This is a genomic window from Waterburya agarophytonicola KI4 (assembly GCF_020640915.1).
GTDB classification, from domain to species: Bacteria; Cyanobacteriota; Cyanobacteriia; order Cyanobacteriales; family Xenococcaceae; genus Waterburya; species Waterburya agarophytonicola.
Map to the genome: position 1 here is coordinate 1 of NZ_JADWDC010000019.1, position 57671 is coordinate 57671.

Genomic DNA, 57671 nt, shown 5'->3' on the forward strand with positions numbered 1-57671 from the left:
GATGACTGTTCTACAATCCTTTTGTCAATAGGGTTTGAGATGCTCTTACCCTGCTCCTTTATGTCGCTCATTATGATTAATTTCATCTTCTAATAAATCAAATATTTCCGATTCTAGGAGATACATTCCAAATATACCCAAAAACTCATCTTGTTTCATTCCTGGTACTGCTAGATGTTCTCTGGCATATTCTAGGGTAGGCTTTTCATAGATTTGGCTTATTTCTAATATTGAATTATTAGTTTGCCATGTCCCAGAAACACAACCAGCCTTATGGATAATATTCCCATTCATAACAGTAATGCCAATCACACTAGTATTAACCTGTTGATAAATCTCTACTATTTGTTTGGCACAAGAAATATTAGTTTGCGAAGTATAAATATGATCGCCTAATAAAAGCAAAAAAGGATCGTTATCAACCCAATCTTTGGTACAAAAAACTGCATGACCAAAACCTTCTTGTTCGGTTTGAGTCAAAATCGTAATGCGATCGCCTAAGTCTTGGAGATATTCAGTATATTCTAGGTTTTCTGTGGATAGTTTTTGTCTCAGTTCGGCTTTGGGTGGGGACTTGAATAAGTCGTGGAATAAATCGCGATCGCTTTGCTGGACGACAATTCCTATTTCTTGTATTCCTGCACTAACGGCTTCTTCAATAATTGCCAAAATAATTGGTTTTGCTCGTCCATCGCGATCGATAATCGGCAAGAGTTCTTTTTTTAATGCTTTAGTTGCAGGATACATTCTCGTACCAAAACCTGCTGCGGGAATTACTGCTTTGTTGACTGTTTTCTGAGACATTTTAGATTGAGTTCAATAATGCCTTAGATCCTATAATAATTCCTCGGCTTATATTTTTTAAATTTTAGTTGATAAAAATTTTACATAATATTTTATAGCTTTATCAAAACTTTAAATGCAAAATAAAAAATAGACGATAACTCAATTATTTTTATCTTGTCAACATATTTACCTAATTATTATTATCCAATGAGGTTTTTGTATAGTTGCCCCTATCCGTAAAAACTCTTGTTATGCTGATTTTATAATTCGCATGAATTCAATATAAAAAACTTTTAATTAATTATGTCTATTACAATCAACTTTGCTCCTGAAGGAACTGCTATTAATCAATCTATTGTAGATTTTGGTCAAGGTTATAGTCTCGAACGAGGCTTCGGTTGGGTTAAGCAATCTACTCTTAATAATATTAATCCTACCCCCATTGATATTACGCTCAATACTCGCGATCGCGACGAATCAAATGATTCTCTAAGGGATAGTTTAATTCACTTACAATATCCCTCAGAATTTTCTACATATGAACCCGTGGGAAATCCCAAACCTAGTGCCTGGGAATATAATTTAGCTAATGGTTTATACCAAGTTACTGTTAGTGTTGGTGATTCGGATTTTACTGATAGCAACCATAGAATTAATCTCGAAGGAAAGTCCGTAATTAATGGATTTGTACCTACGGAAGACGAAAAATTCGCTACTACTACTACTTTAGTAGAAGTTGCCGATGGTAAATTAACCTTAGATGCCAGAGGTGGCGAAAATACCAAACTAAACTTTGTGGAAATTGCTCCTGCGGAGTCGGTTAAAATCAATTTTGGCATAGCCAGTATTGAAGCACCTTCGGGATATATCCAAGATATCGGTAATGCCTACAGCGACGAGCGAGGTTTTGGTTGGATTACCCAAGAGAGTGTCGGCAGCGATAATCCCATACCTTTGAGTGTAGTAGCGAATGCTCGCGATCGCAATACCTCTGCATCTACCACTTTAGATACTCTAATTCATCTTCAATATCCCGAAGAATATAATAATCCTAATTCCGAAACTACTGCTGCTGCTTGGGAATATCAATTGGCTAACGGTCAATATTTGGTTACTGTCAATGTCGGCGATGCTAATTTTGCTGATAGCAACCACGTAATTAATGTGGAAGGAAAAACATTCGTCTCTGGTTTCACCGCTTCTCCCAGTCAACTATTCAAATCTACTACCAAACTAGTTACCATTGCCGATGGCAAACTTACTGTTGATGCCATTGGTGGAGACAATACCAAAATCAACTCCATTGAAATTACGCCTTTCTCTCGCCTTAATGACGACGATAACGCAGTAGAAGAACCTAGCATACCAGAGAACGGGGTGAATATTAACTTTGGCACGGCGGTAACTGTCGCACCTGAAGGATTTATTCAAGACATCGGACAAGGCTTTGACTCCACCAGAGGTTTTGGCTGGGTGACAGAAAGTAGTTTGGGTACAGTTGAAGCTCAACCTATTGATATTGTAGCTAACGGACGCGATCGCAATACCCTAACGCAAAATACAGCATTAGATTCTCTAATTCATATGCAATATCCCACTGGTTTGGGTAACAGTAATGATGTGATTAATACTCGTGCTGCTTGGGAATACGAGGTCAAAGACGGTAGATATGAGGTTATCGTAAGTGTTGGGGATGCTAGCTTCACTGATAGCAATCACGTAATTAATATCGAAGGAGAAAATGCCGTTGTTGGCAACGGACTTTCTGGCTTTATTCCCGATAGCCTTGGGGGAAATCTATTTTTCACTGGTAGAGCTACAGTAGAAGTGATCGATGGTAGACTGACTATTGATGCGATCGGTGGTGAGAATACTAAAATCAACTATATTAGTATTATTCCTGTTGATAGTGAATTAACTATTTCTGATTCTGAGGTTTAGTAAAAAAAGTTTTTTAATTTAGATTGAAAATTATTGAGAATTATATTTTATCCTACCCAATAAAAATGGGTAGGTTTTTTATTTGGAACTATAAAATATACGCCTTTACTGATGTCTGAAACACTAATTATTTATAGTCGCTATCCCGAATCTGGTAAAACAAAAACCCGCATGATTCCTGTCTTGGGTAAAGAAGGTGCAGCGGAGTTACAGCGAAAAATGAGCGAACATACCCTAAATACCGCCAGAAAACTAAAATCTATGCGCCAAGTTGTGATCGAAGTTCATTTTGCAGGAGGAAATAAACAATTAATGTCAGATTGGTTGGGCAAAGATCTTGAATATATACCCCAAGTTTCTGGAGATCTAGGCGATAGAATGAATTGGTCTTTTCAACGTGCTTTTAATTCCGATCAGAAACGAGTTGTAACTATTGGAATTGATTGTCCCGATCTCGATTTAGAAATACTCAATCTTGCTTTTGATTCATTACGATCGCAAGAATTAGCGATCGGCGTTGCTGAAGATGGTGGTTATTATTTAATCGGTTTAAATCAAATAGTTCCTCCACTTTTTCAAAACATAAATTGGGGTAGCGATCGAGTCTTAGCACAAACAAAAGCGATCGCGCAACAACTCAATCTCAACACAACATATCTAACCACTTTATCCGATGTAGATCGACCAGAAGATCTACCTATATGGCAAAAACATTATTATTCTAATTTTAATTAGCTACAAAAGAATTCTGTAGTAAAAGATTGCAAACTTCTCTTACTGCACCTTGACCACCAACCGCTTCGGTAATATATATGGAGTTGGTTTTATTTTCAGAGATAGCATCAGCTACAGTTATGGGAAAACCCACCGCTTTTAGTATGGGTAAATCGTTAAGATCGTCTCCCATATAAGCTACTTGAGATAAAGATAGATCTAATTTATCACATAGATTTTTTAATACAGTCAGTTTATCTTCTACACCAATAAAACAATTATCAATACCTAGTTTTTGAGCGCGATGAATAGTTGCATAAGAATCATTAGCACTAATAATTGCCACTTCTATTCCCGACTGCATTAATAGTTTAATTCCCTTACCATCTTTGACATTAAACTTTTTGCAAACTTCTCCGTTTTCTGTATAGTAAAGTCCGCCATCCGTTAGGATGCCATCTACATCTAAAGCTAACAGCCGAACTCGATCGAAGTGTAATTTAGTAGAATTATTCATCATTTAATCTTAATTAATTTTTTGAATCAAGTTTTATACTAGTAGGGATTCTAATTGATGCTGTTCCAAAGTTTTAAGCAGAATACGGGGATTACTTACTTTTTCTAATCGATTGACTCGCTTATCTTGCTTTTGTCTAACATTTTGATTCAATTGTTCTGGAGATTGATGTAACAAATTTTCCCGATCTAAAACTAAACCAGCAGAGCGCAAAAAATCAAACATGAAAGCAAACTTTTCTTGATTGTTATTTAGACTATGAATTTTCTCATAATCTAGAGCGATCGCTTTTTGATTATTAGCTTTAAGTTCTCGTTCGATAAAGTCATAATATTCATGATGAAAACTAAACCACTGGAGAAAATTATTAGGATTAAAATCTACCTTTAACCCAGAAGTATCTTTGCGATCCCATCTTTGAGTTAATCTAGCAAACTGTACGGAAAAATAAACATCTAATAGATTGCGTTTGACAACGATTTTTTGAATCCGATTATTTTTGATAATGATATCTCTCAAGTTATCTTGAGATAAATGATTGGGAAATACCTTAAAGTTAATATACTTATTGGTACTATAGCTACTAATAATATCTAAAAACAAAGCAGGATTTTGGGCAATAAAACCTATAAGTTTTGGATCGCTACTATTTTCGATTTGCAACTTATATAAATTATTAATATGCCCAATAATATTCTTACTCAATAATTCATGATTAAGATAGCTAGATCGATCGTGAAATATTTCATAAAAAGAATCTATTTCCTGAAACTGACCAATCAAATCACAAAGATAATTAGTACCATTTCTGGGCATCGATAAAATCGATATAAATCTCGTATTCATTGTTTAAATTACCAACTCTCAATTACCGTCATCCTCAATTAATCTGAGTAAATTTAAGTAGTTTGAATTTAGAATAGTCTAAAATCCAAACTACATATAAAAACTTGTTACTTGTTACTTATTACTTACGAACAAGTAAACTGAATACATCCACCAACTAACACTCAGCGATCTTTATGCGTATGTCAAATCACCAACATTCAAACTATTACGCACGTTGATAATCTGGCTTAAAACAGTTTCCAATCTAGCCAAAGGAATCATATTGGGACCATCGCTAAGGGCATTATCGGGATCTTCGTGAATTTCCATAAATAAGGCATCAATTCCGATCGCAGCAGCAGCACGAGCTAGATATGGTACAAATTCTCGCTGTCCTCCCGATGTATTTCCCTGTCCTCCTGGCATCTGGACGCTGTGAGTGGCATCGAACACAACGGGATAGCCCAAAGCGCGCATTTGAGGCAGAGAACGAAAATCAACAACTAAGGTATTATAGCCAAAACTAGTACCTCTTTCTGTTAACATGATCTTATTGTGACCGCTCTCTTCTAATTTTGTCACCACGTTTTTCATGTCCCAGGGTGCAAGAAACTGTCCTTTTTTGACGTTAACAGTTTTACCCGTTGCTGCTGCGGCGAGCAAAAGATCGGTTTGACGGCATAAAAAAGCGGGAATTTGTAGGATATCTACTACCTCTGCGGCGATCGCAGCTTGTTCGGGGAGATGAATATCCGTGAGGACGGGTACGCCAATTTCTTCTTTAACTCGTTGTAGAATAGCTAGTCCGCGATCGATTGGTTGTCCGCGAAAAGAATGAATTGAAGTGCGGTTGGCTTTATCAAAAGAGGCTTTGAAAATAAAAGGAACATTAAGGCGATCGCACACTTTGCCAATCTCCTCTGCCATTTTAAGAGTAAAGCTTTCTGATTCGATGACGCAAGGGCCTCCAATTAAAGCGAGAGGTTGTCCTTCTCCGATGCGAATGTTTTGACCGATTTGAGCTAGTTGCATGGTTTTATTAATCAATAATGGACAATGGATAATTGGATTTAGTCAATAGCTAGTTGCTAATTGTCGATCGCCCGAAACGCTATTATTTTGAGAATTAGCAACACCATAATAATTTGTTGGTAGATAGAAAATGTAGTTAGAGAATAGTTTTTGATTACTGTCTGCGTATTTTTTCAAGATTTCATCTTTACTTTTTTCCGATAATAAAGAAGTTTTGCTGGCACTTTTTACTTGATACTTTTTAATAATCGAGAGTATTTCTTTCCTGTGTTTGGCAGGTATCTCTGAAAAATTACGATCAAAATAATCAATTGTTTCTATTATTAGTTCTGACGCACCTTGATTGTTGGGCGGGGGAATAATTACCCGTTCTGAATCGATAGATATTATGGATCGAAAAAAAGTAGTAATAAATTCCTGTTGAGATTTCTTTAATAGTTCGTAGGGTGTAATCATGCAATTCTCTTTGCCTATATAGCCAGCAACAGCATTAACTACGTCATACCAAGAAATATTAGTTTTTTGTACTTTATCTAAAAAGTATTCCCAAGAATATTTTGCGCCGTGAGTTTTACGGAATTTATAACAAGATTCGAGATAACTATCTTGTCGGCGAACGCACAGTAAAAACTTAGTTGAATACTTTTGATTTACTCTGGCAATAAGGTTAGAAAACTTAAGAATTGAATTGGTATTAAAAAAGCCGCGATCGCCTGGTTGAAAAATACCAGGCATCAAACCAATAATGTTAGCATCTTCAGAAATAATTATCTGTTGATAGTCATTTTGATAGTCTTGTTCAGCTAATTTAATAATATCTTCTGGAGTAACTTCGCGATCGCGAAATTCATCTAAATGAATGGCAATTCGTTGTGCTTCAAACAATGCTTTGTTTTTGCGGAGGAACATTTTCATAAAACTAGAAGCCGTTTTATGTCCGCCACAATGTAAGTAAATTGTCATGATATTAAGAAACGAAAGGGAAAAGGGGAAAGGTAATTATTGTCAATTGATTACGCAGTTTCTAGAACAAGATGTTGGGCTTTTACCAAATCCTCGGCGGTGTTGACTTCCACTACGGCTTTAGCCGTCTGACAGACGCGGATAGTATAGCCGTGTTCTAATACTCGTAATTGTTCTAATCCTTCACACTGTTCGATAGGTGTTGAGGGCAATTGGGTGTAAGTTTCGAGGAAGTCTTGACGAAAGGCATATAGCCCTAGATGGTGAAAGACAGGGACTTCTATGGGGTTGCGATAAAAAGGAATAGGAGATCTGGAGAAGTATAAAGCCTGTTGTTTTTGTCCGCACAATACCTTGACTACATTAGGATCGTGATAGCCAGTTTCTTGGTTGAGGGGACAAGCCAAAGTAGTCATTTCTGGAGACTCTCCCTCTAGATAGGGCGTTACCAATTCTGCTAGCATTTGGGAAGTGACAAAAGGCTGATCGCCTTGAACGTTTACCACCACAGAAAATTCTTGATAGCGAGTTGCTACTTCTGCGACTCTGTCTGTACCTGTAGAATGCTTGGGGCTAGTCATTTCGACATCGCCACCAAAACTAATAACCCGATCTGCTACTAGTTGACTGTCGGTAGCCACGACTACTTTAGTAAAGACTTTGGAATTAACTGCTGCTTCGTATACCCATTGCACCATTGGTTTATTACCAATTAGTGCTAAAACTTTGCCAGCCAATCTTTGAGAATCATATCTTGCGGGAATTACAGCGAGAATTTTCATGACAATCCACTCCTAACTATATCGTGTAAACGAATTAAACCGATGCTTTTGTTGGTTTCATCCACAACGGGTAAAATTGAAATCTGTGACTCGCGCTTTTCCATTAGCTGTAGGGCATCATAGGCGAGAGTTTGGGGCGTAACTATGACAGGATCTTGCGTCATCATATCTTTAGCTGTCAGGCTGTACAAATGAGAAGCATGACTCTTCATCATCCAGCGACGCAGATCGCCGTCAGTAATAATTCCCAATAAAAGTTCTTTACCGTCAACTATATTAACCGCACCAAAACCGCCTTGAGTTAAAGCACATACCACATCCGTCCATTGAGCGTCTGGGGGTAGTTTAGGATAGTCGCGATCGTGCATTAAATCCTTGACTCGCAGGGTGAGGCGTTTGCCCAGTCTGCCCGCAGGATGGTTGAAAGCAAAGGCTTCTGGAGTTAATCCCTTCATTTGAACTAAAGTCATTGCTAAGGCATCTCCCAAAGCCAAAGCAACGGTAGTACTGGTAGTGGGTGCGAGATTGAGGGGACAGGCTTCTCGATCTACCGACGCATCTAATACCGCATCAATTGCACGAGCAATGGTAGATTGTATATTACCCAAGATACCAATTATGGGTACGGAGCGTAATTTTAGATGGGGAATCATGGTAATTAATTCGTCGGTTTCCCCACTGTTACTCAGCATGATTACCACATCCTCTGGGGTAACTATACCAAAGTCTCCGTGTAAGGCATCGCAAGGATGAAGAAAGATAGCCAGGGTACCGATACTGGTTAGAGTAGCAGCAATTTTTTGTGCCACTATTCCCGACTTACCCACTCCCGTCATGATGACTTTGCCAGTACAGTCTTGTAATATTTGTAGGCTTAGATCTGTCTGTTGGCGATCGAGTTGTTCGGATGTTCTATTAATCGCAGCAGCTTCTAGTTGAAGTAGCTGAAATATACTGGAGACGGCGTTATCTGGAGGTGACTTGGTGTACATTTTTGGTTGAGACAAGGTATACCTTGTCTGTACGGTTATTTTTTGTATAAATCGCAGATGATGTCGGTATCGACAAAATTGAATCCCCAAAAACTACGTAAAGAGGTTCTAATACGGTTGGGTTTTTTGGGCAGTCTAATATTACTCGCGGGTGAAGTTGTGACTAAAGGAACGAGTATTTTGCGCCAAAAGTCGGCAGAGAAAACAACATCATCAACGGTAAAGAAAGAGCCAAGTTTGAATTCTGCTTCGTTGTATTCTTCAGTGAAGCGGAAAGGATATTCTATGAGGTGATAGCCTTCTTTTCCTAAATATTTGGCTTCAATAGAAGTACTCGAACTAATGCTATAAACTGCTTCGATATTGTCGTGAGACATTAAATAATAGAAGTTTTCGCTAATAATTTGGCAGTTGCTAAATAAGCGAGAAATAGAGATAGCTTCAAAGGGATCTAAACTATAGGGATGAGCTTTAATTAAAAGGGTGTCATAATTAGCCGATATTTCTGCAAAGCGATCGCAAAAGTCACTTACTTTGTAGAATTTGTCTCGATTAATTAGTACTTTATCATCGGTAGTTTGTCCCGCAAACAAAGCAGCTTTTCCCTCGATATCTAGACGGTTTAAACGGCTCATGGAAGCCATGACAATTCCTGCTTGCATGAGAATAGATTCTTCTGGCAAAACATAATCGGTAAATAGCTCGGATATTTCCCGATTGTTACTTCTAACGCCAAAAATAATATCGTCTAAAAAACGTACGGGATGAATAATAATATCGACGAAAGGAATACCCAAAGTATCTAAAGCATCTCTCAATATTTCTGGTAGTTCAAAAGCAATAACTATGGAGTTTTTAAAACTAAGCCAGACGTTCATTAAAAAAGTCTCATCTAGTTGCTTATATTTGAATAGTTTTGCCCAGGCTAACAGAGAAACTTCCGACTCGATCGCTTGATAGCCAGATTGAGTTAAAGAAGCATCTTGAGTAGAAAAAAGCAGCTTTTCGATAGGTAAGTTGACTGCTAGTTTTAAACAAGGTTTGAGGGCAGAATAAAGCCAGTTGATATTGATATCTTGCGAGCCATTGCCTAAGTGGTTCGAGCGAAATATATCCCCTGTAAATATTATTTTTTGGTATTTATTACTCATTACTTAATACTTGGCGAGTTGTAATAAAGGATGGTAAGCAACAGTGGAATTGAAATCAGATTTGATTAATTGTTGTCCTTGTTCGATTAGTTCTCTGACTAAATTTGGTTCGTTTACTAAACGAATAAATGCTTCAATAAATTCTGCGCGATCGCGAGCTAACATGATGCCATTGTTTCCTGCTTCTCCAATACCAACTGCTCCTTCTTTGGTCGATACGATAGGTTTGCCATAAGCGATCGCTTCGAGGGTTTTGATTTTCAATCCACCCCCAACAAAAATAGGATTAATTGCACAGTCGATCGCTTGATAAATTTCTGCTTGGCTCATACCCATCCCCATGTTTTTAACTTGGAGATCTTTGCCACAATATTCATTAAATTGTTCCCCTACGCTGCCAAAAATAAGTAACTCTAAGTTAAAGGGTTTGATGACCGACCAAACTTGATGAAGAAACCACTCTAATCCCACTCGATTGGCTAAACTAGAACCTCCAATAAAACCAATAGTTTTGATTGCATAATTATTGCGTTCTTTTACTTCTGTATTGACTACATGGGGGCAGAGTAATACGGGAGTTTGGGGCAGAATTTTTTGTAATAGTTGGCGTTCTTCTTTTTGAATTGCCACCACCGCATCAAACTGTTCTAAAATGCGTTTTTCTTCCCCTAGGGAAATATTAATATGATGGTCGAAACCGTGTTCGTAGAAACGATATTCCCGAAAAGACATGATGTCATGGGTATCTAATACCGCAGTACAACTATCGGGTATGGCATCTTTTAAATAGGATAAATAAATATATTCCAAGATAACCATGTTGGGTTTTTGAATGGCAATAAATTTAGCAAAGGCGCGATAAAAGGCAGAATGTCGCCATCTGTTCAATCCAGGTACGTTATAAAACTCCGTCCATGGGGGTAAATCTTCTGGTAATTCTCCCTGTTCGTAATCTTTGAAGCTAACTACCATTCCTCCATAGCCTTGAGCGTCTATTTCTTGTTGTCTGGCTTGCCAAATCGAACCCAGGAAAAAGACTTTTAAACTGGAATGCTGTTTGATTTCATTACACAAGGAAAGAATACGCTCGTGTTTGCCATTGTTTCCCTCCCAAAATGGTGCTTCAGTAACTACTACAACTGTTTTTTGTTCTGCGCGATCGCCTTGTATAATTTGGATAGTTTGACCTAGTAAGTCGAGTTGTTGGGTCAGTTGATATTTATATTTATTAATTATTTTAGAAGACTCTTTTCCTGCCATTGCCAGTTGTTGGGGTTGAGTCATAGCTAGTAAATAAGACACCATCTGTTGGGGCGATCGCGCTAGATGATATTCTTGTTCTACAGGTAGCCCATCGCTACCACTAATGGTAGAAACGATCGGAACTCCAAAACTAAAAGCCTCCACGGTTTTAATCTTCAAACCAGTACCCGCAATCATCGGGTTAATCGCAATATCCACTTCACGATAAAAGTCTGTGATCTTATCGACTTTTCCCATCAAGGTTTTGTTGATTTCTTGAGGAAATTGTAGATGGTTGCAAATCGATCCCGCAAAGATTAATTCTGATTTTGCCATCAATGATTCATTCTGACAATAAGCAGCGATAAATCCCTCCATGCTCTTGCGATTGAAAGAGTTACCAGAACCAAAATAGCCAATCCGCAGGGGTTTATTTGCCCTTGTAGCCATTGACCATTGCCAAGTCGGCTCAAATACCACATGAGAGATTACCGCCACCTTAGCCTTGGTTATAGAACGGTAGTAATTGGCTTCTTCTTCTTGAATGGCAATGATAATATCCGCCCGATTTAAAGCAATGGCTTCTTGTTCGTTGGAGGTATAAAAGAAGTCTGGGGCGATACCGTTTTGCTTGAGCAAATTTGCTCGATCGCCAAAGCGATCGTGAGTATCGATTACCTTAATACATTGAGGGGGAAACAGTTCTAAAACCTTGCTTTGAAAAATATATTCGCAAAAAACTACATCAAAAGATTTTTTTCTCAGTAGACTGCCAATCTCGTCTGTAATATTGCGATCGTACCAGTCATCTATACCCCAAAGATCTCCCAGAGATTTTTGCCCCTTGTGCTTGGTAGGAATTAAATGAAAGTCATCCCATTCTGCTTCCATCGCGGCGATCGCCTGAGAATCGATACTCTCTTGGGCAAAATAGGTAAAAGTAATATGATGACCTTGATTTTGGAAATATTTGACCAACGCATATATACGGCTGCGATTGCCAGCGTTTTGTGGGTGGGAAGGTGTGGGGGAAAACCAAAGGATATCCATTTTAGGCAAGAGGAAAGAGGAACGAAGTAGAGATGAAAGGCTGTTCGCCCTAATTAATTGACGTTAAGGGAATTAAACTGATGCTTTCAATTAATAAGCCAATTAAGCGAGTATCAGATGCTTGAGGATTTACTGTTTCATCGATTGTCAAATCAATTGATAAGAACGGTTGATTTTGCGATTCAATCGCAATTTTTGCTCTAATAACTGAAGGAAAAGAGGCTTTTTCTAGGTCTATAGATATGTCTAATGGTTGATCGTTAAGATGGATTTTTAGTGTTTTTAATAATCCTGGTTTAGCTTCCGACCTGACAATTATTTCTAGACGATAATTTCCAGCAACAGGATAGGGTAAAACAATCGAGGCAAGAGTACCAGGCCCCGTCCAGCGTCCATGTTTTTCCGCACCGTGCCAACCCGAACCAACTATACGATTTTTTAGTTCGCATTTAAGGGGAATTGGTCTTACTAAATCGACAATTTTTTCTAAGTCGACATTTTGTTTTGCTTGAGGGTCTACTGTGGCAGCAGGAGGTTCTAAAAACTTGGTTTTAAGATAGTGAATATCTGTTTTTATTTCTGCCAGGCAATGTATTAAAGTAGCTTTATCCATTTTTTGAGTAGCTTGATCGCCATGATATAACATTTGTTCTAAGATTATTTCATATTGCTCGACAATGCTAGAATCCATCAATTGACGGCGCACTTGGGCAACATTTAATTCAACATTATGTTCGACACTTTTAGGAGTCGCTCTTGCTGATTTACTATTTAATATAGATGTACAATTCAAATCTACTTTATTGCTAGATTTTGCCAAGGCTTCAGTATACTTTGACTGAAGTTTAGTTGATTGAGGAAAATATTTTAATCCCTGGTTTCTAATATCTTCTGCTTGCTTGATAAGTTTATTTTCAATTAGAAGATCGAATAACTTGAGATAAATCCATTCAGGCTGCACTGGATTTAATTCGATGGATTTTTGATAAAACTCGATCGCTTGTTCTTGAAGGTTTTGTTTTTCATAAAGTAAAGCGATCGCTCTACTAATTGATTCATCTTCTGGATAGAGTTTTTGGGCTTTTTCTTTGAGGGCTATACCAATATCAAATCGATTTATTTGAGCCGATAAAGTAATAGTATTACCATAAATCCATGCTGGTTGAGCTTCATTTACTTTTATAGACTGTAAATAGGCAGTAAGGGCATCTGCTAATTTGGTTTGTTCCTGTTTACTGACTGTATCTTCTGGTAGATTTTCTGTCCCTCGATCGGTTTGCTGCTCTTGAGTTTTGATAAACATTTTGTTGGTTGTATCAAAGATTTTAGTAGATAGTTATTGTCTTCAATAGTTACTAAAGATATTGACAAGTTTTAAATAAGCTCTAACCAAGTCAGATGTAAACAGATGAAAAATAGCTGTTTTTTTTGAGTTGGTGTTAGATAAAAATGTAGATACATTCTCGAACTTGTCTTAGTTATCCCAAAACTTAACAATAAAATTTACTAGAGAAAACAATTAAGTATTTTTTCTCGGATATATTTGTTCTAACATTGTTTTCGAGACTAAAATATAGCTGCAATAATCGATATATTTATGCCAGAAAAACTGTAATAGTTAGAAGTCAGCAACATCTCCAAGAAGTCATATTCTTGTGCATTAAGATAACACCAGTCCAGTAAAATTGACATTAGTAAATACACTGAGTTGTAAAAAATAATCCGTGTATTTTCGTAATATAGAATACAATTTTCTAGTAATAAGTTACTAGCGATCAATAACAATTTTTTCCTAAAATATTTCCAGACTATCGACAATTATTGAGAGTTGTTTTTTAATTTCTCTGGGATGATAAGGTGCGATCGCTTTTAGAGAATTGAGAGACAATTTTTGCCATAGTTGGGCATCATTATAAAGACGCAATATTTCTGCTGCAAAGTCTTGAGTATTATTTGCTTGAAGAATATCGCGATCGGGAATTAAATTCATACCTTCTGTGCCGATTTCTGTAGAAACTATCGGTAAACTATATTCCAAACTTTGACCGATCTTGCCTTTCATTCCCGCACCATATCTTAGGGGAGACACAAATAGCTTATGACTCAAAAAATAGGGAGTTACATCCTGAATATAGCCCGTAATCATAACGAGATCGCTTTTTAAAGATTCAACTTCTGAAGAGGGATTGCTACCGAGTAAAGTAACTTTTACATCTGGTTGTTTTTGCCAGACTAAAGGCATGATTTCCTGACACAGCCATTTAACTCCATCAACATTGGGAATATGATTATAGCCACCAATAAATAGTATTCCCGAACGTTCCTCAAAGTCAGGAATATCCCCCTTATAGGGAAGATGAACGTTTGGCACAACTTCCACCTGCTTTACTGACTGATATTGTAATATTTTTTGCTCGATTTGAGTAACAGTAATAGTCAGGTCAGATTGGCGAGCAATCTGCAATTCTTTACCTTGCATTTCTTGCCATTTACTATTGCTATTATCCTGCTTTAATTCCCAAGCTCTTTTTAACCGTAGATAGTGTAGATCGATAGTATCGTAAATAATTTTTAGCTTGCTATTTTGTCTGACTAGATCGGCATATTTTTCATTTAATTCAGGACGACAAATCCAGGCTAAATCGATTAAAGATAGTCTTTGTTGAATTTGTCGTTCGATAGTTATACCATAACCTTGTTGGGTATATAAAACTTCTATTTGTAAATCTTGCAATACAGAAGTATAGGGTTCTGCTTTATAACCATTGTCCGCAGCAAAGATAACATGAAAATTGAGATCTTTAAAGATTTTTAATAGCTCAAATAAACGACGAGAACCCGATTCTCGATCGTAGCAGGGCATATAACTATCAATAACCAATACTGTCTTTTTGCCCAAAAACTTTCTACTAGCAAAGGGAGTATTCTCGATGCCACGATTGAGAGGATAATTATGGAGAAAATGCTGCCATTTTTGCTTAAACTTAACTCCATTAACTAATTGATATTGCTTGACTCCTGTCGCAGTAGAAGTACCCGAACTAATTCCTTCATAGTGAATCACTTCAGATTTAGGCTGATACATAACTTCCAAATCTAATTTATGGCGCAAACCAAAGCATAAGTCTGTATCCTCGTAATAAGCTGGCACAAAATCCCTTTCAAAGCCATTTAACTCCAAAAAAGCACTTTTTTGCACCATCAAACTCGCTCCCGAACAATAGTCCACGGGACGTAGATAATTATATTCTGGCGCAGCAGGATTATCTTGTCTGCCATAATTCCAGCCACCACCATCTTGCCAGACAATTCCCCCAGCCTCTTGTAGACTACCCTGGGGATAAATTAACTTCGAGCCAACTGCCCCTACTTGGGGTTGAGCCAAAACTTCGATTAAACTTTCAATACAGTTAGGCATTATTTCCGTGTCGTTGTTGAGGAAATAAAGATATTTACCCTTAGCCAAAGATGCGCCGTGGTTGCAAGAATGAATAAAACCCCGATTGACTCGATTGTTAACTAAAGTAATAGCAGCGATCGCATTTAAACTATTTTTAGTATCATCTGTAGAACAATCATTAACTAAAATAACTTCTACGGGGACAGTATTGCTGAGATTGGAGGCGATCGCTTTTAGGCACCTGAGAGTATAACTTAGCTGATTGTAGACGGGAATAATAATCGAAACCAGAGGGGAGTTACTTCGAGGTAAAGTCTGTTTCAACTCCTCCACCAAAGCCTCTATTTCATCTTGAGAATAGTTTAATTCAACAGTAAATTTACCATAACTATCCCCGTTAAAATCCCTTAGTTCATAATTAGGGTTTTTTTTTGCAGGGCTTCTTTCAAACGAGAGGTCAAATCGGGGTTTTGAGGATGAAACTGCAAAGCCATTTGATAGGTAACAATTCCTTCTTCTAGCTGTCCCTGGTTGACTAAAGCATCTCCCAACTTGAGATATAATTCCAAGTTAGTTTTATCAATGGCGATCGCTTGATGGTAGGCTAAGAGATCCTGGGGTTCTTGTTCGATAGCTAACAAAAAATGTTTTAAAGCCTTGCTCAAATCTTTGTGACTGCGACGATACAAAGCATTGCCCAATTTTTGCTGTAATTTGGGCAGATCGGGCTGGATTTTGCTGGTTTGCTCGTAAAAATCTACCGCTTCCGACCATCGATTGAGCATACTATAAGCTTCCGCCAAATTAAAATATGACCAAGAAAAATCAGGATTAAGCTCGATCGCTTTTTGATAAACAGGGATCGCTTCTTGCCATTGACCCACCTGAATCAAAGCATAACCTAAATTATTATACGACCAAGAAAAATCAGGATTATATAAAATCGCTTGACGATAAGAAATAATCGCATCCGACCATTGTTCTTGATGGCTTAAGACTTCTCCCAGTTCGTGATGAGCCTCCCCGTAGTCTGGGGCATATTGAACCGCTTTTTGATAGCATACCGCAGCTTGAGACCATTTAGAGGAGCGTTGATAAAGATTGCCCAGACGGTAATATATTTCAGGATTATCTTGTACCTGTTTCAAGCCTTGAAGATAGCAAGAGATCGCCTGTTCTCTTGCGCCAGATTTGGTTAATAATTTTGCCATACCCAAATAAGCTTCGCTCGAATTGGGCTGTTGTCCGATGGCTCGATGATAATAAGCGATCGCTTGCTTATATTTCTTGCCATCTATGGCATCTTCAGCTAGGGTCAAATATTCCCTAGTACTAAGGGATCGATTATCTGGCAATGTTGAGACGGCAGATCTCGGTTGTATTGATAATTCTGGCACTTGAGGCTTATAGGGTGGCAATATTTTGTTCTGACTTGTAACCAGACTAGAGCCAGATAACTGCAAAATAATACGACAATACTTAGCCGCTTCCTGCCACAAACCCAATCTTTCACTAAGATCGACAATTTCTTGATATATCTCAACTTTTCGGGGAAAAATCCGCCCAGCCTGATGATATTGTTCCAGAGCCTCTTTAAATTTACCCTGCTCCTTCAACGCTTTACCTTGACGTAAATAGTCTCCTACAGTTAATTCCCTGGGTGTAGGTTCGACTGGCACTTTCGGTTGTTGTTCCTGCAACTGCAAAATTCGAGCTAAATGTTCGTGTATCCCTAGCAATTCAGGATTGATGGTTAATGCTTGTTGATAATAACCCACCGCTTTCTGCCACTGTTTTTGATTGGCATAGAGAGAACCCAAATTAACATAGACTTTAGCAAAATTAGGTTGAATGGCGATCGCCTGTTCATAATAACCCACCGCTTCTTTTGCTTTACCCGTTTTTTGTAGCGCATCTCCCATCAGTTTGTGGGCTTGAGCCAAGTCCCGATCCAGAACAAGAGCTTTAGCACAAGCTTCAATAGTGAGCTGCCATTCTTTTGCTTGCCAATGGATCTGGGCTTGTTCTAGAACAATTTGAGCCTCATCTACTTTAATCATTTTCTAGAGTGGTGTGTTGTGGAGCAAGTTTTTGATTACTAACAAACAATTCACTAACTCATCATTTATTGATTGTCAATGTTGGAGAACGGTAATCAACCGCAGAACTTAACACCTAAAAAGCAAATTGCCCAGTATTTTTTAACATTACTGCCAATTTTGAGGCAAAAGATTTTACTTTTCTCGCTTGACTAGAGAAAGATAAGGCTGGCTCAGATAGCGATTGGCTACTTCGTTAATTAAATCGGGAGTAATAGGGGGAATGGCAGCCTGGAAATTGTTGTCAAAATCTACCCCCAAACCCAAAGTTTCATACCAACCATAAGTTTGGGCAATTTCGCCGTTAGTTTGTTTTCCTAGAGCATATTGCCCCAGAAGTTTGTTTTTTACTCCCTGTAACTCTGATTCGCTTAAATTTATTTTAGTTAACCGTTCGACTTCTCTACTCAAACCTTCGATCGCGATTTCTGTATTGCTGGGCGCTGTTCCCATATAAGTTACAAAAGGGGCAGTCTCCAAACGAGTAGGAAAAAATGCCGAAACGTCGTAAGCCAATCCTCTTTTTTCCCGCAATTCTACAAATAGACGACTAGAAAGTCCATTACCAAGATAGGTACTGATCAGCTTTAAAACTGCATAGTCTGGGCTATCTACCTTTGTCCCCAGATAGCCCAACATGACAATCGATTGCTGAGTATCTTGAATTATTTCCGCTTCGGAAGGATTGACTACAGGGGAAACCAACTCAGAAACAGGCAAAGGAAGATCGGGGTTTTGCCAATCACCAAAAACTCCAGAAATCAACTCAATTCCTTGTTTTTGAGTAATCCGCCCAGACAAACTAATAACTAAACTATCGGGACGAAAATAAGTTTGATGATAGTGCTGAAGATCTGCGCGAGTTAGAGAGACGACGCTGGTTTCCGTACCCAAAACCGAAACACCATAGGGATGTTGGGGATACATTTGCTGGCGCAATTGATTGAAAGCCACATTAAAAGGCTGTTCTGTTTGAGATTTAATTCCTTGTAAAGTGAGCTTGCGCTCTAATTCTACTTCCGATTCGGGAAATACAGGAGATCGCATTATCGCTCCCAAAAGCCTTAACATCTCTGGAAAATCAGCCGATACGGTTTTTAAACTAAGAGCAAAATAATCAGTAGAAGCATCCGCACCCAAACCTGCACCAATAGACTCGATCTTCTCGGCAATCTCTAAAGCAGATAATTTTTCTGTTCCCTTGGCAATTACCGCAGAAACTAAATGAGCTAACCCCGCTTGTTCTGGTTTTTCGACAATTGTCCCCGCACCTTTAAAAAAGAAACGACCTGAAATGATATCTGCTGCTTGGTTTTCAACAATAATTAAAGTGATGCCATTATCAAGAACTAAGCGATGTAGGTTAGGAATAGTTATAGTGGAATTAGGAGACATTTAGATATTAAACGATGAGATTATTTTAGTTGGCAGATGTAACCGTATCTATAACTATCTAAACAGTTTTTTCCTCTCCAGGTCGAGCAATTAAGAAAAAAACCAGAATATCAACAATCAGTAATCAGTAATCAGTAATTAGCTTCATGTCTTCTTTCCGCGATATTGTTGGTTATTTTAGTAAATATAGAGCGATCGCCTTTTTGAGCATCGCTGCTTCTAGTCTGTTTGAGATTATCGATCTAATCGTTCCCTATTGTGTCGGGCAGATTCTTAATGTTTTATCCAATCAACCTTTAGACTTACCTTTAACTGCTTTAATCGCCCTAGTCCAAAATATTGGTAACTTTCCCGAAAGTAAATGGTTATCCTTGGGAGTGTTGCTGGGAATAGTCTTTGTTGTAACGGTAGTGCGATCGCCGATTCAGCCTTGGATTGGGGTATGGTATCATTGGGCGATCGCCTTAGAAGCGAGAAAAGATCATTTTAGTCAGGTAGTAGCCAAAATTCTGACTCTACCCTTGGGCTATTACGATGAAAATAATCCTGGGCGAATTGCAGGCAGAATCGCCAGGGGAATTGAAAATCATACTTGGACTTATCCCGAAGTCGCAGGGCAGTTAATCCCCAAGCTAGGGCGAATCTTGGGGATCTTTGTCATGATTTTGTTGATCGAACCACCCATTGCGATCGCATTTTTAATTTCTTTTGTGTTAATTCTGGGATATAGCCTCAAGCATCTGAGTCTGATTATTAAAAAAGAAGAATTACTCGAAAAACATCAAGAAAATACCGAAAGCCGTACCTCAGAAATTATTACTAATATTAAAACCGTCAAATCTTTTGCCACGGAAGCCCAAGAATATCGCCGACAGCAACAAAGATTCAATCGAGAATTCAAGTACGTCAACTATCGCATCCATAAAGGCTATGTCAATCTCATTACTTGGTCTCGCACTGTAATTCAAACCTGCGTCTTTTTAGTATTGCTATTTACCCTTGTCTCTACCGTACAGGGCAATATTACTCTAGGACATTTTATTACCACCCTAACAATTTCTAGTATGGCTTACGCAGAACTAGAGCCGATTAGTCAGCTAGCAGAAATATTTGCTCGTCGCTACGCCTCGATGAAGCGATTGCATGACTTTATGCAGCTAGAATCGGGGGCGGATGCTGCCAGTTTAACCATAGAAAACATCAAAGATAATCCTTACAAATTTACAGGCAAACTAGAATTCCAAGATCTCAGCTTTGGTTACGATCGCGATCGTCTTATCCTAAAGGATATCAATTTACTAATCCAACCCTATCAAACCGTAGCTTTAGTCGGTCGTTCTGGTTCGGGAAAGTCTACTCTAGTCAAATTACTTTTTCGCTATTTTGAACCCCAGCAAGGAGCAATTAAAATTGATGGGGCAAATATTAACACCTTAGATACAGCTCGTTATCGTCGCCGACTGGCAATTGTCCATCAAGACGTAGATATCTTTAACGGTACAGTGTGGGATAACCTAACCTACGGCAACCCTAATGCAGAACGAGAAAAAGTCTTACAAGCCTGTCGTATAGCAAGGGTTGATGAATTTATTCACGAACTACCCAATGGTTATTTAACCGTAGTTGGAGAGCGAGGAGTAAGGCTTTCTGGAGGACAAAAACAGCGTTTGGGTATTGCCAGGGCATTAGTTGTCGATCCCGATATTTTGATTTTTGATGAAGCAACTTCAAGTTTAGATTATGAGTCAGAAAGATCGATTCAATTAGCGATGAAATCAATTTTAGGCACGCGCACTACTTTAATTATTGCCCATCGTCTGAGTACGATCCGCGAAGCAGATTTGATTGTAGTGTTGGATGGAGGAAAAATTATTGAAACTGGTAGTCATGAAGAGTTGTTAAATCAAGGAGGTATTTATCAACGTCTCCACTCTCTGCAAGAAACAGGGGAAATTTTTAATTGATGATTGACTTAGAATAGTTCTTCTTCACAGATAGTCAACTCAGGGGGTTGCCAACATTGCTCTAGTTCCACATGAATTCCTAGAGCTTCTTCCTCCATCAAGTCTTCAATATAACCAGCTTGCGATCCCTTCGCTTCCAGAGGACTATCAAAAGGGCCAAAATAATAGATACATTGTGGTACTTTAGTGCTTATTCTGAGCCAGTAAGGGACTTGGTCTTTTTTTCTTAAACCTAGCAAACCGATTAATTTTGTAGCTAACGACATAATAAGCTTTAATTGGGAATAGGGTTTTTGATGTTTTTACTGGAAAATTGAATTGGTATTGGTTTGAGTCATTAGCTTAAAAAGGGAAAAAAATTTTGTACAGCTTGGCGACGGAGGTGAAGAGGCTTGTCTTGAAATGAATTCAAGATCTTGTATCGTCTTTAGAGTAGGGTTAGTGAAAATAATAAGCTCTGCATACCAGGCGGGTTAGGATACGGAGAGGGGGGGATTCGAACCCCCGTTGGGTTTGACCCCAAAATAGTTTTCGAGACTACCGCATTCAACCACTCTGCCACCTCTCCAGGTTAAGCATTAAGTCTACAGAGTCATTTTACTGAGATTTGGGAGAAAATGGGTAGTGAATTGTTAAAAAATACTATTAGATAATGTTTTTTGGGTTTGATGTAGTCGTTTTTCAGGAGTCCAGGCGATCGCACCATTTTGTTTTAAGTTATAAAAATATGGCTTTGGCAGATTTCGTCGAGTACTTTCTGTAGGTGAAAAAGACGAAATTATAGTTTGAGGATTTAGTTGCAACCAATCTGATGGGAGGGATGAAGTAATGATGGCGATCGATTTTTGAGATAATTGATTTTCTTGGGTATATTCTTGAATTTGAATCGCACTTAATTTTACTTTGCCTAGTATTAACCAGATTTCTTCTGCCATTTCTAGTTTTAAGATTCCTCGGGAGCGATCGCAATCTATTTTGAAGTTATTGGTTTTGATTGATAGATTGTTAGATTGTTGTTTTTCTGAGATATCTTGCGGGGTTGAAATAATATGCTCGATTGATATGCGATCTCCTATTTGTGATGAATTTGACTCGAAGTTTGGATTTAAGTCGAAATAGTAATTTAGATGATTAATACCTTGGTGGTTGAGAAAAGGTAACACCGTATATTTAAAAGTGTTTGCCGATCCACTATTAACTAAAACTGTTTTTCCTCGATCTTGAATTACGATAACTGGCTCTAGCTGACTGGGTATAACGGTAATCTGGGTTAAATTAAAGTGTTTATAGCCTATGGGAATGATAATCAAGCTAATAATTAATAATAGTATCGATCTCCACTTATTACGCCATTTTTTATCTAACCAAACGAAAAATAATAAACTATAAATGATCGATAAAATACCAAGAGAAATTTGTCCGATCACCCAAGAACTTCCTGGTAAACTAGTAAATAAGTTGACTGCGGTAATTAGTATTTTTGTGGGATATAACAGTAGCCAAGCGATCGCACTTCCTGCAATGGGTAGAATCAATCCTGCGATCGCACTAATCATTCCCCCCAAGCTAATTACCACAATCAAAGGAGTACAGAGGATATTAACTATAATGCTGTAGGTAGCCACAATATTAAATTGATAACAAAGTAAAGGTAGCACCCAAATGGAAGCAGCCAAAGGTACAGCGATTGAAGTGGCAATTGTCGGCGGTAGCCAGTCTAATGAACTCTGCAACCCTGGCATAGTTACAATTAAGCCAAAAGTTGCCAAAAAACTCAGCTGGAAACCCAAATCGCCAACGAACAACGGATTAAATAGCAAAATAAGCGTCGCTACTAATAACAAAGAACCCAAAGGTTTGACTTTTGTTGCCAGTGTCATCGCAACTAATACTGCAGATCCCATCAAACAAGCTCGCAATACAGAAGCTTGAATCCCCGTTAAACCCAGATAAACTATCAAGGTAGATATACCAATAATCAATCGAGGTTTGGCTCTCAAACGATTGGTCAGTTTTAAAATCAAACCCAATAATAAAGAAACGTGAAAACCCGAGGCAGCCAAGACATGAGCCAATCCAGCTTCAATAAAGCGATCGCGCAGATCGGCGGGTAAATCCACCGCTTTACGTCCCAAAACCATCGAACTAACTAATTGTCCCTCAGGACTACCCAAACCCCGCAAATGACTCCTGACGATGCGTCTTCTAAGTTTCCACCATCTCAGTCTGGGTTCGTCAAGAGAATGGTCGATTACTTCTAATCCCTGCATACCTGCAAAAATTCCTTGACGAGCAAGATACTTCCCAAAATCAAAAGCACCAGCAGTGGTGGCAGCTTGGGGTATATATAAAATTCCTTTAAGCTTAATTTCTTCCCCCAGATTGATTCCCGTACTCTGCAACAGTGGCAGACTGACATAGAGTTTTCCCGATACTGGTTCGTTGTGGTTAATTTCTGTTGCTTTGAGCCAGAACTTAATTTTGTGGCTCGCGTTTAACCTGGGTTCGCTGATAACTTTGCCTACTACGGTAACTACTTCATTTTCTACCTTAGAAACTTGATAAACAACATCCTTGGTATCTGGTTGGGGAATTCGTAATTGAAAATACAAAATAGCCAAGATGGCAACTATAGTTGCAGCCCACCAAACTTTAAGCGATATTCTTAGCTTTCTCAAAACAATTCCAATTATTACAACTAATCCACTCACTAGTGCGATTTGTTGTAGTAACTGCTCGGCTGTAATACCCGAAGTTGTCACAGTCAAAAAATTAGTGACTAGCAAACCGACTATGTACGCCAAACAAATAACGATCCAACTAATGGGAGTCATAGCACTGTAAGTACCTATTTAAGCCATCCCAGTAAAACATATCGCCATAATTTACGCATCTCGAACAAAGAGCAAAAACCAAAAAGCGATCGGTCGAATAAACACAATTCATAAAAACCTTGGTTTGTGATCTCAATAGTTGCCTTTTTTACAAAACTTAATACAATAGGGAAAGAAGTAATAAGTATATGTGCTTAAAATGGAAACTTTTCAAATACCCTGGTTAACAGCCACAATTGTTTTACCTTTAATAGCTGCGATCGCAATTCCCCTCATTCCTGATAAAGAGGGCAAAACAGTCCGTTTATATGCCTTGTGTGTAGGATTAGCCAATTTAACCTTAATGGTTTACGGATTTTGGAAAAATTACAGTTTTAGCAATACAGACTTTCAACTACAAGAGACATATACTTGGATTGCCCAACTAGGTTTAAACTGGTCGGTAGGTGTTGATGGTTTATCGATGCCATTAATTCTGCTATCGGGTTTAGTTACTACCTTGGCAATTCTGGCTTCTTGGAAAGTAGACCGCAAACCCAAACTTTATTACGCTTTAATTTTAGTTTTATATAGCGCGCAGATTGGCGTATTTGCCGCACAAGATTTATTATTATTCTTCTTGATGTGGGAAATCGAATTAGTCCCTGTTTATCTTTTGATTTCTATCTGGGGTGGTAAAAAACGTCTTTATGCAGCAACCAAGTTTATTCTATATACTGCCTTAGCATCAATCTTTATCCTAGTGGCAGGTTTAGCTTTAGCATTCTATGGCGACAATTTAACTTTTAACATAGCGGAACTAGGATTAAAAGACTATCCTTTATCTTTAGAATTATTAGCCTACGTCGGATTCTTAATTGCTTTCGGTGTCAAACTACCAATCTTTCCCCTCCATACCTGGTTGCCCGATGCCCACAGTCAAGCTTCCGCACCAGTTTCGATGATTTTGGCTGGTGTACTGCTAAAAATGGGTGGATATGGCTTAATTCGCTTCAATATTGAAATACTGCCCCACGCTCACATCAAATTTGCTCCTTTATTAGTAATTCTGGGGGTAATTAATATTGTTTACGGTGCATTCACTGCATTTGCCCAAACCAACCTCAAACGTCGCCTCGCATCTTCCTCCATCTCTCATATGGGTTTTGTCCTGATTGGAATTGCTTCCTTTACAGATTTAGGTCTCAATGGAGCAATGTTACAGATGTTGTCCCACGGTTTAATTGCTGCTTCCTTATTCTTCCTCTCGGGTGCAACCTACGATCGCACTCATACCCTAATGATGGACGAAATGGGTGGTATGGCGAAAACAATGCCCAAAACATTTGCCATGTTTACAACAGGTGCAATGGCTTCTTTGGCTTTACCTGGAATGAGTGGTTTTGTAGGGGAGTTAACCATCTTTTTGGGAATTGCTACCAGCGATGTCTACAGCCAAACATTTAAAGTGGGAATCGTCTTTTTAACTGCGGTGGGTTTAATTTTAACTCCCATCTATCTACTATCGATGTTGCGCGAAGTGTTTTATGGAGAAAGTAAAGTCGATTTTAAAATAGATCGCTTTCAAGCAGATGCTCAACCCCGCGAGATATTTATCGCGACCTGTTTGTTACTGCCCGTAATTGGGATCGGTTTGTATCCCAAGATAGCGACTACTACTTATGATTTCAAAACAACCGAAATCGCTTCTAAAACTCGTGCAGCTTTGCCTGTAATCGTCCAACAGCAAACCAATAATAACGATCGTGCTTTTATCTCTGCTTTACCAACGTCAGGGGATCTAGCAATCTTAACTGCACCCCAACTACCATAGGGTAATATTTTTCTCAAACACATGACTTAAAATCTTCTTTACAAGTCCCGCACTATATTGTCAGTAGTGTGGGACTTTTTTCAGCAATCTATTTTTGCAGCGATCGCGAGTGGGGCAACTATAGGATTAGGTGCTGTATCAGTCAAACGTTAGAAGCGTCCAGTATCTTTGATTGTTTTTGCTGCCTCTTCTTTATTTATATTTTAAACTAACTCTAGATAAACCAATTTGATACCTCAAAACTATGAGCGATGCACCCTTGAGTCCAGAACAAGTCTTAGAACAACTCCATTGGCGTTATGCTACCAAGAAATTCGATCCGAGTAAAAAAATTAGCGATGCTAATTGGAAAACCCTAGAGCAAAGTCTGGTTTTGTCTCCTTCGTCTTTTGGTTTACAACCTTGGCAGTTTTTCGTCGTCCGCAATCCTGAAATACGTCAGCAACTTTTAGAACATTCTTGGGGACAAACACCCGTAGTCAATGCTTCTCATTTAGTAGTATTTGCGATTAAAAAAGATCTCAATAATAGTGATGTCGATCGCTATATTGCCAGAATGGCAGAAGTACAGCAAGTACCAATAGAAAATTTGGCAGGCTTTAGTAAAGTAGTCAAAGGTTTTCTCAGCAATCCTGATTTTGATATAAATCATTGGGCGGCAAAGCAAGTCTATATTGCTTTGGGCTTTTTTATGACTTGTGCGGCAATGCTAGAAATTGATGCTCTACCTATGGAAGGTTTTGTTCCCGCTAAATACGATGAAGTTTTGGGTTTAGCTGAGAAAGGATATCAATCCGTAGTATTATGTCCTGCGGGATATCGCGCTGATGATGATAAATATGCCAACAGTCCTAAAGTGCGTTTCCCTACCGAACAGATAGTACAGTATTTAGATTAATTCATTTGGGCGACTGATAATTTTCTCGGACTACTTGCTTAAAAGTAGTCTTTTTTTTATTGACGTTTATTTTATCGAGACAAACTTACTATACTTAATATAAGTAGATAAAACACAATAAAACTTAATTTTACTGTCAGTTATTCATCATCTGACCTATTGCAATCATTTCTATCAATATTCATGCAATCAACTCCCAATCTAGACCAATTTATTCCCGAAGAACTAACTAGAATAGCCTATCAAGGCTTTCAAGAAAGCAAAAAAGCATTTGGCTTTCTACACAAACAAATAAGCGATCGCTTGACCAATACAATTGTCCCAGAACAAGCCACAAAAAGTAAGCCTCTTTCTCCCGAAGTATTTGAAAAGCTCCAAGTACGACTAAAATCTTTAGAAGAAAAAGACTGGCAAGATGCTCAAAATGGAGTTTATCCTAGTAGCTTGTTGTTCGATAATCCTTGGTCTGACTTTTTTCGCTATTATCCTGAGTTATGCTTGGATATGGTGAAAATTTGGGATCGTCTACAAAAGAAAGAATTTCAAAAATTTGATAATGCGATCGATCGCACGGGCTATCCTGACTACTATCTGCAAAACTTTCACTACCAGACAGATGGTTACTTAAGCGATATGTCTGCCAATCTCTACGATTTGCAAGTAGAAATTCTCTTTAATGGCGCAGCAGACGCGATGCGCCGTCGCATACTCGCACCTCTAAAACAAGGATTACAGGCTTTTGCCAGCTTACCTCCCCAGCAAATCAAAGTGCTAGATATAGCTTGTGGTACGGGACGCACCCTACGGATGATTCGAGGTACTTTACCCCAAGTAGCTTTGTTTGGTACAGATTTATCTCCCGCTTATCTACGCAAAGCCAATCAAGTGCTGTCTGAGATACCAGGAGAATTGCCCCAACTACTGCAAACTAATGCAGAATCATTACCCTACCAGGATAACTATTTTCATGGATTAACTTCGGTCTTTTTGTTCCATGAATTACCAGCATCCGCAAGACAAGCAGTAATTAACGAAGCATTCCGCGTTTTGCAGCCTGGAGGTGTATTAGCAATTTGTGATTCCATACAAGCAACAGATTCCCCTGATTTCCAGGAGATGATGAACAACTTTCCCTCTATTTTCCACGAACCTTATTATCGTCACTATACTACTGATAGTCTTGAAGAACGTCTAAGGCAAGCAGGATTTATCAATCTTCAGGTTGAAAACCATTTCGTTAGCAAATACTGGACTGCATATAAACCAGTGGTTTAGAAAGACAAAACAACACCAAAAACAAATCGCAGTTACATTTCAATTAATACGAAGTGTAGCTGTGTTCCTCTTTTTAATCGAAAGTTAAACTAAAATTAGAAGACAAAATACAGTAGATAAACGATAAATAACAGTGAATGAGCGTTTCAATAAACTACGCCAATACAATACTTCTGGTCTTGGTTGTTGGGTAAGCTTAATTATCTTTGCCCTAATTGTCGGTAAAATTGGTTTGGGAGGAGTAGTGAGTGGCTTTTTGATTCTGATCGCCCTTTTCTTTCTCGTCCCCGTAATTGGTTTTTGGGGCTTTCAATGGTGGCTCAAACAAAAAATAACTCAAGCTCAATGTCCCGTATGTGAGTATGAATTTACTGGACTAAAAAACACTGAATTTAATTGCCCCAGTTGTGGAGAAAGCCTACGGGTAGAAGGTGATCGCTTTACCCGTATGACACCGCCTGGAACTATAGATGTAGATGCCGTGGAAGTATCAGTACAGCGGATTGAAGAAGAAAACTAAATTCCTAAATCAATTATCAGTAGAAATATCTAGCACAAACTGATGTTGTTGACCCGAGCGATCTCCTACATAAATATCATAGTTGCCTTCTTCCCAAACCCCTGAGATTTCTGGTTTTAAGCCCGAAATTTCATCTCCCAAGACACAAAAACTATCCCCAGAATTGGGACCTAATACCAATAATGTAGGTTGACCTCCATCAGATTGTACTGTTAAACGCATATAGTCAACTCTTTGGTTTAACTTCATTTGATGGTTGGGGCGAGAAGCAATAAAACCGCATCCTTGGCTGTCAATTGAACCTCCAGATTGACCTTTAATGATACTATCCCCTTCTGCCAAAGTTGCCTGAGGATAAATTGATAATATTGCTAGGTATAAAATCAAGGTATTGATAATTTTTAACTGAGATGAGTAAACTTTTCGTAAAGTTGAAAGATTAAATACTGTCATTATAATTACGAGTTTAATTAGTTTGAAGAATACGAATAAAACTAGCTATAAATTAAAGAATAAGTATATGAATCAATTGTATTAAACTAAAAGACGTATTTACACGAATGTTGTTCCACTTAGACAAGAGTCATATTTAAGTATTTTTAGCTAGAAGAAAAATCACAGATAAAATATTTTTATAAAAAAAGCCCTGCAATAAAACAGGACTGTTGTTTGTTTGACAAGTTATTTATCGACCAAATAATTAACCAATTACTTCTTTCGCTTTTGCAACTACGTTATCAACGCTGAAGCCGAATTTTTCCAAACATATTGCACCAGGAGCAGAAGCACCAAAGCGTTCGATACTTACCGAGCCACCTTCAAAGCCGACATATTTCTCCCAACCAAAGCTAGTGCCAGCTTCAACAGATAAGCGTTTGCCAGCAACTTTAGGTAATACGGAGTCTTGATAAGCTTCATCTTGAGCTTCAAATACTTCCCAGGAAGGCATGGAAACAACGCGAACCTTTTTACCTTCGGCGATTAGTTTTTCCGCAGCACCAGCACAAAGCTGTAGTTCGCTACCAGTACCAATTAAGATAATATCCAATTCTTCAGGAGCAAAACCACAGGAAAGAATATAACCACCTTTAGTCGCCTTTTCTATAGAGCTTCCTTTTAAGTTAGGCAAGCCTTGGCGAGAGAATGCCATTAAAGTAGATTCGTTGTTCTTCGCTTTGGCGATCGCAACTTTATATGCTGCTGAAACTTCGTTACCATCAGCAGGACGATATACGGTTAGATTGGGAATAGCTCTTAAAGAAGCTATAGTTTCTATGGGCTGGTGTGTGGGCCCATCTTCACCCTGTCCAATGGAGTCGTGAGTCATTACCCAGATTGCGCCTACTTCAGAAAGAGCAGATAAACGAATGGCAGCACGCATATAATCGGTGAAGATTAAGAAGGTTGCACCGTAAGGGATTAATCCAGAACGGTGTAAGGACATACCGTTACAAATTGCACCCATCGCGTGTTCTCTTACACCAAAATGAACGTTACGGTTTTGGTATGCTCCTTTTTGGAAGTCACCATAGCCTTTTAGTTCTGTTAGGTTGGAGTGAGTTAAATCCGCAGATCCACCAATTAATTCGGGGAGTACGGGGGCTAATTTGTTAAGACAAGTTTCGGAATGTTTGCGAGTTGCTAGAGCTTTATCTTCGGGAGTGTAAGAAGGTAATACGTCCGCCCAACCATCAGGGAGCTTTCCGCTTAGATAGCGTTCAAATTCTGCGCCTTCATCAGCATACTTAGCTTTATAGTCAGCTAATGCTTTATTCCATTCTTCTTCTTGGCTAGCACCACGCTCGACTGCTTTTCTCATGTGGTTGAGGGCTTCGTCGGGAACTTCAAAAGGCTCATAAGTCCAGCCTAGGTTTTCACGAGTTAGTTTGATTTCATCTGCACCAAGAGCAGCACCGTGAATACCAGCGGTGTCTTGTTTGTTAGGCGCACCATAACCAATGGTAGTAGTTACCTTGATCATTGTAGGCTTGTCAGTAACAGACTTTGCCTCTTCAATTGCTTTAGAGATCGCTTCTAAATCTGTGTTTCCGTCTTCTACATGAAGTACGTGCCAACCATAGGATTCAAAACGTTGAGAAACGTCTTCGGTGAAGGCTACATCAGTTGAACCATCAATAGAGATGTGGTTATCGTCATAAAGAGCAATTAGTTTGCCTAGTCCTTGGTGTCCAGCAAAGGAAGCAGCTTCGCCAGAAATACCTTCCATGTTACAACCGTCCCCTAAAATCACATAGGTATAATGATCGACGATGGTAGCATCGGGTTTGTTGAATTTAGCAGCTAAGTGAGCTTCAGCTAGAGCCAAACCAACACCATTAGCAATACCTTGACCCAAAGGCCCTGTAGTTACTTCAATACCATCGGTAACAAAGTTTTCGGGGTGTCCTGCGGTGCTAGAACCCCACTGACGGAATTGCTGAATATCTTCAATGGATACGCTATCAAAGCCAGCAAGATACATTAAAGCGTATTGCAGCATCGAACCGTGACCAGCAGAAAGCACAAAGCGATCGCGATTGAACCACTTGGTGTTTTTGGGATTAAACTTCATGAACTTATCCCACAGCACAAATGCCATTGGGGCAGCTCCCATAGGTAGCCCTGGGTGTCCAGATTTAGCTTTTTCTATTGCTTCTATTGCTAAAAAACGAATTGAATTTATACAAAGTTCTTCAACTGATTTGCTTGATTGGGTGGCAACTACCATATTCGTTATATAAATAAACTACGATAAAACAAAATTTGAACCAGCTTCGATCACACCTAGAAGAAGTAAGTAAGTTTTCTAAACTATTTCTTTAATAAGCCGTCTTCTCTCCTATCTTCTCATCCTAAATGCGGCTCTAGCAAGTTCTCTTATTTTTTGTGGGACAAACAATTTTTCATCATCCTATTATGATGATGTATTATTTATCAAATTATTAGGGGACAAAACTACTATTTCTCTCTAATAAATAGTATTGAGAAAATTAGCTATATTTTTAACCGTACTTTTTAAAGGCTAGAGTAACATTGTGACCGCCAAAACCAAAGGAATTTGATAAGGCTACGTTTACCTGATGCTCGCGACTGCTATTAGCAATGTAATCTAGGTCACACTCATCATCGGGATTCGCCAGATTGATTGTAGGCGGCACTTTATTATGTTGAATTGCCATGACTGTAGCTACCGCTTCAATACCTCCCGATCCTCCTAGTAAATGACCCGTCATGGACTTAGTGGAACTGACTACAATTTCTTTGGCTCTGTGTCCCAAAGCCTTTTTGATTGCTTGGGTTTCGTTGGAGTCATTGGCTTGGGTGCTAGTACCGTGAGCGTTGATATAATCTACTTCGTCTGGGGTTATTTCGCCGTCAGCTAAAGCTAATTCGATCGCCTTGGCTGCGCCTTGACCTCCTGGTACGGGAGAGGTCATATGATAAGCATCGCAGGTCATGCCGTAGCCTACAATTTCAGCGTAAATTTTTGCTCCACGAGAGAGAGCGTGTTCTAGTTCCTCTAGAAAAAGGATACCCGAACCTTCTCCCATCACAAATCCATCGCGGTCGCGATCGAATGGTCTACTCGCGTTTTGAGGGGCATCATTGCGCGTTGAGAGAGCTTTTGCCGAACAAAAACCTGCAAAAGAAAGGGGGGTAACTGCTGCTTCTGCACCGCCACAGATCATGGCATCTGCATAGCCTCCTTGAACGAGACGAAAGGCATCGCCGATGGCGTGAGAGCCTGCTGCACAGGCAGTTACCGTACAAGAATTTGGTCCTTTTGCTCCAGTATGAATTGCCGTTAATCCTGCTGCCATGTTGGAAATCATCATGGGGATGGTAAACGGGCTAACTTTTCTTGGTCCTTTGGTGAGTAGGTTTTCGTTCTGGTCTTCCATTACTTTTAGACCTCCTACCCCAGTACCAATTAGCACTCCTACTCGATCAGCATTGAGATCGTCAATGACAAACTTAGCATCTGCGATCGCCTGCTTACTGGCACATACGCCAAATTGAGCAAAACGATCCATTCGCTTGGCATCTTTTTTATCTAGATATTGATGGGGATCGAAATCCTTGACCTCCGCAGCAATTTGACAAGCATGTTTTGAGGCGTCAAATAGGGTTACGGAGCCTACCCCATTACGCCCTTGCAATAGCCCATCCCAATATTCTGCTAAATTATTACCGATGGGAGTAATCGCACCTAAGCCTGTAATTACGACCCGTTTGTTTTGCCTATTTGTCATATTCGCTCGCCTTACATTCTTGTCTGCTAATATCTGTTTGAGGCTGCTGTGGGAGTGTTTTTTCCTATAGGATAACTATCTTATATGATGCAGCAAGGTAGCCTATTTTCTCACAGAGACTAAACCAATCGTTTTTCAAGATAAATTTTAAAGTTTGAATTGTAACTGTCAACAACTAGTTTAGTCTTGTTATCTAGCAGCCATCATCAACTCGAATAAAATTAACAATTTACGAAATTAAGTTATGCAGCTGCCCCTGTTTCTTCACTAATATGCTCCACTGCCTTACCTACTGTGTCTATTTGCTCGGCCTTTTCATCAGGAATTTCAATATCAAATTCTTCTTCTAAAGCCATGACTAATTCTACTGTATCTAAAGAATCAGCACCTAAGTCATTAGCAAAACTTGCTTCTGGTGTTACTCGATCTGCCTCAACTTCTAGTTGATCGACTACGATACCTTTTACTTTTTCAAAAATTTCTTGGTTCATTGGTTTTTTCCATTAAATAACCCAATCTAATACGATAAACTTCTGTTTAATATAAATCGACAGGGTTGTTTTCTAATTAATGCTGGCTTAGTTTAAAAAGCGGCAACTTTTATCTTATCTGAAAGGGGGACAAAGTTATAACGAATGCTTCTTTAGGGTTGAAAAATCGAATGTTTGAGATAGGAATGAGCTTTTAGCCTACCGAAGGAAATCCTTTCGAGCTAAGCTCTAAGCCTTTGCCAGATTTTTCAGTCTCCTCAATCTCCTAAATCTCCTCAATCAAGATTGTAATAATTTTATTTACTCTAAAAATCTTTATTTCCAGGAATAAACGGAAGGTTACTTTATTCAAAATAATTCTTCCGTCTACAAAGATTGTCTATTAAATCAAGTTTGTTGACTAACCTCTAGGAGTTCTTGCTTTGCTAGCCATATCTTTAAATTTGTTTAAACTAGGACCAGGGCGACGACGATATTTAGTCACCGTAGGCATTAAGTTATCTGTTGCAAAGGTCTGTTCTGCTTTAGTACCGTCACTGTTAAGACCTGCTGAACCTTTGTTATTGTACATAGCAGCGACCCAAAACGGAGGCTCGAAAGATGATGCCCCCGAACTCTTTGGAGAAGACTTGGCTTTTTGTTGAGGTTGTTCGGTCTTGGTTTCTTGGCTCTTTTTGCTAGTTTTTTTACTTGATTTAGTCTTGGATTCGGTTTCGGTTGTGGTGGTAGATTGTACTTTATCTTGAACTACATTTTTAGCCTTTTCGGCAGTTTTGACTGCTTGTTCTACGGGTTTGGATTCGAGTATTTCTGTGGCTTTTTCTTGAACTACATCTTGAGCTTTTTCGGCAGTTTTAACTACTGCTTGTACGGGTTTTGATTCTCCTAATTCGTCTAATTCTAAATAGTATTTACTATCAGAATTAAATATTTTTTTGAGCATTTGCATAGCTTTAGTTGACTCCTACAAGTGATATATAAGGAAATGTTGTTACCAAAGATAATTAAGTATTGATAGTTTCTCTTTAAAAAAGTAAATACTTTACTAGAAAACTTAGAGATCGGCTTTCCAGAAAAACTAGGCTTCAGTTACACCTTTATTTAGATATTTAGAGATTGGGATCTAGGTTGACGATCTCCTGCTCTATTGAGGTACTGAGAACGGGAAAACACCAACTTAAAAAATTATTAGCTATCCTTATCAAGCCAGAAAACTAAAGTTATCGCAATCATACGTCACAAAAATTAATCAAAAAATCTCTTTACTAGCTTGTTACTGGGGAATTTTATTGAAAAAAGTTAAGAGTACTCATTTAATCCAGACAGTTTTGATATTGACAAACTCATGAATTCCTTGACTGCTCAATTCTCTGCCATAGCCCGAACGCTTTATTCCCCCAAAAGGCAAGCGAGGATCGGACTTAACCATGCCGTTAATAAATACTGCTCCTGCTTCAATTTCATTAATTAGGCGATCGCTTTCCTCTGGGTTACTTGTCCAAGCACTAGCACCCAAGCCAAAAGGAATATTATTAGCTAAAGCGATCGCCCCATCGAGATCTTTTACTCTAAATAACAATGCTACTGGCCCAAAAAACTCTTCTTGAGCAGTGGGAGAGTTAAGGGGAATATCCTTTAAAATAGTAGGCTGATAGTAGTTACCAGGACGGTCTGTAATAGGTTCTCCGCCAATTAAAATCTTTGCCCCTTGAGCGACGGCATTTTTAACTTGTTGGTCTAATTCCGAGCGAATTGTAGAGGTAGCTAAGGGCCCGATATCCGTATTTTCATCCATCGGATCGCCAATGGTTAACTCTTGGAATTTTGCTATTAAGAGAGATTCAAAGCGATCAGCAATAATATCTTGAACGATAAAGCGTTTTGCTGCAATACAAGATTGACCGTTGTTAAGCATTCTAGCTTTAACTCCAATATCAACCGCCTCTTCAAGATCTGCGCTGGCTAAAACAATAAAAGGATCGCTACCGCCCAATTCCAAAACTACTTTTTTGATTTGTTGTCCTGCAACGGAGGCTAAAGCCATTCCTGCTGGTTCGCTTCCTGTTAGGGTTGCTGCCTTGACGCGATCGTCTTCGACAATTGCTTTTACTTGACTCGCGCCAATTAATAAAGTTTGAAATGCGCCTTCGGGAAAACCAGCTTGAGTCAGAATATCTGCGATCGCCAAGGCACATTGAGGCACATTAGAAGCATGTTTGAGAATGCCTACGTTACCTGCCATCAATGCGGGGGCTGCAAAGCGAAATACCTGCCAAAACGGAAAATTCCAAGGCATTACAGCCAAGATTATTCCCAGGGGTTGATAAGCAACATAACTATGGCTAGCATCGCTTTCAAGGGAAAGATTAGCCAAAAATTCGGGGGCTTGTTTGGCATAAAAACGACAGACGAGGGCGCATTTTTTTACTTCGGCGATCGCGCTTTGATAAGTTTTCCCCATTTCTGTTGTCATTATTTGGGCGAACTTAGCCGTATCTTTTTCTAAAATATCCGCTGCTTTGTTTAACCACTCACCTCGTCGGGTAAAAGTAGTCTGACGATACTCCTGATAGGTTGATTCTGCCAAAGCAAGTTTAGACTCAATTTGATCATCAGTCAGGGGGGAGAAAGTCTTCAGAGTCTCTCCTGTAGAGGGATTAATAGTTGCGATCGCCATGATTCTGGTAGTGTTTTGAATGGTTAGGACACAAGAGCTATTAGCTTAAAAGTAGCAAATATTTTAATATAATCGCGTAATTTGCCATTCTAGTATCGGAAATATTTTAAAAAATAGTGTATTTAAAAAAATAGTGTCGCCGAATTCCCAAACTATACTAAAAAAAAAGCATAGCTATCAGAAGTATGACGACACATTTACTAGCTGCAAGCCTTTCCCTATAAACCTCAAGCCAATTTATATTCAACTAAAAATATTTATTTTTAATAAATAAATAAGTGTTATAAAAAATGCACCGCTTTCAAGAATAAAATTTTATCTATAAAAGCGAAGCAAGAGCAAGGGAGCAAGGGAGCTTAAAGCTTTAAATTAATAAGCAAGACCCATACTACGAGTAGTTTCCGCACCAAGATAGACGCGGATACTCAAGAAGTCGGTAGGACAAGCTGTTTCACAACGCTTGCATCCTACACAATCTTCTGTACGGGGAGAAGAGGCAATTTGACCAGCTTTACAGCCGTCCCAAGGTACCATCTCCAATACGTCTGTAGGACACGCTCTAACGCATTGAGTACACCCAATGCAAGTATCATAAATTTTGACGCTATGGGACATTAGAATATAAGCTCCAACTGCGAATGAATGTTATTGTTTTTAGTATTCTAGATAGAATCAAGGGCTAGTTTACCCTATGCCTTATTCTCACTCGGCAAAAGACGAGATAACTTTAAATTCTGTAACAACCAAGTCTAATTAGCTCGCTATTTTGTTGATTAAGTTTAATATTTCTTAAACAAAGTACTTATTTAGTAGTTAGTTGTTCTGTTAGGTAGGATAACTGTAGTAATCACTAGTAGTTATGGTGGATTTTAATAATAGACAAAGATCGCAAACCCTTCCTCCTGAAACTAGGCTGGTCAATAGCTATTATGGTTTGATGGATTTGCATCCTTCAGCGTCGACGATCGCCATTCGTCGAGCATATCGTCAGCTAAGTAAGAAATATCATCCAGATACTACCAAGCTGCCTCCTAATGTTGCAGTAGGTAAGTTTCAGAGATTAAATGAAGCCTATGCAGTTTTGAGTAGTCCTGAGGCGCGATCGCTTTACGATCTAAAGATTGGTTATTCTAGAGTGAATGTAATTCAAGCACCAAGTTGGTCTGATTCAGAAGAAAAACAATATTCTAGAACTGCCTACCTCGATCCTACGGATCGCCCCCTCTCTTCTGGGGAAATATTTATGTTGGTATTATTGGCTTTAACTTTTGCAGGTTGCTTGGTGTTGGTAGTAGTAGTTTCTTATTTTCGTTAAAAAAGAAAAAAGGATTGGCATTAACTCTGCCAATCCTCGATTATCTATCTCTAGTTAGATTTGTTTTATTTTTAACGGATATATTCTTTTAAGATACTGTTACGGTTGGGGTGGCGCAGTTTACGCAGTGCTTTTGCTTCAATTTGGCGGATGCGTTCGCGAGTGACATTGAAAATCTGCCCGATTTCTTCTAATGTTTTCATGCGACCATCATCTAAACCGTAACGCAAGCGTAGAACATCCCGTTCCCGAGGACTTAGAGTATCTAGCACGCTTTCTAGATCTTCTCTGAGCAAGCTTTTGGATACTTGATCCTCTGGGGTTTCGCCATCAGCTTCGATAAAATCACCCAAGCGAGAGTCTTCTTCTTTACCAATAGGAGTTTCTAAGGAAATTGGTAATTGAGCCGATTTAGCGATAAATCTGAGCTTCTCAATGGTCATTTCCATGCGAGTTGCAATCTCTTCTTCTGTAGGCTTGCGTCCTCGCTCTTGAGAAAGTAATTTAGTAGTTTTTTTAATGCGAGAAATAGTTTCATAGAGGTGAACGGGGAGGCGAATAGTACGAGACTGATCGGCGATCGCTCTGGTAATTGCCTGTCTGATCCACCAAGTTGCATAGGTAGAGAATTTATAACCTTTTTCGTGGTCGAATTTTTCTGCTGCTCTGATTAAGCCCAAAGAGCCTTCTTGAATCAAATCTTGGAATGATAAACCGCGATTCATATATTTTTTAGCAATAGATACAACCAAACGGAGGTTAGATTGCACCATCTTGTCTTTTGCTCGTCTACCAATAAACAAACGTCGGCGGAATTTGCCATATTCCATATCGACTTCTCTTGCCCACTCTTCATCAGTAGCTTCTCTACCCAAACCATCTTCTAAGCTATCTTTCAGTCTTTCTAGTTCCAAAAGATCGGCAATTTGACGGGCTAGTTCAATCTCTTCTTCTGCTCTTAACAGTCGAATGCGACCAATTTCTTGGAGATAAATACGAATAGAATCTTCTGTATAGGGTTTTTTTCTACCACGCTCGACACGCTTAGTGCCAGTGGCTTTTTTCTTCTTCCCTTTAGCTGCTGGTTTTAAGTCAACATCGTCTTGATTTTTTTTGGTATCTTCTTCGATTAGGCTCTCCCAATCGTTTCCAGGATTGGCGATTGTTGCTAGAACTTGATTAGCTTGGGTCATGCCGTTTTCCTCTTGCTCCTTCAGTGAAAATTTAATGATATTTATTTTAGTTAACTGTTTTAGTTCGTTGGAACTAGCTAGATTGTGTCCGATTACACCTTGTTTTACTCTTAGTTACTTTGTATTGCTTGTCGGTTAACAAACAACCTCAGTAACTGTTTAGTCTTAATCAAGACTGGGATCGGAGTGAGTGTTATTAACTAGAGTTGCGCAATTATTTCTCGATTTTAGCCTCGATCTGAATAACTTAGGTGAAGATTGGACTCGAATTAAAGGAAAAATTCTCTCTAAACATAAAGAAATCACAAAGTTTCCCTTATTTTTTACCCCTATGGCATTGTAAGCAATTTGACGGCAAATAACACGGATTGGCTTTTTCTTCTAGAAAAATGTCTGGTAAATATTATTGACATAATGACCAAATATGCCCAAAAAACACTACATAATCCCCTATAGGGGGATTGAAAAAAGGTGACAAAATTCATTATTACTAAAGAAAGGCAAAAAATCTAGGATTTAATTTTTTCATGAATAGAATTTCTCTACTCCTTTGTGGAATTACTTTGGGTTCAGTAATTTTAACTAGTAGCAGTCACAAAAACAGTAATAAAATTATGGCTGCAACGACAGAAGAGAATACCTTAGCACTAGTGGCTAATGGCGAAGATTTTGTTAGGCAAGGTTTTACCAGTAAAGATGGTTGGGAAATAAATTTCGACCGCGTATATGTAAACTTTAGTAATGCTGTTGCTTATTCTACTAAATCGTCTTTTGAACCCCAAAAAGGAGACACCAAAAAGAGCATTGACTATCAAAATAAAGTAGATTTTTTAACCGAGGCACAGACAACAGATCTGGCAGCGGGAAATGGAGAAGCCAAGCCTATTTTAGTTAGTGAAGTGGAGGTTAATACAGGTTTTTATAATGCTTTGAGTTGGAAATTGGACACGGCTGGGGGAGATAGTGCGATCGCAGGAAAAACGATCGCTTTGATTGGTAAAGCAGTAAAAGACGGACAAACGATTAATTTCGATCTGGGTTTTAATAATCCAACTGAATATATCTGCGGCGAATTTGTTGGGGACGAGCGTCAGGGAATTGTGACAGCAGATAGCCCAGGGCAAGTAGAAGCAACATTGCATTTCGATCACATTTTTGGCGATCTCGATACCCCCCCAGAGGAAGCTCTCAACCAAGATGCTTTAGGATTTGAACCCATAGCGAAATTGGCTAGTAATGGTACGGTCAATTTAGACGATACAGACTTGGCAAGTCAACTATCCCCCAAAGATTATCAAAAATTAACTAAAGCGATCGCTGGATTGGGTCATGTGGGAGAAGGACATTGCGTTATCAACCAACAATAACCAACGACCAATTATTGAGAAAATTAGGAGAAAAGCAATTAGTCTTCCAGGCAAATCTTACAATTTTTATTATTGTCCCTACAGTGATTTATGAATAGGTTTTACTTTTTGTTTGCTTTGTCACTGGCGATCGCAGTACCGAAGCAAGTTTTAGCTCACGGAGCAAATATTGAATATCAAGAAACCGAGGCTATTACTATTCAGGCAAAATATGATGACGGTAAGCCCATGGCAGATGCTCAGGTGGTAATTTATGCTCCTAGCGATCGCGCTAATCCTTGGTCAAAGGGAACAACCGATAAGTCTGGTAGTTTTACCTTTGTTCCCAATACCGATCCCGAAAATATTGGTGATTGGGATATCAAAGTGCGTCAATCTGGACATGGAGATATTACCAGTATTCCCATAAAAGATGGCAAATTAGCCGTCAATCAGATGAATACGGGTTCTCTTGGTGCTGATTATACCTCCGCTCAAAAATTAGTTATGGCTGCTGCGGTGGGGTGGGGTTTTATTGGTACAGGTTTGTTTTTTGCCCGCTCTAAGTCGAAGTAAATAGATTATTTTTGGTTAATTAATGCATATCCCCGATGGTTTTCTTCCCCCAAATATATGTCTTGCTGGCTATGCCTTAACTGGCGGAGTTACTTGGTATTCTCTACGAGAGATAAAACGGGACAATTATACACAAGCGAATATTCCCAAGGCTTCTTTATTAACCGCTGCTTTCTTTGTAGCTTCTCTGATTCATATCCCCATCCCTCCCACTAGCGTTCACTTGATTTTTAACGGTTTGATGGGTGCAGTGTTGGGTTTTTATGCTTTTCCTGCAATTTTAATTGGCTTGTTTTTTCAAGCAGTTATGTTTCAACACGGGGGAATGTCGACTTTGGGGGTGAATGCGATCGTTATAGGTGCGCCCGCGATCGCAGCACACCTGATCTTTAAGCAACGCGATAAGCTACCCTTGGCTTCGGATCGCTTTCTTCGCAAGAAGCAAGCTGTAACCAAAATCTTATCTTTTGCTGCTGGTGCGGGAGCATTATTACTATCAGCGACAATGTTCGCTGTGTTGCTAGTAACTAATATCTCTCCAGATATGGATGTAAACGCGGAAAGGACAGCTATTTTAATCTCAATGGGTAGTTATGCCATACAAGCAGCGATCGAAGGTGTATTTTGCGTAATGCTGATTTCTTTCCTCGAACAAGTAAAACCTGAATTGTTGCGATCGTCATCAAATAATTACTGACTTATTCAATGAAATTAGCACTAGATCGTTATGCTTATTTAGATTCTCCTCTCCATCGTTGGCAGCAGGGATATAAATTAATTGGCTTGTTGAGTTTGATTTTTGCCTTTGCCTTCGTGCAAAACATCTGGCTATTGCCAATAATGGTAACTATTACGGGAATTTTGTTTATTCTTTCAGAAATCCCTGTGTCATTTTTGATGACGCGGTTGCGCTATCCTAGCTGGTTTATCTTGGCGGTAATTATTTTGCTGCCCTTTGTATCGGGAGAAACCCCTCTGGTGCAATGGGGCTATGTAGCTATCAAAGAAGAAGGATGTTGGCAAGCACTATTAGTTTCGGTGCGTTTTTTCTGTATTTTAACCGTGAGCTTGGTGTTGTTTGGCACTGCTCCCTTTTTGAATAGTATTAAGGCAATGCGATCGCTTGGTTTACCCAGAGTAATTGTCGACATGACTCTCTTGTCATATCGCTATCTAGAGGAATTGGGCGAAATGCTGACTACTATGCAGCGAGCCATGAAATTGAGAGGATTTCAACCCAAAAAAATGACTCGTCGCAATTTAAAGGTGTTTTCTCAGTTGACTGGGAGTATCTTGATCAGGAGTTACGAACGCTCCTTGAGGATTTATCAAGCAATGATTTTACGGGGTTATGGAAGTCAGGTAAATGCCGAGGGGAAAAAGCAATTCAATTTCAGTCAAAGCGATCGCCATAGTCTGGTGGCAACCCTGATAACGTCGATCGCTGCTCTATTTTTGGTAATACTGCAAATACTGTTACCAAGCTTTTGAATTTTGTTTGGGCTTCTTGTCCGAACTTTATAATTACTACTCTGGGTTTTAAAAATAAATGAACGACTTAGTACAAACTGCAAATCAGCTATCTTTAAAAACTAAAGCAATTTCCATAAGTAATTTATGTTTTAGTTATGGCAAGGAAAGATCGATTCTCACCGACATTAATCTAGATATTAGTGCGGGGGAGACAGTTGGTTTGATTGGAGCCAATGGTGCGGGGAAAACTAGTCTGTTTTTGACTATATGTGGCATTCTGCAATCTACCTATGGTGAAGTACGATTATTCGATCGCCTTATTCAAGCAGGACAATTTAATCCCGAAATTGGCTTGGTATTTCAAAATCCAGACGATCAGTTATTTTGCCCCACAGTACGAGATGATATTGCTTTTGGCTTGGAAAATATCGAACTATCTCCCGAAGAAGTAGAAACTAGAATTAATGCTGCTTTATCTTTGACGGGGGTGACTCATTTAGCAGATCGCATTTCTCATCAACTTTCTGGAGGAGAAAAATGTATGGTGGCGATCGCTGCTGTCTTGGCTATGTTACCCCAAGTGGTACTTTACGACGAGCCTAGTGCTAATTTAGACTTGAGAGCCAGACGAAGATTAATTAAGTTTCTTCAAGCTTCCCACGAGACTATAATTGTTTCTTCCCACGATCTAGAATTGATCATTGAAGTATGCGATCGCGTAGTGTTGCTCAACCAAGGAAGAATTATCGCCGATGGTATTCCCGAAGAGATTATGAGAAATGAATCTTTAATGGAAGCAAATGGATTAGAAGTACCCCATTCTTTGACTCACGAGGGTTAAGAATCATAGAAATCAGTCATAAGAAGCAAAGCAGAGATATGAGTAGTATTCCACAGGATAGTAAAGACAAGATCTCAGAAGCCGAAGTACAGGAGATGATGCGATCGCTGTTGCACAAGGAAGGTACTTGGGTAGAATGGGGCAAAACCTGTCAAAAGCTACAAAAAGCAGGATATAGTACCCTGAAAATTTTTGAAGATACGGGATTTCAAAATAGCCAGCAGAATCAAGTGATTGTGGCTTCTCAGGTTTTTAATAACTTGATAGATGAAGGAGTAGCACCAGAAGTCTTAGATTATTTTAAAGGACCTCGTAGCGACGTATTATATGAATTTCGCTTGCTCAACCAAAAACAAAGAGTAGATGCTGCTATTTTGGCTTATAAAAAGCGGTTGAACATTGATGGGGCGCACTTGGTAACTAAGGCAATGAGAGATGTTTCGCGGATGTCTCAGTTACCCGAATCCTTTATGAATCACCCAGGAGATTGGGTGGCATATCTATCTTGGAAAAGAGCAAAAAGTCAAAAAGATCTGCAACAGCGATCGCGTTTAATCGCTCAAGGTTTAAAATTTGCTCATTCTGAAAGTGCCAGAAATGCGATCGAAAAACTGTTAAGTGACTTCAGTGTCTCCAAAGCTGTTTCCGAACCTCTATTGCCCCTCTATCGTTTGGAAACGGAGGAAGAATTACCTCGCATTGTTCCTTTAGCTGGTAGTTATCCTCTCAATAGCCAAGAAATAGCAGCGGTAAATCAAGTAGAAATTCAGCAACCTTTTGGTAATATAACTGCCAAAGATGGTAGTTACGTACCAGTTCCTGGTTGGCAGGTAGTTCTTAAAGCCCAAGATCCCGTTACTTACTTTTGTAAAAGCGATCGCTTACCCAAATCCTTATCGGGTAGGGTGGAAGAGGTATTGATTATGTTGGATCGTGCCAGCACTACTTGGGATGTTAATAGTTATTTTGTGGTAGAAAGAGGCGGTAAGCTAGAAATTTGCTGGTTTGAAACCGAACCCACAGAAACAATCGTCGGACAACTAGTATTAATTCTTCGTCCCAAGAAAATATTAGATGAAGGTAATTTAACCGAACCTTGGCAAATGGACGATTAAATTAAAGATATTAGAAAGATAATTAATGAGCTTGTTTAATTTACATTCACCCTTTGAACCCCAAGGGGATCAACCAAGTGCGATCGCCCAATTGACGGAATTTCTACAAGCAAATAATCGTTTCCAGACTTTATTAGGTGCAACGGGTACGGGTAAAACTTTTTCCATTGCTAATGTAATTCAAAATGTCCAGAAGCCGACTTTAGTTTTGGCCCATAATAAAACTTTAGCAGCACAATTATGTAATGAGTTGAGACAATTTTTTCCTGACAATGCAGTGGAATATTTTGTTAGTTATTATGACTACTATCAACCAGAGGCATATATTCCCGTCAGCGATACTTATATTGAGAAAACTGCCTCCATCAACGACGAAATAGATATGTTGCGCCACTCAGCAACGCGATCGCTTTTTGAACGCAAAGATGTAATTGTTGTGGCATCAATTAGTTGTATTTATGGTTTGGGAATGCCCGCCGAATATCTTAAAGCTGCCGTACCTTTAGAATTGGGGATGGAAATAGATCAACGAGAATTGTTGCGGGACTTGGTAACAGTACAATATTCTCGTAATGATATCGAACTAGAACGGGGTCGGTTTAGGGTCAAAGGAGATGTGTTAGAGATTGTTCCTGCTTACGAAGATCGGATAATTCGGATTGAATTTTTTGGCGATGAAATAGAAGCTTTGCGCTATGTAGATCCCGTGACGGGAGAAGTTTTACATAGTATGAATAATATTAGTATTTATCCCGCCCGTCACTTTGTTACGCCCCAAGAAAGATTGGAATCTGCTTGTTTGAATATTAAACAAGAATTGGAAGAACGTTTAATTGAATTAGAAACTAATAATAAACTATTAGAAGCCCAAAGATTAGAACAAAGATGTCGTTACGATCTCGAACTATTACAAGAGGTTGGTTATTGTAATGGGGTAGAAAATTATTCCCGACATCTAGCAGGAAAAAATCCAGGAGATGCACCAGAATGTTTGGTCGATTATTTCCCCGATGATTGGTTATTGGTCATCGATGAATCCCACGTTAGCGTACCTCAATTAAGAGGGATGTATAATGGCGATCGCGCCCGCAAAAAAACCTTAATCGAACATGGTTTTAGATTGCCTTCTGCTGCGGACAATCGTCCTTTACAAGCCGATGAATTTTGGCAGAAAGTAAATCAATGTATCTTTGTTTCTGCTACTCCTGCAAAATGGGAATTAGAACAGTCAGAAGATAGAATCGCCCAACAAATTATTCGCCCGACAGGAGTGATCGATCCCGAAATATTAGTTCGTCCTACTGACGGACAAGTCGACGATTTATTAGGAGAAATTCGCACCAGAACAATTAAAGAAGAGCGAGTTTTAATTACTACCCTGACGAAAAAGATGGCAGAAGATCTGAGTGAATATTTTGCCGAACGAGATGTTAAGGTGCAGTATCTACATTCAGAAATCAAATCGATTGAAAGAATAGAAATCTTGCAATCTTTAAGAAAAGGAGAGTTTGATGTTTTAATTGGGGTTAATTTATTGCGAGAAGGTTTGGATTTGCCCGAGGTATCTTTGGTGGCAATTCTTGATGCCGATAAAGAAGGATTCTTGCGATCGGAAAGTTCGATTATTCAAACTATTGGTCGGGCTGCTAGACACATTCAAGGACAGGCTATTTTATATGCCGATAACTTAACTAAAAGTATGGCAAGGGCGATCGAAGAAACAGAAAGAAGGCGTAATATTCAGATTGCATATAACAAGATGCACGATATTACTCCTAAAGCAATTATTAAAAATGAAGAGAATTCGATTCTAGCTTTCTTGGATATATCCCGTCGTTTGAGTTCCGAACAACTAGAGGAAGTTTACGAAAAATCTTACGATCTCCCCCTCGAAAAAATTCCTGAATTAATTGAACAACTAGAAGCCAGAATGAAAGATGCAGCTAAAAATTTAGAATTTGAAGAGGCTGCTAAATATCGCGATCGCATTTTAAAATTACGGGATAAATTATTAGGAAGAAATAATATTAATTAATATAATCAAATTTTTATGCCCATCACCGACTTAAACATTGATATCGCTACCTATATCGATCATACCCTCCTCAAACCCAGTGCCATTCCCGACGAAATCAAAAAACTATGCCAGGATGCTTGGCAATATAACTTTCCCGCCGTCTGCGTCTATCCTGTTGCTGTCATACAAGCCAGGGAATTATTACACGACAAACAACCTAACCTCTGTACTGTGATTGGTTTTCCTAGCGGTGCTGTCACTTCCTCCGTCAAGCTCTATGAAGCTCAAGAAGTGGTAGAAAATGGTGCAACGGAGCTAGATGTAGTTATCAATCTTGGTTGGCTCAAATCGGGCAAAACGAAGCAAGTATATGAAGAAATAGCGCAAATCTGCTCGGAAACAGGGCAAGTAGTCAAAGCCATTCTCGAAACTACCGTCTTGACTAACGAAGAAAAAATACTAGCAGCAGAAATATGTATGGATGCGGGGGCAGCTTATCTTAAAACTAGTACTGGCTGGTTTGGCGGTGCTACGGTAGAAGATGTCGAAATATTAGCCAAAATTACCAAGGGACAAATTGGCATCAAAGCTTCTGGCGGAATTCGTACCTACGAACAAGCGATCGCTTTAATTCAGGCAGGAGCAACTCGTTTGGGAACTTCTCGCGGGGTGGATTTGTTGCGTCAACAAAGTGAGAGTATTAAGTAAATAGCAAATAATAAGTATTAGCTAAATAAACAATGAGCCAAAAATATAAAGCCAGAGGAATTATTTTAAAAGGCTCGTCGATTAAGGAAAACGATCGCTTGGTAACGATATTAACTCCCGAATATGGTCTAATTAGAGCCGTTGCACCAGGGGCAAAAAAGCATAAGTCCAGTTTGCGGGGAAGGACGCAATTATTTGTAATTAATGACTTGTTGATCATTAGAGGAAAATCTCTTGATAAGCTAATTCAAGCGGATACTGTCTATACCTACCCTGGCTTGAGTAAAGATCTGGGGAAACTAGCTTCCGCTCAATATTTAGCAGAATTGGCTTTATCTCTGGCAGTAGACGAGCAACCCCAACCAGAATTATATGAGTTGCTCAACGAACACCTCCGCAGAATAGAAAGTTGCGATCGCAACGAGTCGATCTATCCTTATTTATCTCAAGCCGTATTTCATTTAACGGCGATCGCAGGTTTATCTCCTCAAGTGTTTAATTGCTATCTAACTCAGACAGAGATCGAGCCTAATATGACTACTTTTGCCTGGGAGGTAGGCTTTAGTTTTGAAGGGGGAGGAATTCTCGATTTACAAGCATTTCAAGCAGCACGAGCAAAAGATAGAACTAATCGAGACGAAGATTTAGAAGCTCGTTATAACAACCGTCTGCCTAAAATTAATTATCGCCTTGGCGGGTTAGAATTAGATTTATTGCAACAATTAAATCGTAATGGATTGCCATCTCTAGAAAATTATTCAGATACAGATCTTGAAATAGCTTGGATTAGAGTTGAAAGAATTTTGCGAGAATATATCCAATATCATACGGGTAAGACGATTCGTTCGGCTAATCTAGTAGATAACCTATACGTTGAGTTTTAAAGTCAAAATATAATGCGACTGTCCGAATCAGAAACATCTTTAGAGCCAGAAAATATATTAGAACAGCCAGATTCTCAGGGGTTTGCTCCTGTATTTAAAAATAACCGCTTTCTGATTTTATGGGGCGGTCAAATATTTTCTCAATTAGCAGATAAAATCTATCTAGTATTGACCATTGCGATCGTCGCCAATCAATTTCAATTACCAGGTCAACCCATCAGTAAATGGGTATCTCCCATCACCATCGCCTTTACCATTCCTGCGGTTTTATTTGGTTCTTTGGCAGGAGTATATGTAGATCGTTGGCAAAAAAAATCTATTTTAGTTATCTCCAATTTAATCCGAGGTGTTTTGGTATTAGCATTACCTGCTGTATTGCTATTTTCTCAGGGCAAAACTATTTTAGACATTATTCCTCTGGGTTTTGGCTTGATGTTGGCTATTACCTTCGCCGTATCGACCTTTACACAGTTTTTTGCCCCCGCAGAACAAGCGGTAATTCCTTTAATTGTTGATGACTGCAACTTATTAGCTGCCAATTCCCTCTACACCACCACCATGATGGCATTACTAATTGTTGGCTTTGCCATTGGCGAACCACTGTTACATATTGCCGACAATCTCGGTTTGCAGGCAGGTTTAGGCAATGGAATTGGTAAAGAAATATTGGTCGGGGGAGCTTATGCGATCGCTGGGATTATTCTTCTCGCATTGCAAACAGGAGAAAAATTACAAGATTCTGAGAAGGAACAACCCCATCCTTGGCAAGATATTAAAGATGGCATCAAATATTTAGGGAAAAATCAGCGCGTCCGCAATGCTTTAATTCAGTTAGTTATCCTATTTTCGATCTTTGCAGCTTTGGTTATCCTCGCCGTAAGTATTGCCGATCGCATTCCTCAAATAGAAGCGGAGCAATTTGGCTTTTTGCTTGCAGCAGCAGGAGTTGGTATGGGAGCAAGCGCAGCTATCTTGGGTAGTAAAGGACAAAACATTAGTCGTTCCCGTTTGAGTCTGATCGGTTCAATTGGGGTGGCTGGATCTCTGACGGGATTGTCTTTCGCGACTCAAAACCTTTGGTTTGCTCTAGTTATGACAGTATTGTTGGGTGCATTTGCTGCTTTAGTCGGCGTACCCATGCAAACCACGATCCAATCCAAAACCCCTGTAGAAATGAGGGGTAAAGTATTTGGCTTGCAAAATAATGCCGTGAATATTGCTTTATCTTTACCTTTGGTGCTAGCAGCAGAAGCCGAGACTCGCTTTGGATTACCCTTAGTTATCTTAGGCTTAGCGGCGATCGCCCTCTTGGGAGGAGTCTTAACTTGGTACATGATGCGAAATGAAGATTAGTAACTCTTGGTTACTGGTTATTCCGATAACTGGTAACTGAAGATACCGCAATCTGGTAAATTAACTAAAGCTGATAAATACTAATAATTAGTTAACAATACTAATTAAACCTCAATTATCTGTTGTAGTTGCCTAGAACAAAGAGCTTTTGAATGCATATCGCTTGGCTGGGAAAAAAATCACCTTTTTGTGGCAATGTAACCTATGGTCGCGAGATTACTAACGCGCTGTTAGATAGAGACTATCGGGTCAGCTTTTTGCATTTCTCTCAACCCCAGGGAAGTTACGAACATCACGAAGAATATGCCAAAAATCATCACAACTGGTCAAATTGTCGCGATATTCCCCTCCCTTTTATGTATAAGTCTCAGATTTATACCATACCTACCCTAAAATCCAGCAAGGTTTTATTGCGATCGCTCCGCAAATTAAAACCAGATTTGGTTCATGCTTCTTTGACTCTATCTCCCCTAGATTTTTTGTTGCCAGACATCTGTGAGGAGTTAAATATTCCTCTGGTAGCTACTTTTCACCCCCCTTTTGACAGCAAAATCCGCAATCTAAAGTCTAGTACCCAATACTTAACCTATCAGCTATACGCGCCGTTTTTAGCTCGCTATGACAGGGTAATCGTCTTTAGTGAAATCCAACGCGATTTATTGATCAAACTTCATGTACCAGGCGATCGCGTGGCTGTCATACCCAACGGGGTGGACGAACAGAAATATTCCCCTGGCTATTCTAATCTCAAGTATCAACTACAAACCAAAAAACTGTTTGTTTATCAAGGGCGTATTGCTACAGAAAAAAATATCGAAGCTCTCCTTAAGGCTTGGAAACTAGTAGATCTGGGGGATGATTGCCAATTATTGATGGTCGGAGATGGCCCCAATAGAGCCTCTCTCCAGCGGGATTATGGCAAAGAGCATAATATTATTTGGCTGGGTTTTGTATCGGAAGAACAACAGCGCATTAATATCTTAAGAGCAGCAGATGTTTTTATTTTGCCTTCTTTGGTAGAAGGTTTATCGATCTCTTTACTAGAGGCTATGTCTTGCGGGGTGGCTTGTTTGGCTACTGATGCTGGTGCTGATGGAGAAGTGTTGGAAAATGGTGCGGGAGTCGTATTAAATACTCAAGGAGTTACCGCCCAATTAAAGATATTATTGCCCCTGTTTCACAATCATCCTGAAATGACCAGTCTTTTGGGTAACAAAGCTCGACAAAGGGTTTTAGAAAGATACACTTTACGCCAAAACATTACTAAGTTAGAACTTTTATATTCAGAGTTAGCTAACAACAAGCAATTAATCGTTAAAAATTAATCGACAAAAACCTTACCTAAATAGTTCTGTAATAGTTCTACAGCGATCGCCTAGATCTTGAAATTTGGGCAGTCGTTTTATTTTTATGGCGAAAATATATGGATAATCTGCAATTAAACCTAAATCCAGAAACTCAATTAGTCACGGTTGACGATCCTTCCCCAACAATTTCTGTTATTTGGGATCGAGCAATACAACAAGCTGTCATCAAAGCAATTTCTGGCCCTACTATTGCTTCTCGTGCTTATGGAATGGTGCATACTGCGGTCTATGATGCTTGGTCGGCTTATGAAAATATACCGATTTCTACCAACTTAAATGACGATTTACAACGTCCTGAAGCAGAGAATACTTTAGCTAATAAAACCGAAGCTATGAGTTATTCTGCCTATGTCGTATCGATCGCTCTATTTCCCGAACACAAGGCAATTTTTGACCGAGTAATGTCCGATTTGGGTTATGAAACTACTCTAATTGACCTAGAATCTCCCGATCCTACTACCCCTCCAGGTATCGGGATTATTTCAGCCGAAGCTTTATTAGATTATCGCGATCGCGATGGTGCTAATCAATTAGGTAGAGAAATAAATGGCGACGGCACACCCTATTCTGACTATACCAACTATCAACCCATCAACGATCCAGGAAATATCACCCAAATCGATTCGTGGACTCCAGATATTCTAACCTTTGATGATGGAAAAGCGATCGCTCAATCATTTTTAACTCCTCATTGGGGACGAGTTACTACCTTTTCTGTTGATCGTGGCGATCGCTTTCGTCCCGCTCCCCCCGAACCTTTTTTATTAGTAGCAGGCGAGGTAGATCTACAAGCCAAAACGATTACTCTTGAAGATGGCATCGAGTTAGATATTTCTCCCGCATTAATCGGGACAATTATTAATCCTGAATTTATCGCTCAAACAGAAGAGGTAATAGACTACAGTGCCAACCTCACCGACGAACAAAAGCTGATTGCTGAATTCTGGGAAGATGGTGGGGGGACTTCTTTTCCCCCTGGGACTTGGATGACTTTTGGGCAATATGTTTCGGCGCGAGATGATAACACTCTCGATGAAGATGCACGCATGTTTTTTACTTTGGGCAATGCGGTTTTTGATGCGGGAATTGCTACTTGGGAATCTAAAGTCTATTACGACTATACTCGTCCCGTCAGCGCAATCAGAGAATTGGGGAAATTGGACTTAATCGGAGAGTACGATGAACAACTCGATGGTTATGCGATTGAAGCCTACGGCGATTATGGATCGGGGACAGAAAAGATTTTAGCTGAAGATTTTATTACCTATCAAACTCCTCATGCCGATTATTCTCCACCCTTTGCTGAATACACATCTGGTCATAGTGCTTTTAGTGCTGCGTCCGCAGAAGTGTTGCGGGAATATACTGGTAGGGATTATTTTGGGGCTTCTGTTACTTTCAACCCAGGAGAATCTCGCTTTGAACCAGATATTATGCCGATGGAGGCGATAACTTTAGATTGGGATACTTTTTCCGAAGCTGCGGATCAAGCAGGTATGTCTCGTCTTTATGGTGGCATTCACTTTAGTCAAGGAGATCTCAACGGTAGAGAAATTGGCAGGGAAGTAGGTCAAGCTGTGATAGACCGTACTGAATTTTATATAAATGGTGGAAATGGCAACGATCGAGATGAGGAAGAAATTTTAGGCTCAAATAATGATAGTATTATTTTTGAATTAGATAAATTATTTTATATTAATAATAATTGGAATTCGATCAAACGAGATTCAGTCGTAGATTTGTTTAATAGCGGTCGTGCCGTATTAGGGACAGAAAATAATACAGATCGATTATTTGATTATCTTGATGGAGTAAATGAGTTTCTATCAAAAAATAGTCTTATATTGAGCGATTTATTCTCCGATCGCAATTATTTTTAACAATAAAAAAACCGATGGTTAAAGTTAGTGTAATTATTCCTGGTTACAATGGCGATCGCTATATTGAAGATGCGATCGTCAGCGTTCTAACTCAAACCTACACTGACTACGAGATTATTGCGATCGATGATGGTTCTACTGATAATACCCATCGAGTAATTCAAAAATATGGCGATCAAGTTAAATACTTTAGCCAAACCAATCAAGGAGTAGCTGTAAGTCGCAATCTCGGATTGAGCAAGGCAGAAGGGGAATATATTGCTTTTTTAGACCAAGACGACGTTTTTTTGCCCGATAAACTGGCGGTTCAAGTAGCTTTATTGGATTCAAATCCTTCCTTGGGTATGGTTAATAGTGGCTGGCAAATTGTCGATCGCTATGGCAAAATCCAAGCAGCCGTCGAACCTTGGAAAAAAATACCTCAGCTTAGTTTAGCCGATTTAATTATCTGGAAACCTGTTTTTTTGGGTGCAATGTTATTTAGGCGATCTTGGCTGCAACGCACCGCAGGATTCAATCCCAACCTCGAACAAACCCCAGATGTCGACCTAGTCCTCCGTTTAGCAGCTATAGGATGTACCGCTGCTTGGGTCAAACAAACCACCGTAAAATATCGGCAACACGAAACTAACGCTTCTAAAAATAGCCTGTTGCAAGCTAAAGAATTAGATCGAATATTAGAACGATTTTTTACCCAACCTAATTTACCCTCAAAAGTAAAAAGCTTAGAAGCAGATTCTCGCTACCAAAGTCTTGTCTGGAGTGCTTGGCGACTTCAGCAAACGGGACATCTTCAGGAAATGTGTGACTTTCTGGCTAAATCGGGCAATTATAGTCAAAAATATCCCACAGAAATTATTATCAATTGGATTGAATCTTTCAAAAACTATTCTGCTGAATATGGCACGAGTTTTGATGTAATGGAACTTACCTCGTCTTCTCCATGGCAAGCCTTGATTCAAAAGTATTTATTTTAGGGCATATTAGATTAAATCCGTTTCGTATGTTAATAATTGCTAATTAATGAACTTAATTTGCCAAAAATCTATCCATTAATAATTAGCGATCGCCCTACATAAAATAAAGAAGCAACAATATGATTAAATTTAACCAAATTGTCCGCAACAAGTTCTTATTAATATTATTTAGCTGCACCTTAATCCTTTCTTTGGGCAATAGAGTTGATTCTCAAACCTCAATCATTGCTCAAAATTTCCTCAACACTAATTACGGTAATAACTATTACTCGGCGATGTTGGAAGCAGATCGTTTTTATAAGCAGGGAGATCTACAAACAGCCAAGCGAATTCAACAGAAAGTAAAGCCCGATTTTCCCGCATCTAATTCTGTACCTGTAGCAGTTAGCGATATAGCAAAATTACCTACTGTCGCCCGACAAGATTGGGATACTGCCACTCAAGCTATTAAAGAAGATCCTCAAGATGACAAAGAAGTTGAAACCAGAATTTTTGAACCCTTAGAAAGCTTGGTCGACAATTATCCTCAGTTTGTCCCCGCACATATCTTACTGGCAGACACTTACGACCTCTATGGTTGGGGAGATGACGCTTTAAATACTATAGAATTCGCATCTCAAATGTATCCTAGCAGAGAAGATATCTTAGATAAAAGAATCGAATTATTGCTAGCCTATGGCGAACCTTTAGAAGCCTCGATCGCATCTAGGGAATTTGTCTATAGCTATCCTAATTCCCCTAAATCTTCTACCTACCAAAGTGCTGCGGACGAATATTTCAAAAAATATCAAAGCAAACTAAAATCTAAAATTGCCAGAAATAGCGTTTTTGGCGGTATCGGTCAGGCTGCTATCGGTAATGAAGCGCAAGGAATAAACTTAGGTCAGATGTTGCTGCAAGGCGAATCTGCTACGGGTACTGCGATCGCCAATAGCTATAAAGCCCAAGCTAACATGATATCCGACCCCGTTCAGTTGTCATATATTCGAGGCATTGGTAACAAACTAGCTAAATTAATGGGTCGTAATGAATTTGAATATGAATTCAATATCATCGAAGATCCGACTCCTAATGCTTTTGCTTTACCTGGAGGAAAAATCTTTTTTCATACAGGAATGCTGGAATTAATGGATTCAGAGGCAGAATTAGCTGGTGTAATGGCTCATGAAGTTGCCCACGCTGTCTTGTCTCACGGTTATAAACAACTAGGAGAATCGGCACTGACCAATACAGGAATGAATATTCTATCGGGTTTGGCAGGTAGAGAAGTCGGCGCAATAGCTAATGTGGGCGGACTATTGCTCGATAAAAAATTCAGTCGCGGGAAAGAAAAACAGGCTGATGTTTTAGGTATCAGGGTACTAGATGCTGCGGGTTATTCTGCGGATGGATTGTATAACGTGATGGCAAAACTCGCTCAATTAGAAGGAGAAGGAAATATGGCTAAATCTTTACTCTCCAGTCATCCAGCATCGAAAGAAAGAATGGAATATTTAGAAGAATTGATTCAAACCAAAGGCTACAACCGATATGGTTATGAAGGTGTAGCAGCTTATCGAGGGGTTTTTCCTAGGTAATTAGTTACTTATTGATTGTTATGATGAAATATTTTTTACCTACAGTCTTAGGGGCTGCAACGATCGCTTTAATCCAGCCCCAGGCTACTTTAGCTCAAACTGCAATTCAAACCGACGCAAGAGCGATCGCTGAACATTTTACTGTCAAGGTAAACCCCGATGGTGCATGGGGTTCGGGGGCAATTGTGGGCAAGAAAAATAATGTTTATTATGTTCTGACGGCAAGGCACGTAGTCGATGATATTCGGGCGGGAGAAGAACTTTGGTTGATTACTCACGATAACCAAGACTATCAAGTTGATGTTGATGCCATCGAGCTATTACCTAATAATATCGACCTGGCTTTAATTCAATTTACTAGCGATCGAGATTATCCCGTTGCTACTATTTCTCAATATAATTATCGACTTTACGAACCCAGAGACTACGATAACAATAGCAACAGTAATGCTTTAGAAAATAAGCAATATGTTTATGTTTCGGGATGGCCTTTGCGGGAAGAAAAGCGAGTGTTTAATCCAGGGTTTTTATTTGATAATTCTGCTAGTGCTGTCTCTGCGCCAGATGTTGCTAATCCTGACGATAACTTTGGCGGCTACGAACTAATTTATACTAATTTAACTCACCCTGGGATGAGTGGCGGGGCGGTAGTAGATACCGCAGGGCGTTTGATTGGGATTCACGGTAGGGGTGATGGTCGAGTCATTGGGGAAGAGGATGAAATTATTCGTCAGTATCTTGATGAGGTTGGAGGCAATTCAGTCAAAATCAAGATAGGACTTAGTTTGGGTATTCCAATTCAGTCTTTTTTGAGTTGGGCAGCCGATCGACCAATCAATGACTATCTATCCGTAGAAAATACTGCCCCTCCTAATTTAAACTCAAATAATCTCAAATCTTGGCAACCGCCTCTTTCTGTCACCGACAAGAGCAATCCCTATCACTGGATTGAAAAGGGCAATCAATTATGGCGTATTGGTAGAGTTGCCGAGGCGCGAGGCTCTTTTGAACGAGCTATTGAATTAGAAGAGGATCTCTATTTAGCTTGGTTTGCCAAGGGTTTTACTTTGGGATTTGATCGCCAGTTTGACCGCGCTTTAACGGCTTGCGATCGCGCGATCAAACTCAATGTATTGCCGACTAAAATTAAATACGAGTCTTTTCGCTGTAAAGCAGGGGCATTGCAACAGCTACAACGTCCAGCAGAAGCTTTAACGGCATTAAACAAGGCGTTAGAGATCAATAGCAATAATTCGGCTGATTGGATGCTTCAGGGAGAATTGTATTTTGCTCTAAAGGAATATGAGGCAGCTTTAAAATCTCTCGATCGAGCAGTGGAATTGAGAGAAAATCAAAATATTACTCCTTCCTCCTTATTGCACAACAATCGGGCTTTAATCGCTTTAGAATTATCACAGTACGAGTTGGCTTTAGAAGAGGTGGACAAAGCGATCGCGATCGATTCTAGTTTTGCCCCTGCTTGGCGCAATAAAGGCTTGATTCTAGAAACTATTGATCGCAATCAAGAATCTTTAACTGCGTATCATAAGGCTCTAGAATTAGATCCCAAGGATTATAATACCTGGACAAATATAGGTTTTACTTTATATAAATTACAACGCTATCAAGATGCCAAGCAATCTTTTGAGAAAGCTTTGGAAATCAATCCTAATTATCAACCCGCGATCGATAATTTGAATGCAATTAATTAGACAGTTTAAATTTATAATTACCTTAAAGAACTCCCATGAAAATTAAAATATTTGATAAAATCTCTGAGATGTTTGCCTAAAATTCAAATCTCGAAACTATAATTGTAGTACATTATTTTTTAATACTTATTACAATTATGAAAACAGCATCTTACCTTTCCTGGGCGGGGACATTTACTCTTACTATTGCTACTACACTAATTACTAATACTCCCGTTCGCAGCGAAGCACCTATTTTCAGGTGCGATCGCTCTAGTGGGATACCGACAACTGTCGTACAGTCCCAGAGACATGGTTCGGTTAAAATTATTGAATGGAAAAGTACTCAATTTGGCGATAAATTCGATCCCGAAACTCGCTGTAATTTAGTTTCTCGAAAATTTGAAAAGTTTGCCAAAGCTGGTACTCTAAAATACTTTACAACTGGTTCGGTAAATCGTCAGCCTGTCATCTGTGCGGTGGCTTCTCAAAGTTCCCCTTGTGACTCTGAAAGTATGCTTTATACTCTCAGAAAAGATGTCAGTGCTAGAGAAACTCTTAAGCTTTTATTAGATATTAAATCGGGTGCTACGGGCAATGCTTTGAATGAAACTGAAAGCAGAATTTATGTCGATTTTGATGAGATAGTTAGAGCTAAATCTCAAGCTAGTCAAGCTAGTCAAGCTAGTCAAGCTAGTCAAACTCAGCCTTTGTTTTGATACAATTGTTGCTCCAATCTAGTTAAATAATCTCGACCGTATAAATTATTTTCCAACCGATCGAACAAACATTGAGGCAAATCTCGTTCGTATTCCTGACTACAAGAAGCAGCAGCAACAGCGATCGCACTAATGTGATCGCTCCTCCCAGAAAAAGTAACACACTGCTGCAATAATTGACTCAGGCTATGATGTTTAATTACTGCTTCAATCGCATATTTGGTAGTAATTAAATTTTTGCTGGGTGTCTTTCCCGACTCCAGCCAATCAGTAACGATGTAGATATTTAAAAAATCTTTTAACTGTTCTTTTTTACCCAAACGATAAATAAAATAGTGGCACATTAAACCCACCGCGATCGTGGCGTAAAGACTATCGGGGGTATTATTAGTAATAGCTCCATGAGTCATGCTAGCTTTAATTACTTCTTCAGGAGTCGATAATATGCCGATGGGCATCGATCGCACTGCGGGATCGTCTAAATTTTGGTATGGATCGATTTTATCGATTAATTCTCCCCCATCTCGAACTTGTTGCAGTAATTTATCCAACTCGTCTCCGTAGCGGATTCTGGGGTCTTGTTTGAATGTGGTTGTCAAACTATTAGCCAAAAATTCTTTGACCCAAGGATGACCTGGAATTAGCATTTTTGCGATCGCAATATTGCTTTGAGTGATGGCTGTATAGCATCCTGGGAAGACTCCCTCGTCTCCATTTTTCCCGTAGGTGTCTAGGTTGTTGTGGGCTACTACAAATTCTAAAGGACAATCGATTAATTCCGCACTATAGGCATCGGCGATCGCAAGCTCTAGCAACATGACAAAATTCAAATAGTAATTCTTAGAATATTAAGCATAATTCAATAATTTAAGAACGGTATTTTTGCCGATCTTTGACAAACCTAGACGACTGGTCTACTATTATAATTATGAAACGTACCAAAAAACGGGATCTATTAATTCAGGTTGGCAGTCAAATTGTCGTCCAACAAGGATTTAAAGCAGCTAGTATTAACGCCATAC

Annotated in this window: 49 protein-coding genes and 1 tRNA gene (1 of these 50 running past the window's edge); 25 read left to right on the forward strand and 25 right to left on the reverse strand. The window is 39.2% G+C overall.

Translation table 11 applies throughout. The annotated features are described in order from the left end of the window. Positions 1-45: 45 nt before the first annotated feature. Complete coding sequence (locus tag I4641_RS09615; protein ID WP_229640290.1) at positions 46-804, reverse strand: sugar phosphate nucleotidyltransferase; 759 nt, start codon at positions 802-804, stop codon at positions 46-48. A 285-nt stretch (positions 805-1089) separates the two neighbouring features. On the opposite strand from I4641_RS09615, the gene I4641_RS09620 reads away from it, so the two are divergent. Beyond that, entirely contained in the window at positions 1090-2727 is a 1638-nt protein-coding gene (locus tag I4641_RS09620; protein WP_229640292.1) for a hypothetical protein, read from the forward strand. A 111-nt stretch (positions 2728-2838) separates the two neighbouring features. Continuing rightward, the gene (locus I4641_RS09625) at positions 2839-3462 is read left to right on the forward strand and encodes a TIGR04282 family arsenosugar biosynthesis glycosyltransferase (protein ID WP_229640293.1); all 624 of its coding nucleotides are present in this window, start codon (positions 2839-2841) and stop codon (positions 3460-3462) included. Here I4641_RS09625 and I4641_RS09630 read toward each other — a convergent pair. The 12 genes from I4641_RS09630 to I4641_RS09685 form a co-directional block, all read right to left on the reverse strand. Further along, positions 3455-3958: a KdsC family phosphatase gene (locus I4641_RS09630; protein WP_439655338.1), complete on the reverse strand. Its 504-nt coding sequence runs from the start codon at positions 3956-3958 to the stop codon at positions 3455-3457. The genes I4641_RS09625 and I4641_RS09630 overlap by 8 nt on opposite strands. Before the next feature lie 33 nt (positions 3959-3991). Then, positions 3992-4774, reverse strand: a complete 783-nt coding sequence (locus I4641_RS09635; RefSeq protein WP_229640295.1) for a hypothetical protein — start codon at positions 4772-4774, stop codon at positions 3992-3994. Between the two features lie 204 nt (positions 4775-4978). Further along, positions 4979-5818: a 3-deoxy-8-phosphooctulonate synthase gene (gene kdsA, locus I4641_RS09640; RefSeq protein WP_229640296.1), complete on the reverse strand. Its 840-nt coding sequence runs from the start codon at positions 5816-5818 to the stop codon at positions 4979-4981. Positions 5819-5860: 42 nt separating this feature from the next. Next, a complete protein-coding gene (locus I4641_RS09645; protein ID WP_229640297.1) occupies positions 5861-6781 on the reverse strand; it encodes a hypothetical protein in 921 nt (306 codons plus the stop codon). Positions 6782-6831: 50 nt separating this feature from the next. Beyond that, a complete protein-coding gene (kdsB, locus tag I4641_RS09650) occupies positions 6832-7563 on the reverse strand; it encodes a 3-deoxy-manno-octulosonate cytidylyltransferase (RefSeq protein ID WP_229640298.1) in 732 nt (243 codons plus the stop codon). Beyond that, a complete protein-coding gene (locus I4641_RS09655; RefSeq protein ID WP_369426757.1) occupies positions 7560-8555 on the reverse strand; it encodes a KpsF/GutQ family sugar-phosphate isomerase in 996 nt (331 codons plus the stop codon). The genes kdsB and I4641_RS09655 overlap by 4 nt, the downstream gene beginning before the upstream one ends. Positions 8556-8590: 35 nt before the next feature. Further along, positions 8591-9706 (reverse strand): hypothetical protein, encoded by a 1116-nt coding sequence (locus tag I4641_RS09660; RefSeq protein ID WP_229640300.1) that lies wholly within the window; start codon positions 9704-9706, stop codon positions 8591-8593. Between the two features lie 3 nt (positions 9707-9709). Then, positions 9710-11998 (reverse strand): glycosyltransferase family 4 protein, encoded by a 2289-nt coding sequence (locus tag I4641_RS09665; RefSeq protein ID WP_229640302.1) that lies wholly within the window; start codon positions 11996-11998, stop codon positions 9710-9712. A 49-nt stretch (positions 11999-12047) separates the two neighbouring features. Next, positions 12048-13301 carry a tetratricopeptide repeat protein gene (locus tag I4641_RS09670; RefSeq protein ID WP_229640303.1) on the reverse strand — a complete coding sequence of 418 codons (1254 nt, stop codon included), beginning with the start codon at positions 13299-13301 and terminating at the stop codon, positions 12048-12050. Positions 13302-13790: 489 nt separating this feature from the next. Next, positions 13791-15722 carry a glycosyltransferase gene (locus I4641_RS09675; protein ID WP_229640304.1) on the reverse strand — a complete coding sequence of 644 codons (1932 nt, stop codon included), beginning with the start codon at positions 15720-15722 and terminating at the stop codon, positions 13791-13793. Between the two features lie 83 nt (positions 15723-15805). After that, on the reverse strand, positions 15806-17458 hold the full coding sequence (locus I4641_RS09680; protein WP_229640306.1) for a tetratricopeptide repeat protein: 1653 nt from the start codon (positions 17456-17458) through the stop codon (positions 15806-15808). A gap of 174 nt (positions 17459-17632) precedes the next feature. Beyond that, a complete protein-coding gene (locus tag I4641_RS09685; protein WP_229640307.1) occupies positions 17633-18892 on the reverse strand; it encodes a M16 family metallopeptidase in 1260 nt (419 codons plus the stop codon). A gap of 146 nt (positions 18893-19038) precedes the next feature. Here I4641_RS09685 and I4641_RS09690 point away from each other — a divergent pair, with 146 nt between their 5' ends. Continuing rightward, positions 19039-20856, forward strand: a complete 1818-nt coding sequence (locus tag I4641_RS09690; protein ID WP_229640308.1) for an ABC transporter ATP-binding protein — start codon at positions 19039-19041, stop codon at positions 20854-20856. Between the two features lie 8 nt (positions 20857-20864). Here the strand turns inward: I4641_RS09690 and I4641_RS09695 are convergent, their stop codons facing one another. The 3 genes from I4641_RS09695 to I4641_RS09705 all read right to left on the reverse strand — a co-directional run bounded on the left by I4641_RS09695 (position 20865) and on the right by I4641_RS09705 (position 23690). Beyond that, positions 20865-21122: a DUF1816 domain-containing protein gene (locus I4641_RS09695; protein WP_229640309.1), complete on the reverse strand. Its 258-nt coding sequence runs from the start codon at positions 21120-21122 to the stop codon at positions 20865-20867. 215 nt (positions 21123-21337) lie between these two features. Continuing rightward, a tRNA-Ser gene (locus I4641_RS09700) sits at positions 21338-21424 on the reverse strand. Positions 21425-21488: 64 nt separating this feature from the next. Then, entirely contained in the window at positions 21489-23690 is a 2202-nt protein-coding gene (locus tag I4641_RS09705; protein WP_229640310.1) for a ComEC/Rec2 family competence protein, read from the reverse strand. Between the two features lie 199 nt (positions 23691-23889). Between I4641_RS09705 and I4641_RS09710 the strand changes: the two genes are divergently transcribed. The 4 genes from I4641_RS09710 (at position 23890) to I4641_RS09725 (ending at position 28196) form a co-directional block, all read left to right on the forward strand. Beyond that, the gene (locus I4641_RS09710; protein WP_229640311.1) at positions 23890-25503 is read left to right on the forward strand and encodes an NAD(P)H-quinone oxidoreductase subunit 4; all 1614 of its coding nucleotides are present in this window, start codon (positions 23890-23892) and stop codon (positions 25501-25503) included. Positions 25504-25747: 244 nt separating this feature from the next. Beyond that, a complete protein-coding gene (locus I4641_RS09715) occupies positions 25748-26401 on the forward strand; it encodes an NAD(P)H-dependent oxidoreductase (protein WP_229640312.1) in 654 nt (217 codons plus the stop codon). A 183-nt stretch (positions 26402-26584) separates the two neighbouring features. Next, complete coding sequence (locus I4641_RS09720) at positions 26585-27676, forward strand: class I SAM-dependent methyltransferase (protein ID WP_229640313.1); 1092 nt, start codon at positions 26585-26587, stop codon at positions 27674-27676. Between the two features lie 133 nt (positions 27677-27809). After that, positions 27810-28196, forward strand: a complete 387-nt coding sequence (locus I4641_RS09725) for a hypothetical protein (RefSeq protein ID WP_229640315.1) — start codon at positions 27810-27812, stop codon at positions 28194-28196. 9 nt (positions 28197-28205) lie between these two features. On the opposite strand, the gene I4641_RS09730 is transcribed toward I4641_RS09725, so the two are convergent. The 7 genes from I4641_RS09730 to psaC all read right to left on the reverse strand — a co-directional run bounded on the left by I4641_RS09730 (position 28206) and on the right by psaC (position 36232). Then, a complete protein-coding gene (locus tag I4641_RS09730; protein ID WP_229640316.1) occupies positions 28206-28649 on the reverse strand; it encodes a hypothetical protein in 444 nt (147 codons plus the stop codon). Between the two features lie 247 nt (positions 28650-28896). After that, positions 28897-30924 carry a transketolase gene (tkt, locus tag I4641_RS09735; RefSeq protein WP_229640317.1) on the reverse strand — a complete coding sequence of 676 codons (2028 nt, stop codon included), beginning with the start codon at positions 30922-30924 and terminating at the stop codon, positions 28897-28899. Between the two features lie 274 nt (positions 30925-31198). Then, on the reverse strand, positions 31199-32449 hold the full coding sequence (gene fabF, locus I4641_RS09740; protein ID WP_229640318.1) for a beta-ketoacyl-ACP synthase II: 1251 nt from the start codon (positions 32447-32449) through the stop codon (positions 31199-31201). 242 nt (positions 32450-32691) lie between these two features. Further along, positions 32692-32940, reverse strand: a complete 249-nt coding sequence (acpP, locus tag I4641_RS09745; protein WP_229640323.1) for an acyl carrier protein — start codon at positions 32938-32940, stop codon at positions 32692-32694. Between the two features lie 400 nt (positions 32941-33340). Further along, a complete protein-coding gene (locus I4641_RS09750; protein WP_229640324.1) occupies positions 33341-33889 on the reverse strand; it encodes a hypothetical protein in 549 nt (182 codons plus the stop codon). Positions 33890-34249: 360 nt separating this feature from the next. Continuing rightward, entirely contained in the window at positions 34250-35617 is a 1368-nt protein-coding gene (locus tag I4641_RS09755) for an NAD-dependent succinate-semialdehyde dehydrogenase (protein WP_229640325.1), read from the reverse strand. Between the two features lie 369 nt (positions 35618-35986). Then, positions 35987-36232, reverse strand: a complete 246-nt coding sequence (gene psaC / locus I4641_RS09760) for a photosystem I iron-sulfur center protein PsaC (RefSeq protein WP_006515950.1) — start codon at positions 36230-36232, stop codon at positions 35987-35989. A gap of 244 nt (positions 36233-36476) precedes the next feature. On the opposite strand from psaC, the gene I4641_RS09765 reads away from it, so the two are divergent. After that, on the forward strand, positions 36477-36932 hold the full coding sequence (locus I4641_RS09765) for a J domain-containing protein (RefSeq protein ID WP_229640326.1): 456 nt from the start codon (positions 36477-36479) through the stop codon (positions 36930-36932). 71 nt (positions 36933-37003) lie between these two features. Here I4641_RS09765 and rpoD read toward each other — a convergent pair whose 3' ends face one another. Next, positions 37004-38125 carry an RNA polymerase sigma factor RpoD gene (gene rpoD, locus I4641_RS09770; RefSeq protein ID WP_229640327.1) on the reverse strand — a complete coding sequence of 374 codons (1122 nt, stop codon included), beginning with the start codon at positions 38123-38125 and terminating at the stop codon, positions 37004-37006. A gap of 527 nt (positions 38126-38652) precedes the next feature. On the opposite strand from rpoD, the gene I4641_RS09775 reads away from it, so the two are divergent. The 16 genes from I4641_RS09775 (at position 38653) to I4641_RS09850 (ending at position 56649) form a co-directional block, all read left to right on the forward strand. Further along, on the forward strand, positions 38653-39492 hold the full coding sequence (locus tag I4641_RS09775) for a DUF4382 domain-containing protein (protein WP_229640328.1): 840 nt from the start codon (positions 38653-38655) through the stop codon (positions 39490-39492). A 90-nt stretch (positions 39493-39582) separates the two neighbouring features. Next, complete coding sequence (locus I4641_RS09780; RefSeq protein WP_229640329.1) at positions 39583-40047, forward strand: DUF4198 domain-containing protein; 465 nt, start codon at positions 39583-39585, stop codon at positions 40045-40047. A 22-nt stretch (positions 40048-40069) separates the two neighbouring features. Then, the gene (gene cbiM / locus I4641_RS09785; RefSeq protein WP_229640330.1) at positions 40070-40744 is read left to right on the forward strand and encodes a cobalt transporter CbiM; all 675 of its coding nucleotides are present in this window, start codon (positions 40070-40072) and stop codon (positions 40742-40744) included. Positions 40745-40752: 8 nt separating this feature from the next. Next, positions 40753-41538: a cobalt ECF transporter T component CbiQ gene (gene cbiQ / locus I4641_RS09790; RefSeq protein WP_229640331.1), complete on the forward strand. Its 786-nt coding sequence runs from the start codon at positions 40753-40755 to the stop codon at positions 41536-41538. Between the two features lie 58 nt (positions 41539-41596). Then, the gene (locus I4641_RS09795; RefSeq protein WP_229640332.1) at positions 41597-42361 is read left to right on the forward strand and encodes an energy-coupling factor ABC transporter ATP-binding protein; all 765 of its coding nucleotides are present in this window, start codon (positions 41597-41599) and stop codon (positions 42359-42361) included. Between the two features lie 38 nt (positions 42362-42399). Continuing rightward, positions 42400-43476, forward strand: a complete 1077-nt coding sequence (locus I4641_RS09800; RefSeq protein ID WP_229640333.1) for a RuBisCO accumulation factor 1 — start codon at positions 42400-42402, stop codon at positions 43474-43476. A 25-nt stretch (positions 43477-43501) separates the two neighbouring features. Next, positions 43502-45511 carry an excinuclease ABC subunit UvrB gene (gene uvrB / locus I4641_RS09805; RefSeq protein WP_229640335.1) on the forward strand — a complete coding sequence of 670 codons (2010 nt, stop codon included), beginning with the start codon at positions 43502-43504 and terminating at the stop codon, positions 45509-45511. 15 nt (positions 45512-45526) lie between these two features. Continuing rightward, positions 45527-46201, forward strand: coding sequence for a deoxyribose-phosphate aldolase (deoC, locus tag I4641_RS09810; RefSeq protein ID WP_229640338.1), 675 nt, complete (start codon positions 45527-45529; stop codon positions 46199-46201). A 32-nt stretch (positions 46202-46233) separates the two neighbouring features. Then, a complete protein-coding gene (gene recO, locus I4641_RS09815) occupies positions 46234-47085 on the forward strand; it encodes a DNA repair protein RecO (protein ID WP_229640339.1) in 852 nt (283 codons plus the stop codon). 12 nt (positions 47086-47097) lie between these two features. Then, positions 47098-48438 carry an MFS transporter gene (locus tag I4641_RS09820; RefSeq protein ID WP_229640340.1) on the forward strand — a complete coding sequence of 447 codons (1341 nt, stop codon included), beginning with the start codon at positions 47098-47100 and terminating at the stop codon, positions 48436-48438. A 152-nt stretch (positions 48439-48590) separates the two neighbouring features. Beyond that, on the forward strand, positions 48591-49763 hold the full coding sequence (locus I4641_RS09825) for a glycosyltransferase family 4 protein (RefSeq protein ID WP_229640341.1): 1173 nt from the start codon (positions 48591-48593) through the stop codon (positions 49761-49763). Between the two features lie 98 nt (positions 49764-49861). Continuing rightward, positions 49862-51685, forward strand: coding sequence for a vanadium-dependent haloperoxidase (locus I4641_RS09830; protein WP_229640342.1), 1824 nt, complete (start codon positions 49862-49864; stop codon positions 51683-51685). Positions 51686-51699: 14 nt separating this feature from the next. Continuing rightward, positions 51700-52662, forward strand: coding sequence for a glycosyltransferase family 2 protein (locus I4641_RS09835; protein WP_229640343.1), 963 nt, complete (start codon positions 51700-51702; stop codon positions 52660-52662). A gap of 119 nt (positions 52663-52781) precedes the next feature. Further along, positions 52782-54239, forward strand: a complete 1458-nt coding sequence (locus I4641_RS09840) for a M48 family metallopeptidase (protein WP_229640344.1) — start codon at positions 52782-52784, stop codon at positions 54237-54239. 20 nt (positions 54240-54259) lie between these two features. Continuing rightward, positions 54260-55951 (forward strand): tetratricopeptide repeat-containing S1 family peptidase, encoded by a 1692-nt coding sequence (locus I4641_RS09845; RefSeq protein WP_229640345.1) that lies wholly within the window; start codon positions 54260-54262, stop codon positions 55949-55951. A 137-nt stretch (positions 55952-56088) separates the two neighbouring features. Continuing rightward, positions 56089-56649 carry a COP23 domain-containing protein gene (locus I4641_RS09850; protein WP_229640346.1) on the forward strand — a complete coding sequence of 187 codons (561 nt, stop codon included), beginning with the start codon at positions 56089-56091 and terminating at the stop codon, positions 56647-56649. Here the strand turns inward: I4641_RS09850 and I4641_RS09855 are convergent. Beyond that, positions 56634-57467 (reverse strand): ADP-ribosylglycohydrolase family protein, encoded by an 834-nt coding sequence (locus tag I4641_RS09855; RefSeq protein WP_229640347.1) that lies wholly within the window; start codon positions 57465-57467, stop codon positions 56634-56636. The two genes, I4641_RS09850 and I4641_RS09855, sit on opposite strands and share 16 nt — an antisense overlap. Before the next feature lie 110 nt (positions 57468-57577). Here I4641_RS09855 and I4641_RS09860 point away from each other — a divergent pair, with 110 nt between their 5' ends. Then, positions 57578-57671, forward strand: partial view of a TetR/AcrR family transcriptional regulator gene (locus tag I4641_RS09860; protein ID WP_229640348.1) — the 5' end (the start) only. It continues 494 nt past the right edge of the window; only the first 94 of its 588 coding nucleotides appear in the window; its start codon is at positions 57578-57580; its stop codon lies off the right edge, out of view.

Excerpts from the sequence above, each read along its gene's own strand:
- I4641_RS09615 (WP_229640290.1), bottom strand. The coding sequence starts at position 804 with ATGTCTCAGAAAACAGTCAACAAAGCAGTAATTCCCGCAGCAGGTTTT.
- I4641_RS09620 (WP_229640292.1), top strand. The coding sequence starts at position 1,090 with ATGTCTATTACAATCAACTTTGCTCCTGAAGGAACTGCTATTAATCAA.
- I4641_RS09625 (WP_229640293.1), top strand. The coding sequence starts at position 2,839 with ATGTCTGAAACACTAATTATTTATAGTCGCTATCCCGAATCTGGTAAA.
- I4641_RS09630 (WP_439655338.1), bottom strand. The coding sequence starts at position 3,958 with ATGAATAATTCTACTAAATTACACTTCGATCGAGTTCGGCTGTTAGCT.
- I4641_RS09635 (WP_229640295.1), bottom strand. The coding sequence starts at position 4,774 with ATGCCCAGAAATGGTACTAATTATCTTTGTGATTTGATTGGTCAGTTT.
- kdsA (WP_229640296.1), bottom strand. The coding sequence starts at position 5,818 with ATGCAACTAGCTCAAATCGGTCAAAACATTCGCATCGGAGAAGGACAA.
- I4641_RS09645 (WP_229640297.1), bottom strand. The coding sequence starts at position 6,781 with ATGACAATTTACTTACATTGTGGCGGACATAAAACGGCTTCTAGTTTT.
- kdsB (WP_229640298.1), bottom strand. The coding sequence starts at position 7,563 with ATGAAAATTCTCGCTGTAATTCCCGCAAGATATGATTCTCAAAGATTG.
- I4641_RS09655 (WP_369426757.1), bottom strand. The coding sequence starts at position 8,555 with ATGTACACCAAGTCACCTCCAGATAACGCCGTCTCCAGTATATTTCAG.
- I4641_RS09660 (WP_229640300.1), bottom strand. The coding sequence starts at position 9,706 with ATGAGTAATAAATACCAAAAAATAATATTTACAGGGGATATATTTCGC.
- I4641_RS09665 (WP_229640302.1), bottom strand. The coding sequence starts at position 11,998 with ATGGATATCCTTTGGTTTTCCCCCACACCTTCCCACCCACAAAACGCT.
- I4641_RS09670 (WP_229640303.1), bottom strand. The coding sequence starts at position 13,301 with ATGTTTATCAAAACTCAAGAGCAGCAAACCGATCGAGGGACAGAAAAT.
- I4641_RS09680 (WP_229640306.1), bottom strand. The coding sequence starts at position 17,458 with ATGATTAAAGTAGATGAGGCTCAAATTGTTCTAGAACAAGCCCAGATC.
- I4641_RS09685 (WP_229640307.1), bottom strand. The coding sequence starts at position 18,892 with ATGTCTCCTAATTCCACTATAACTATTCCTAACCTACATCGCTTAGTT.
- I4641_RS09690 (WP_229640308.1), top strand. The coding sequence starts at position 19,039 with ATGTCTTCTTTCCGCGATATTGTTGGTTATTTTAGTAAATATAGAGCG.
- I4641_RS09695 (WP_229640309.1), bottom strand. The coding sequence starts at position 21,122 with ATGTCGTTAGCTACAAAATTAATCGGTTTGCTAGGTTTAAGAAAAAAA.
- I4641_RS09705 (WP_229640310.1), bottom strand. The coding sequence starts at position 23,690 with ATGACTCCCATTAGTTGGATCGTTATTTGTTTGGCGTACATAGTCGGT.
- I4641_RS09710 (WP_229640311.1), top strand. The coding sequence starts at position 23,890 with ATGGAAACTTTTCAAATACCCTGGTTAACAGCCACAATTGTTTTACCT.
- I4641_RS09715 (WP_229640312.1), top strand. The coding sequence starts at position 25,748 with ATGAGCGATGCACCCTTGAGTCCAGAACAAGTCTTAGAACAACTCCAT.
- I4641_RS09720 (WP_229640313.1), top strand. The coding sequence starts at position 26,585 with ATGCAATCAACTCCCAATCTAGACCAATTTATTCCCGAAGAACTAACT.
- I4641_RS09730 (WP_229640316.1), bottom strand. The coding sequence starts at position 28,649 with ATGACAGTATTTAATCTTTCAACTTTACGAAAAGTTTACTCATCTCAG.
- tkt (WP_229640317.1), bottom strand. The coding sequence starts at position 30,924 with ATGGTAGTTGCCACCCAATCAAGCAAATCAGTTGAAGAACTTTGTATA.
- fabF (WP_229640318.1), bottom strand. The coding sequence starts at position 32,449 with ATGACAAATAGGCAAAACAAACGGGTCGTAATTACAGGCTTAGGTGCG.
- acpP (WP_229640323.1), bottom strand. The coding sequence starts at position 32,940 with ATGAACCAAGAAATTTTTGAAAAAGTAAAAGGTATCGTAGTCGATCAA.
- I4641_RS09750 (WP_229640324.1), bottom strand. The coding sequence starts at position 33,889 with ATGCAAATGCTCAAAAAAATATTTAATTCTGATAGTAAATACTATTTA.
- I4641_RS09755 (WP_229640325.1), bottom strand. The coding sequence starts at position 35,617 with ATGGCGATCGCAACTATTAATCCCTCTACAGGAGAGACTCTGAAGACT.
- psaC (WP_006515950.1), bottom strand. The coding sequence starts at position 36,232 with ATGTCCCATAGCGTCAAAATTTATGATACTTGCATTGGGTGTACTCAA.
- I4641_RS09765 (WP_229640326.1), top strand. The coding sequence starts at position 36,477 with ATGGTGGATTTTAATAATAGACAAAGATCGCAAACCCTTCCTCCTGAA.
- rpoD (WP_229640327.1), bottom strand. The coding sequence starts at position 38,125 with ATGACCCAAGCTAATCAAGTTCTAGCAACAATCGCCAATCCTGGAAAC.
- I4641_RS09775 (WP_229640328.1), top strand. The coding sequence starts at position 38,653 with ATGAATAGAATTTCTCTACTCCTTTGTGGAATTACTTTGGGTTCAGTA.
- I4641_RS09780 (WP_229640329.1), top strand. The coding sequence starts at position 39,583 with ATGAATAGGTTTTACTTTTTGTTTGCTTTGTCACTGGCGATCGCAGTA.
- cbiM (WP_229640330.1), top strand. The coding sequence starts at position 40,070 with ATGCATATCCCCGATGGTTTTCTTCCCCCAAATATATGTCTTGCTGGC.
- cbiQ (WP_229640331.1), top strand. The coding sequence starts at position 40,753 with ATGAAATTAGCACTAGATCGTTATGCTTATTTAGATTCTCCTCTCCAT.
- I4641_RS09795 (WP_229640332.1), top strand. The coding sequence starts at position 41,597 with ATGAACGACTTAGTACAAACTGCAAATCAGCTATCTTTAAAAACTAAA.
- I4641_RS09800 (WP_229640333.1), top strand. The coding sequence starts at position 42,400 with ATGAGTAGTATTCCACAGGATAGTAAAGACAAGATCTCAGAAGCCGAA.
- uvrB (WP_229640335.1), top strand. The coding sequence starts at position 43,502 with ATGAGCTTGTTTAATTTACATTCACCCTTTGAACCCCAAGGGGATCAA.
- deoC (WP_229640338.1), top strand. The coding sequence starts at position 45,527 with ATGCCCATCACCGACTTAAACATTGATATCGCTACCTATATCGATCAT.
- recO (WP_229640339.1), top strand. The coding sequence starts at position 46,234 with ATGAGCCAAAAATATAAAGCCAGAGGAATTATTTTAAAAGGCTCGTCG.
- I4641_RS09820 (WP_229640340.1), top strand. The coding sequence starts at position 47,098 with ATGCGACTGTCCGAATCAGAAACATCTTTAGAGCCAGAAAATATATTA.
- I4641_RS09825 (WP_229640341.1), top strand. The coding sequence starts at position 48,591 with ATGCATATCGCTTGGCTGGGAAAAAAATCACCTTTTTGTGGCAATGTA.
- I4641_RS09830 (WP_229640342.1), top strand. The coding sequence starts at position 49,862 with ATGGATAATCTGCAATTAAACCTAAATCCAGAAACTCAATTAGTCACG.
- I4641_RS09835 (WP_229640343.1), top strand. The coding sequence starts at position 51,700 with ATGGTTAAAGTTAGTGTAATTATTCCTGGTTACAATGGCGATCGCTAT.
- I4641_RS09840 (WP_229640344.1), top strand. The coding sequence starts at position 52,782 with ATGATTAAATTTAACCAAATTGTCCGCAACAAGTTCTTATTAATATTA.
- I4641_RS09845 (WP_229640345.1), top strand. The coding sequence starts at position 54,260 with ATGATGAAATATTTTTTACCTACAGTCTTAGGGGCTGCAACGATCGCT.
- I4641_RS09850 (WP_229640346.1), top strand. The coding sequence starts at position 56,089 with ATGAAAACAGCATCTTACCTTTCCTGGGCGGGGACATTTACTCTTACT.
- I4641_RS09855 (WP_229640347.1), bottom strand. The coding sequence starts at position 57,467 with ATGTTGCTAGAGCTTGCGATCGCCGATGCCTATAGTGCGGAATTAATC.